The organism is Stenotrophomonas sp. CASM114 (assembly GCF_049384325.1).
In the GTDB taxonomy this organism is placed as follows: domain Bacteria; phylum Pseudomonadota; class Gammaproteobacteria; order Xanthomonadales; family Xanthomonadaceae; genus Stenotrophomonas; species Stenotrophomonas muris.
Genome location: NZ_JBMRGJ010000012.1, coordinates 1 through 56,680 on the forward strand (window position 1 = coordinate 1; position 56,680 = coordinate 56,680).

Annotated in this window: 52 protein-coding genes and 1 rRNA gene (1 of these 53 cut by a window edge); 34 read left to right on the top strand and 19 right to left on the bottom strand. The window is 67.9% G+C overall.

Annotation, left to right across the window (positions count from 1 at the left end; all coding sequences use genetic code 11):
- Positions 1-218 (bottom strand): 16S ribosomal RNA (locus VG566_RS12740); the annotation flags it as partial.
- 520 nt (positions 219-738) lie between these two features.
- Positions 739-1,950, bottom strand: coding sequence for a tyrosine--tRNA ligase (gene tyrS, locus VG566_RS12745; protein WP_241884779.1), 1,212 nt, complete (start codon positions 1,948-1,950; stop codon positions 739-741).
- 167 nt (positions 1,951-2,117) lie between these two features.
- Between tyrS and VG566_RS12750 the strand changes: the two genes are divergently transcribed.
- A complete protein-coding gene (locus tag VG566_RS12750) occupies positions 2,118-3,590 on the top strand; it encodes a M23 family metallopeptidase (protein WP_032961400.1) in 1,473 nt (490 codons plus the stop codon).
- Positions 3,591-3,656: 66 nt separating this feature from the next.
- Positions 3,657-4,784 carry an anhydro-N-acetylmuramic acid kinase gene (locus VG566_RS12755; protein ID WP_241884780.1) on the top strand — a complete coding sequence of 376 codons (1,128 nt, stop codon included), beginning with the start codon at positions 3,657-3,659 and terminating at the stop codon, positions 4,782-4,784.
- Between the two features lie 118 nt (positions 4,785-4,902).
- Here VG566_RS12755 and VG566_RS12760 read toward each other — a convergent pair whose 3' ends face one another.
- The 3 genes from VG566_RS12760 to VG566_RS12770 form a co-directional block, all read right to left on the bottom strand.
- Entirely contained in the window at positions 4,903-5,133 is a 231-nt protein-coding gene (locus VG566_RS12760) for a hypothetical protein (RefSeq protein WP_014645678.1), read from the bottom strand.
- Positions 5,134-5,211: 78 nt separating this feature from the next.
- Positions 5,212-6,516 (bottom strand): AmpG family muropeptide MFS transporter, encoded by a 1,305-nt coding sequence (locus VG566_RS12765; RefSeq protein WP_014645677.1) that lies wholly within the window; start codon positions 6,514-6,516, stop codon positions 5,212-5,214.
- A complete protein-coding gene (locus tag VG566_RS12770) occupies positions 6,513-7,313 on the bottom strand; it encodes an exodeoxyribonuclease III (protein ID WP_241884781.1) in 801 nt (266 codons plus the stop codon). Before VG566_RS12770 ends, VG566_RS12765 begins: the two co-directional genes overlap by 4 nt.
- Before the next feature lie 162 nt (positions 7,314-7,475).
- Between VG566_RS12770 and pyrE the strand changes: the two genes are divergently transcribed.
- From pyrE to VG566_RS12810, 8 genes are all read left to right on the top strand, one after another.
- Positions 7,476-8,135 carry an orotate phosphoribosyltransferase gene (gene pyrE / locus VG566_RS12775; protein ID WP_032961411.1) on the top strand — a complete coding sequence of 220 codons (660 nt, stop codon included), beginning with the start codon at positions 7,476-7,478 and terminating at the stop codon, positions 8,133-8,135.
- 18 nt (positions 8,136-8,153) lie between these two features.
- Positions 8,154-8,816, top strand: coding sequence for a hypothetical protein (locus VG566_RS12780; RefSeq protein ID WP_049405787.1), 663 nt, complete (start codon positions 8,154-8,156; stop codon positions 8,814-8,816).
- 220 nt (positions 8,817-9,036) lie between these two features.
- Entirely contained in the window at positions 9,037-9,129 is a 93-nt protein-coding gene (locus VG566_RS12785) for a potassium-transporting ATPase subunit F (RefSeq protein WP_005407770.1), read from the top strand.
- An 11-nt stretch (positions 9,130-9,140) separates the two neighbouring features.
- On the top strand, positions 9,141-10,850 hold the full coding sequence (gene kdpA, locus VG566_RS12790) for a potassium-transporting ATPase subunit KdpA (protein WP_014645673.1): 1,710 nt from the start codon (positions 9,141-9,143) through the stop codon (positions 10,848-10,850).
- Between the two features lie 10 nt (positions 10,851-10,860).
- Positions 10,861-12,918 (top strand): potassium-transporting ATPase subunit KdpB, encoded by a 2,058-nt coding sequence (kdpB, locus tag VG566_RS12795; protein ID WP_049441858.1) that lies wholly within the window; start codon positions 10,861-10,863, stop codon positions 12,916-12,918.
- The gene (gene kdpC / locus VG566_RS12800) at positions 12,915-13,565 is read left to right on the top strand and encodes a potassium-transporting ATPase subunit KdpC (protein WP_241884782.1); all 651 of its coding nucleotides are present in this window, start codon (positions 12,915-12,917) and stop codon (positions 13,563-13,565) included. Before kdpB ends, kdpC begins: the two co-directional genes overlap by 4 nt.
- A 51-nt stretch (positions 13,566-13,616) precedes the next feature.
- Positions 13,617-16,277 carry a sensor histidine kinase gene (locus VG566_RS12805; RefSeq protein ID WP_014645670.1) on the top strand — a complete coding sequence of 887 codons (2,661 nt, stop codon included), beginning with the start codon at positions 13,617-13,619 and terminating at the stop codon, positions 16,275-16,277.
- Complete coding sequence (locus tag VG566_RS12810; RefSeq protein ID WP_032961423.1) at positions 16,258-16,971, top strand: response regulator transcription factor; 714 nt, start codon at positions 16,258-16,260, stop codon at positions 16,969-16,971. Before VG566_RS12805 ends, VG566_RS12810 begins: the two co-directional genes overlap by 20 nt.
- 395 nt (positions 16,972-17,366) lie before the next feature.
- Here the strand turns inward: VG566_RS12810 and VG566_RS12815 are convergent, their stop codons facing one another.
- From VG566_RS12815 to coaBC, 3 genes are read right to left on the bottom strand one after another with little or no spacing between them, the layout of a single operon-like run.
- Positions 17,367-19,715, bottom strand: coding sequence for a phosphomannomutase/phosphoglucomutase (locus tag VG566_RS12815; protein ID WP_032961426.1), 2,349 nt, complete (start codon positions 19,713-19,715; stop codon positions 17,367-17,369).
- A gap of 12 nt (positions 19,716-19,727) precedes the next feature.
- Positions 19,728-20,201, bottom strand: coding sequence for a dUTP diphosphatase (dut, locus tag VG566_RS12820; protein WP_014035700.1), 474 nt, complete (start codon positions 20,199-20,201; stop codon positions 19,728-19,730).
- On the bottom strand, positions 20,198-21,487 hold the full coding sequence (gene coaBC, locus VG566_RS12825; RefSeq protein WP_014645667.1) for a bifunctional phosphopantothenoylcysteine decarboxylase/phosphopantothenate--cysteine ligase CoaBC: 1,290 nt from the start codon (positions 21,485-21,487) through the stop codon (positions 20,198-20,200). Before coaBC ends, dut begins: the two co-directional genes overlap by 4 nt.
- Before the next feature lie 199 nt (positions 21,488-21,686).
- On the opposite strand from coaBC, the gene VG566_RS12830 reads away from it, so the two are divergent.
- From VG566_RS12830 to VG566_RS12845, 4 genes are all read left to right on the top strand, one after another.
- Positions 21,687-22,313: a response regulator transcription factor gene (locus VG566_RS12830; RefSeq protein ID WP_049408686.1), complete on the top strand. Its 627-nt coding sequence runs from the start codon at positions 21,687-21,689 to the stop codon at positions 22,311-22,313.
- A 70-nt stretch (positions 22,314-22,383) separates the two neighbouring features.
- Entirely contained in the window at positions 22,384-23,088 is a 705-nt protein-coding gene (radC, locus tag VG566_RS12835; protein WP_014035697.1) for a RadC family protein, read from the top strand.
- Between the two features lie 112 nt (positions 23,089-23,200).
- Positions 23,201-24,889, top strand: coding sequence for an arginine--tRNA ligase (gene argS / locus VG566_RS12840; protein ID WP_032961431.1), 1,689 nt, complete (start codon positions 23,201-23,203; stop codon positions 24,887-24,889).
- A 21-nt stretch (positions 24,890-24,910) separates the two neighbouring features.
- Positions 24,911-25,807, top strand: a complete 897-nt coding sequence (locus VG566_RS12845; protein ID WP_049408687.1) for an SPOR domain-containing protein — start codon at positions 24,911-24,913, stop codon at positions 25,805-25,807.
- Positions 25,808-25,897: 90 nt separating this feature from the next.
- Here VG566_RS12845 and VG566_RS12850 read toward each other — a convergent pair whose 3' ends face one another.
- Positions 25,898-26,650 carry an SDR family NAD(P)-dependent oxidoreductase gene (locus VG566_RS12850; RefSeq protein ID WP_014035694.1) on the bottom strand — a complete coding sequence of 251 codons (753 nt, stop codon included), beginning with the start codon at positions 26,648-26,650 and terminating at the stop codon, positions 25,898-25,900.
- Positions 26,651-26,810: 160 nt separating this feature from the next.
- On the opposite strand from VG566_RS12850, the gene VG566_RS12855 reads away from it, so the two are divergent.
- Positions 26,811-27,278, top strand: a complete 468-nt coding sequence (locus VG566_RS12855) for a DUF1456 family protein (protein ID WP_014645662.1) — start codon at positions 26,811-26,813, stop codon at positions 27,276-27,278.
- Here the strand turns inward: VG566_RS12855 and VG566_RS12860 are convergent.
- Positions 27,247-28,134, bottom strand: a complete 888-nt coding sequence (locus VG566_RS12860) for a LysR family transcriptional regulator (RefSeq protein WP_014645661.1) — start codon at positions 28,132-28,134, stop codon at positions 27,247-27,249. The genes VG566_RS12855 and VG566_RS12860 overlap by 32 nt on opposite strands.
- A 143-nt stretch (positions 28,135-28,277) precedes the next feature.
- Between VG566_RS12860 and VG566_RS12865 the strand changes: the two genes are divergently transcribed.
- Entirely contained in the window at positions 28,278-29,426 is a 1,149-nt protein-coding gene (locus tag VG566_RS12865) for an MFS transporter (RefSeq protein ID WP_343238362.1), read from the top strand.
- Here VG566_RS12865 and VG566_RS12870 read toward each other — a convergent pair.
- Positions 29,423-30,121 (bottom strand): TorF family putative porin, encoded by a 699-nt coding sequence (locus VG566_RS12870; RefSeq protein WP_032961475.1) that lies wholly within the window; start codon positions 30,119-30,121, stop codon positions 29,423-29,425. The genes VG566_RS12865 and VG566_RS12870 overlap by 4 nt on opposite strands.
- Before the next feature lie 178 nt (positions 30,122-30,299).
- On the opposite strand from VG566_RS12870, the gene VG566_RS12875 reads away from it, so the two are divergent.
- Positions 30,300-30,689, top strand: a complete 390-nt coding sequence (locus VG566_RS12875) for a DUF6165 family protein (RefSeq protein WP_010486915.1) — start codon at positions 30,300-30,302, stop codon at positions 30,687-30,689.
- A gap of 6 nt (positions 30,690-30,695) precedes the next feature.
- Here the strand turns inward: VG566_RS12875 and VG566_RS12880 are convergent, their stop codons facing one another.
- Positions 30,696-31,379 carry a response regulator transcription factor gene (locus tag VG566_RS12880; protein ID WP_032961444.1) on the bottom strand — a complete coding sequence of 228 codons (684 nt, stop codon included), beginning with the start codon at positions 31,377-31,379 and terminating at the stop codon, positions 30,696-30,698.
- Between the two features lie 198 nt (positions 31,380-31,577).
- Positions 31,578-32,150 carry an Ax21 family protein gene (locus VG566_RS12885; protein ID WP_014645657.1) on the bottom strand — a complete coding sequence of 191 codons (573 nt, stop codon included), beginning with the start codon at positions 32,148-32,150 and terminating at the stop codon, positions 31,578-31,580.
- 210 nt (positions 32,151-32,360) lie between these two features.
- Between VG566_RS12885 and VG566_RS12890 the strand changes: the two genes are divergently transcribed.
- Both VG566_RS12890 and VG566_RS12895 read left to right on the top strand, forming a co-directional pair.
- On the top strand, positions 32,361-34,763 hold the full coding sequence (locus VG566_RS12890) for a prolyl oligopeptidase family serine peptidase (RefSeq protein WP_241884783.1): 2,403 nt from the start codon (positions 32,361-32,363) through the stop codon (positions 34,761-34,763).
- 91 nt (positions 34,764-34,854) lie between these two features.
- On the top strand, positions 34,855-35,214 hold the full coding sequence (locus tag VG566_RS12895; RefSeq protein ID WP_014645655.1) for a DUF1428 domain-containing protein: 360 nt from the start codon (positions 34,855-34,857) through the stop codon (positions 35,212-35,214).
- 15 nt (positions 35,215-35,229) lie between these two features.
- Here VG566_RS12895 and VG566_RS12900 read toward each other — a convergent pair whose 3' ends face one another.
- Both VG566_RS12900 and VG566_RS12905 read right to left on the bottom strand, forming a co-directional pair.
- Complete coding sequence (locus tag VG566_RS12900; RefSeq protein ID WP_014645654.1) at positions 35,230-35,916, bottom strand: hypothetical protein; 687 nt, start codon at positions 35,914-35,916, stop codon at positions 35,230-35,232.
- Between the two features lie 107 nt (positions 35,917-36,023).
- Positions 36,024-36,923: a histone gene (locus tag VG566_RS12905; protein ID WP_241884784.1), complete on the bottom strand. Its 900-nt coding sequence runs from the start codon at positions 36,921-36,923 to the stop codon at positions 36,024-36,026.
- Positions 36,924-37,413: 490 nt separating this feature from the next.
- Here VG566_RS12905 and VG566_RS12910 point away from each other — a divergent pair, with 490 nt between their 5' ends.
- The 10 genes from VG566_RS12910 (at position 37,414) to VG566_RS12955 (ending at position 45,919) form a co-directional block, all read left to right on the top strand.
- Complete coding sequence (locus VG566_RS12910; protein WP_241884785.1) at positions 37,414-38,847, top strand: Do family serine endopeptidase; 1,434 nt, start codon at positions 37,414-37,416, stop codon at positions 38,845-38,847.
- 101 nt (positions 38,848-38,948) lie between these two features.
- On the top strand, positions 38,949-39,314 hold the full coding sequence (locus VG566_RS12915; protein ID WP_004153835.1) for a hypothetical protein: 366 nt from the start codon (positions 38,949-38,951) through the stop codon (positions 39,312-39,314).
- An 8-nt stretch (positions 39,315-39,322) separates the two neighbouring features.
- Entirely contained in the window at positions 39,323-39,793 is a 471-nt protein-coding gene (locus VG566_RS12920; protein ID WP_014645651.1) for a phage holin family protein, read from the top strand.
- Positions 39,790-40,245, top strand: a complete 456-nt coding sequence (locus tag VG566_RS12925) for a hypothetical protein (RefSeq protein ID WP_014645650.1) — start codon at positions 39,790-39,792, stop codon at positions 40,243-40,245. The genes VG566_RS12920 and VG566_RS12925 overlap by 4 nt, the downstream gene beginning before the upstream one ends.
- A 67-nt stretch (positions 40,246-40,312) precedes the next feature.
- Complete coding sequence (locus VG566_RS12930) at positions 40,313-41,422, top strand: AI-2E family transporter (protein ID WP_032961455.1); 1,110 nt, start codon at positions 40,313-40,315, stop codon at positions 41,420-41,422.
- Between the two features lie 91 nt (positions 41,423-41,513).
- Entirely contained in the window at positions 41,514-41,981 is a 468-nt protein-coding gene (locus VG566_RS12935) for a hypothetical protein (RefSeq protein ID WP_049441852.1), read from the top strand.
- 74 nt (positions 41,982-42,055) lie between these two features.
- Positions 42,056-42,775, top strand: coding sequence for an HAD-IA family hydrolase (locus VG566_RS12940; protein WP_241884786.1), 720 nt, complete (start codon positions 42,056-42,058; stop codon positions 42,773-42,775).
- Positions 42,776-42,778: 3 nt separating this feature from the next.
- On the top strand, positions 42,779-44,146 hold the full coding sequence (locus VG566_RS12945; protein WP_032961462.1) for a leucyl aminopeptidase family protein: 1,368 nt from the start codon (positions 42,779-42,781) through the stop codon (positions 44,144-44,146).
- A gap of 136 nt (positions 44,147-44,282) precedes the next feature.
- On the top strand, positions 44,283-45,386 hold the full coding sequence (locus VG566_RS12950; RefSeq protein ID WP_032961465.1) for a catalase family peroxidase: 1,104 nt from the start codon (positions 44,283-44,285) through the stop codon (positions 45,384-45,386).
- Entirely contained in the window at positions 45,383-45,919 is a 537-nt protein-coding gene (locus VG566_RS12955) for a cytochrome b (RefSeq protein ID WP_049441850.1), read from the top strand. The genes VG566_RS12950 and VG566_RS12955 overlap by 4 nt, the downstream gene beginning before the upstream one ends.
- A gap of 546 nt (positions 45,920-46,465) precedes the next feature.
- Here VG566_RS12955 and VG566_RS12960 read toward each other — a convergent pair.
- From VG566_RS12960 to VG566_RS12970, 3 genes are read right to left on the bottom strand one after another with little or no spacing between them, the layout of a single operon-like run.
- The gene (locus tag VG566_RS12960) at positions 46,466-47,068 is read right to left on the bottom strand and encodes a response regulator transcription factor (protein WP_014645643.1); all 603 of its coding nucleotides are present in this window, start codon (positions 47,066-47,068) and stop codon (positions 46,466-46,468) included.
- On the bottom strand, positions 47,065-48,288 hold the full coding sequence (locus VG566_RS12965) for a sensor histidine kinase (RefSeq protein WP_032956229.1): 1,224 nt from the start codon (positions 48,286-48,288) through the stop codon (positions 47,065-47,067). Before VG566_RS12965 ends, VG566_RS12960 begins: the two co-directional genes overlap by 4 nt.
- Positions 48,285-48,413: a hypothetical protein gene (locus tag VG566_RS12970; RefSeq protein ID WP_257473236.1), complete on the bottom strand. Its 129-nt coding sequence runs from the start codon at positions 48,411-48,413 to the stop codon at positions 48,285-48,287. The genes VG566_RS12965 and VG566_RS12970 overlap by 4 nt, the downstream gene beginning before the upstream one ends.
- A 202-nt stretch (positions 48,414-48,615) precedes the next feature.
- Between VG566_RS12970 and VG566_RS12975 the strand changes: the two genes are divergently transcribed.
- From VG566_RS12975 to VG566_RS12990, 4 genes are all read left to right on the top strand, one after another.
- Complete coding sequence (locus VG566_RS12975; protein ID WP_053495704.1) at positions 48,616-49,863, top strand: efflux RND transporter periplasmic adaptor subunit; 1,248 nt, start codon at positions 48,616-48,618, stop codon at positions 49,861-49,863.
- A gap of 102 nt (positions 49,864-49,965) precedes the next feature.
- Positions 49,966-50,655 carry an ABC transporter ATP-binding protein gene (locus VG566_RS12980; protein WP_004137569.1) on the top strand — a complete coding sequence of 230 codons (690 nt, stop codon included), beginning with the start codon at positions 49,966-49,968 and terminating at the stop codon, positions 50,653-50,655.
- A gap of 14 nt (positions 50,656-50,669) precedes the next feature.
- The gene (locus VG566_RS12985) at positions 50,670-51,827 is read left to right on the top strand and encodes an ABC transporter permease (protein WP_014035671.1); all 1,158 of its coding nucleotides are present in this window, start codon (positions 50,670-50,672) and stop codon (positions 51,825-51,827) included.
- A 13-nt stretch (positions 51,828-51,840) separates the two neighbouring features.
- On the top strand, positions 51,841-53,163 hold the full coding sequence (locus VG566_RS12990; RefSeq protein ID WP_032956233.1) for an ABC transporter permease: 1,323 nt from the start codon (positions 51,841-51,843) through the stop codon (positions 53,161-53,163).
- A gap of 96 nt (positions 53,164-53,259) precedes the next feature.
- On the opposite strand, the gene VG566_RS12995 is transcribed toward VG566_RS12990, so the two are convergent.
- Positions 53,260-53,538, bottom strand: coding sequence for a YrhB domain-containing protein (locus VG566_RS12995; protein ID WP_019661820.1), 279 nt, complete (start codon positions 53,536-53,538; stop codon positions 53,260-53,262).
- 359 nt (positions 53,539-53,897) lie between these two features.
- On the opposite strand from VG566_RS12995, the gene VG566_RS13000 reads away from it, so the two are divergent.
- On the top strand, positions 53,898-56,680 hold the 5' portion of the coding sequence (locus VG566_RS13000) for a TonB-dependent receptor (RefSeq protein ID WP_241884787.1). Its footprint extends 43 nt past the window's final position; the window shows 2,783 of its 2,826 coding nt (coding positions 1-2,783); its start codon is at positions 53,898-53,900; its stop codon lies beyond the right edge, outside the window.

The window sequence follows — 56,680 nt, forward strand, 5'->3', positions numbered from 1 at the left end:
CAAGGTCCGAAGATCCCCTGCTTTCACCCGTAGGTCGTATGCGGTATTAGCGTAAGTTTCCCTACGTTATCCCCCACGACAGAGTAGATTCCGATGTATTCCTCACCCGTCCGCCACTCGCCACCCAGAGAGCAAGCTCTCCTGTGCTGCCGTTCGACTTGCATGTGTTAGGCCTACCGCCAGCGTTCACTCTGAGCCAGGATCAAACTCTTCACTTAAAACTACATGATCCGAAGATCAAAATTTAAAGCTGCAGATGATTGATTCTGGCAACGTATCGCTTGCTTTAAAACAATTAATAGTTGCTTGATCAAACGTCTGCAAGATGGACAATCATCCTTCCTGCAGGCGCCTTCACAAGATACCTGCGCATACTTTCAAAGATCCGGGGAAGTGGCCTCAGCGCCGTTCCCGTGTGCTGCGAAGTTTCCTTCGTAGCGAGCCGCCCATTATGCCAGACTTTTTCAGTCCGTCAACACCTTCGTTCGATCATCTCGTCCGGCGGTGGTGGGCACCCTGTTGTCGCTGAAGCCCCTTGGTGGCGACCCCTGCGACGGGGGAGGAGAAGTATGGCCCCATCCACATCGTTTGTGAAGGGGTTGTGGCGATTTTTTTCACCGGATGTTGCATCTGTTCATCCGTCGCGCTGCGGTAGGAACCCGCGAAGCGCAGCCAAGCGTAGGCTTGGCTCTACAAGAGCATAAGGAAGGGCCGGCTGGCGCCGGCCCTTCCCTGCTGTCAGGCAGTGACCAGGCGCACGCGGGCGAAAGTACGCTTGCCGACCTGCAGCAGGCCTTCGAAGCCCGGCTGCAGCACCTGCTGGCCATCTTCGACCACTTCACCGTCGACCTTGACCGCGCGCTCCTTGAGCTTGCGGTTGGCTTCAGAGTTGCTCGGGGTCAGGCCGGCCGCCGTCAGCAGCGCAGCGATACGCAGGCCTTCGGCCGGGATCGCCACCTCCTGCAGCGGCAGCTGGGTGATGTCGCCCTGCCCGGTCACCGCTGCTTCCCAGCCTGCAATGGCCTGCTCGGCCGCGGCGGCGCCGTGGAAACGGGTCGCCAGTTCACGCGCCAGGCGCAGCTTGACCACACGCGGGTTCAAGCCGCCATTGGCCACCTGCTCGCGCAGCTGCACGGCTTCGGCCTGGCTGATGTCGAAGGACAGCAGTTCGATCCAGCGCCACATCAGGGTGTCGTCCACCTTCATGGTCTTGGTGACGATGTCGATGGCCGGCTCGCTGATACCAATGTAGTTGCCCAGCGACTTGGACATCTTGTTGACGCCGTCCAGGCCTTCCAGCAGCGGCATGGTCAGCACCACCTGCGGCTTCTGGCCGTGGTGTTCCTGCAGGCCACGGCCCATCAGCAGGTTGAACTTCTGGTCGGTACCGCCCAGTTCGACGTCGGCCTCCAGGGCCACCGAATCGTAGCCCTGCACCAGCGGGTACAGGAACTCGTGGATGGCGATGGACTGCTGGGCGGCATAGCGCTTGGCGAAGTCGTCGCGCTCGAGCATGCGCGCCACGGTGTGCTGGCCGGCCAGGCGGATCATGTCGGCCGCGCCCATCTTGCCGAACCACTCCGAGTTGAAGCGGACTTCGGTACGGCTGCGGTCGAGCACCTTGAACACCTGTTCCTCGTAGGTACGGGCGTTGGCCAGCACGTCATCGCGGCTGAGCGGCTTGCGGGTCAGGCTCTTGCCGGACGGGTCGCCGATCATGCCGGTGAAGTCGCCGATCAGGAAAATGACCTGGTGGCCGAGGTCCTGGAACTGGCGCATCTTGTTCAGCAGCACCGTATGGCCCAGGTGCAGGTCGGGCGCGGTGGGGTCGAAGCCGGCCTTGATCCGCAGCGGACGGCCTTCCTGCAGGCGCGCACGCAGATCCTCGAGCTTGAGGATCTCGTCGGCACCACGGCCGATCAGGGCAAGGGCTTCTTCAATCGAGGACACGTGACTACTCCCGGCAACGCCGATTCTTGTGTGGGGTGTTAAAGCGAAGTTAACCCGATTGGCTTCACAAAAGCCAATGGGCACAAGGGTTTGACGCGGTTTTCTCAGGTGTCTATGGTAACCGGCGATCAGGCCCGCACTCCCAGGCCGCCAGGAAAAAACCGCCGATGCACAATTCCGAACAAGGGCGCGCACGCAAGCAGCGCTTCCAGGAACGCCTCCACGTCCTGCACGACAACACCCTGCATCGGAAGCTCAGGCAACATCTTCCCGCCGCCTTCAATGAGCGCTGGACCCGCCGCCATTGGATGCACGCCAGCCTGTTTGCGACCATCGGCGCCCTGGTGGCGACGATCGTCCCCGGTTTCTCGCACACCATCGATGCGCCTTACGCCGACAGCCACACCAGCCTGGCGCTGCCGTTGCCGCCGCTGACCATGGCCCGCCAGCAGCAGGTGCCGGGTGACAGCTGGCAGGTGCTGCGCGTGCAGCGTGGCCAGACCCTGAGCGACCTGTTCGACAAGGCTGGCATTCCGGCCACCACCCTGCACCGGGTGCTGGACCACCCCGGCGCGCGTGAGGCGTTGACCAAACTGCGCCCGGGTGCCGAGATCGCCTTCGACATGCCGCTGTCCGGCGACCTGCGCAGCATCCGTTTCGACCGCGATGCCGACAACCGCGTGGAACTGAGCCTGGCCGGCGATGACATCAAGGAGAAAGTGACCAAGCGCGAGTCCTCCACGCGCACCGTGGTCACCAGCGGCGAGATCACCAGTTCGCTGTATGCCGCGGCCCGACGGGCCGGGCTGTCGCCGTCGGCGATCGCGACGATGACCGACGACATCTTCAAGTACGACATCGACTTCTCCAAGGACCTGCAGCCGGGCGACCGCTTCAGCGTGGTGATGGATGAAACCTGGCGCGAAGGCGAGAAGGTGGACACCAGCAAGATCCTGGCGGCGACCTTCACCACCGGTGGCAAGACCTATTCCGGCTTCCGCTTCGACCGCAACGGCAAGTCCGAGTACTACGACATCAACGGCCGTTCGCTGAAGAAGAGCTTCATCCGCATGCCGATCCCGTTCGCGCGGCTGAGTTCGACCTTCGGCGCGCGCAAGCACCCGGTGCTGGGCAAGATGCGCATGCACAAGGGCGTGGACTACGCCGCGCGCACCGGCACTCCCATCATGGCCGCGGGCGATGCCCGCGTGCAGTTCGCCGGCGTGCAGCGCGGCTACGGCAACGTGGTGATCCTCGACCATGGCCGCGGCCACACCACCCTGTACGGCCACATGTCGCGCTTTGCGAACATCAGGACCGGCCAGCGCGTGGCCCAGGGCACGGTGATCGGCTACGTCGGTTCGACCGGCCTGGCGACCGGGCCGCACCTGCACTACGAATTCCGCGTCAACGGCGAGCACCGCAACCCGCTGACCGTGACCATGCCGCCGCCGGAACCGCTGAAGGGCGCCGAGCTGGTCGCCTTCCGCGCGCAGACCGCGCCGGCGATGGCGCGCATCCAGGGCATGGAGAAGCTGATCTACGCCGACGCCAGCCCGGCACCGACCAGCCGCGACGAGGCTGCGCCCGAGGTGGCCAGCGCCAAGGACAAGCAGGCGACCGGCCGCAAGCGCGGCTGAGCGTCTTGCGTTGACGAAGAAGGACGCGGCAGCCCAAGCTTGCCGCGTCCTTTTTTTATGCCTGCCATGAACACGACTGCCGACGCTGACGCCCCCCTGTACCTTGGCCTGATGTCGGGCACCAGCGCCGATGGCATCGATGCCGCGCTGGTGCAGTTCCCCGCCGGCGGTGGCTGCCGCTTCGTGCACGGCCTGACCGCCCGCTGGGAGCCGGTGCTGCGCGCGCGGCTGGTGGCGCTGGGCGAAGGTGGCCCGCTGGAGTCGCTGGAGGAACTGGGCGAACTGGACGCGCGGATCGCGATCAACTTCGCCGGGGCCGCCAATCAACTGCTGGCCGAGGCCGGCGTGGACCGCAGCCAGGTGCGCGCGATCGGCTCGCACGGCCAGACCGTGCGCCACCGCCCGCTGGCCGACCCGGCGTTCACCGTGCAACTGGGCGACGGCAACCGCATTGCCGAACTGACCGGGATCACGACGGTATCCGACTTCCGCCGCCGCGACGTGGCGGCCGGGGGCCACGGTGCGCCGCTGATGCCGGCCTTCCACCTGGGCATGCTGGGCACCGCCGACGAAGACCGCGCGGTGCTCAACCTGGGCGGCATCGCCAACCTGACGCTGATCCCGCGCGAAGGCGCGGTGCGTGGCTTCGATACCGGCCCGGCCAATGCGCTGATGGACGCCTGGTGCCAGCGCCATACCGGCCGCACCTTCGATGCCGATGGTGATTACGCTGCCAGTGGCACGTTGGACGAGGGCCTGCTGGCCGGCTGGCGCTCGGACCCGTGGTTCGCGCTGCCGCCGCCGAAGAGCACCGGGCGCGAACAGTTTCACCTGTCCTGGGCCGAAGCCCACATGGGGGAAGGCGAGTACGCCGCTGCCGATGTGCAGGCCACCCTGCTGGAGCTGACCGTGGCGACCGTGGCCGATGCGTTGCTGGCGCAGCAGCCGCAGACCCGGCGCCTGCTGGTCTGTGGCGGCGGTGTGCGCAACCGGCAGCTGATGAAGCGGCTGGCGGCGCGGCTGCCGGAGGTGCAGGTTGAGTCCAGCGCGGTGCATGGGCTGGACCCGGAGTACGTGGAGGCGATGGGTTTCGCCTGGCTGGCGCAGCGGACGATGGACGGGCTGGCGGGCAACCTGCCGAGCGTGACCGGGGCGACGGGCCCGCGGATCCTGGGGGCGATCCACCTGGCGTGAGGTGGGCCGTCCGCGCAGGTGAGGCGCCGTTGTAGAGCCGAGCCCTGCTCGGCTTCGCGCGGGCCAGGCCAGGAGCTGCCGGGCGTGGGCTCGGCGCTACAGCATGGCGGCGCGGCCGCTAATCGAAGCCCTGCCCTGCCGGCAGGGCCTGCAGGGCGGCAATCGCGGCGGAGAGGGCGTCCACTTCGGGATCGCCGAAGCCGGAGCGGACCTCCAGTTCACTGCTGAACAGCCCCTGCTCCAGCAAGGCGGCGCAGGTCTGTTCGTGGGTCCAGCCGCGGGCGACCGCGACCCGTCGGATGCGTTCCAGCAGCAGCGGGTCCAGGTCCCGCAGCACAACGTCGGCCATGCTCACTTCCCCGTTCGCAAGGCACCGCCCCCTCGGCGCGTCGGGGGCGATGATCCCGCAGTCCGGGCGGGCAGGCAATCAGGCGACCGGCGGCGGCCCGCGATCGGCGATCCGCGGCCACAGCCACGCCAGCAGCAGCAGGGTCGGCACCACGGTGATCGAGCTGAGGATGAAGAACGTGCTGTAGGACGTGGCTTCGACGATGTAGCCGGAGACGCCACCGACGAACTTGCCCGGCAGGTTGGCCAGCGAGACCAGCAATGCGTACTGGGTGGCGGTGAAGTTGCGGTCGGTCAGCGACGACATGAAGGCCACCAGCACGGTGCCGGCAAAGCCCTGGAACAGGTTGTCGGCACTGAGCGCGGCGTAGAACGCCCACAGCTTGCCCGGATTGTGCGCCATCAGCAGGAAGGCCAGGTTGGACAGCGCCACGCCCAGCGCGGCCACCAGCAGCATGCGGCGGAAGCCGAACGCAGCCACCGCGATGCCGCCAAGGAACGCGCCGCCGATGCCCATCCACACACCGAACAGCTTGGAGACGGTGGCGATGTCGGCCTTGTCGAACCCCGAGTCGAGATAGAACGGCCCGGCCATCACTCCGATCACCTGGTCGGGGAACTTGAACAGGCCGACGAAGGCCAGCAGCACCAGCGCCAGTGCCACGCCATTGCGGCTGAAGAAGCTGGAGATGGGCTGGACGAACGCTTCGGCAATATCGATGCGGCGCTGCACGGCGGTGGCCGGGCGCTGCGGTTCGGCGCACAGCAGGGTGGTGACGATCGGCAGCAGCATCAGCGCGGCCATCGCCAGGTAGGCGACGATCCAGCCTTCGAACTGGGCCAGGTACAGCGCGCCGGCACCGGCCAGGATCAGGCCGATCCGGTAGCCCAGGGTATAGGTGGCGGCCAGCGCCGCCTGGGCGGTCTGCGGCGCGATCTCGATGCGGTAGGCATCGACGGCCGAATCCTGGGTGGCGCCGGCGAACGACGCCACCAGCACCCACATCACCAACGGCCACACGCCCTGTTCGGGCCGCACGAAGGCCAGCGCGACCAGCCCGACCAGCACCAGCACCTGCGACACCAGCAGCCAGGAGCGGCGGCGGCCGAGCCGCCCCAGCAGCGGGAAGGCGTAGCGGTCCAGCAGCGGTGCCCACAGGAACTTGAGCAGGTAGAAGAAGCTGGCCAGGCTGATCAGGCCGATGCTGCCCAGGTCCAGGCCGACGTCGCGCAGGCGCGTGGACAGGGTCTGCGAGGCGATCAGCAGGAACGGCAGGCCACTGCCGAAGCCGAGCATGGCCATGGTCAGCGCCGACGGGGTACCGAAGGCGCGCTTGATGCCGGCCCAGCCCTTGTAGCTGACCGGCGTGGCGGCCTCGGTCACAGGTCGTAGTCCACGATGAACGGGGCGTGGTCGGAGAAGCGCTCGTCGCGGTAGATCGAACAGCTGCGCAGTCGGTCACGCAGGCCCGGGGTGATGAACTGGTAGTCGATGCGCCAACCGACATTGTTGGCACGGGCCGCGCCACGGTTGCTCCACCAGGTGTAGTCCTCGCCGGTGGGGTTGAGCAGGCGGTAGGCATCGGCCCACCCACGGCCGGCGGCGACATCGGTGGCCTGGCCGTGGTCGGCGCACAGCGCGTTGAGCCAGTCGCGCTCCTCCGGCAGGCAGCCGGAGTTCTTCTGGTTGGACTTCCAGTTCTTGATGTCCAGCGCCGAACGCACGATGTTCCAGTCACCGCACAGCACGTAGTCGCGGCCGCTGCGCGCCCACGCTTCGAGGATCGGCCGCAGCCATTCCATCACTTCGAACTTGAAGCCCTGGCGCAGGTCGCCCGAGCTGCCCGATGGGATATAGAAGGAAACCACGCTGAGATTGCCGTAGCGCGCCTCGATGTAGCGGCCTTCGTCGTCGAACGGCGCCCAGCCCAGCGAGGTGATGACCTGGTCCGGTTCGCGCTTGCTGTAGATCGCCACGCCGCTGTAGCCCTTCTTGGTGATGGCATCGTGATAGAAGCAGTGGTGGCCGTCCGGACGGAACATCGGGTCGGTCAGCTGGTCTTCCTGGGCCTTGGTTTCCTGGATGCACAGGACGTCGGCGTCCTGGGCACGGAACCAGTCGAGGAAGCCCTTGGTCGCGGCGGAACGGATGCCATTGGCGTTGAAACTGATGATGCGCATGCGGGGGACCTGCGGCGGGAAACCGGGCAAGCATACCGGTTGCCCGCAGGGCTGCGCAGTCCGCCAGGCCGGGCCTGGACGGCTTTCACATGGCGCTGGACGAGCGCGAAACGCCCAGCTGGATTAGGATTTGTGCTCCAAATGAAGATGAATCGAGTTTTGATGAGCGACCACCGCCACCGTTTCCTGCAGCTGGCCCTGACTGCCGACGCCCTGCGCTTCGGCCAGTTCACCCTCAAGTCCGGCCGGCTGAGCCCCTATTTCTTCAACGCCGGTCGTTTCGACTCCGGTTCGCTGCTGTCGCAGCTCGGCGCCTGCTACGCCGATGCCATCGATGCCACCGGGATCAAGTACGACGTGGTGTTCGGCCCGGCCTACAAGGGCATTCCGCTGGCCACCGCAATGGCCTGCGAGCTGGCCCAGCGTGGCCGCGACCTGCCGCTGTCGTTCAACCGCAAGGAAGCCAAGGACCATGGTGAAGGCGGCCAGCTGATCGGCGCCGACCTGAATGGCAAGCGCGTGCTGATCGTCGATGACGTGATCACCGCCGGTACCGCGATCCGCGAAGCGCTGGGCATCATCCGCGCTGCCGGCGGCACCCCGGCCGGCATCGTGGTGGCACTGGACCGCCAGGAGATCGCCTCGGAAGCCGACCGTCGCTCGGCGGCACAGTCGGTGGCCGAAGAAGCCGGCATTCCGGTGATCGCCGTGGCATCGCTGGCCGATCTGCTTGATTTCGCCTCCGGCAACCCGGAACTTGTCGGTTACCGGCAGCCGCTGGAAGCCTACCGGGCCCAGTACGGCGTCCGTTCGATCCGCTGACCGACCAGGGGAAAGGTCATGTCCCGAGTTCCTGCTGTTCTCTTTGCCGGCCTGCTGCTGGCCGTGCCGTTCACCGTGCCGGCGCAGTCGCGCGACGGCGGCAAGGTGGAAAAGAAGCTGTACTGCTGGAACGAGGGCAAGGAGCGGATCTGCAGTGATTCGCTGCCGGCCGATGCGGTAAATCACGCCCGCGAGGAGTTCAACGCGAAGAGCGGCCTGCGCAATGCGCAGGTCCAGCGCGCGTTGACCGACGAGGAGCGCGCCGCAGCCAGCACCGTGGCACAGCAGCAGCAGCTGGACCTGATGGCCGAGCAGACCCGCCAGCGCACCGAGCAGGCGATGCTGTCCACCTATGGCAGCGAGGACGACCTGCGCCGGGTGTTCGCCGAACGCCAGGAAGTGCTGGACAACAACCTGAAGACCGCCGAGTACAACGTCACCAGCCTGCGCGAATCGCTGGTGGCGCTGCTGGCGGCCGCCGGTGACCGCGAACTGGCCGGTGGCAAGGTGGCCGACAAGCAGGCCGAGGCGATCCGTCAGCGGCACGTGCAACTGCAGTCGCAGCAACGCCTGCAGGCCGGATTCCTGCAGCAGCAGCAGGCGCTGAAGGCCGAGATCGACAGCACGCTGCAGCGCTATCGCGAGCTGAAGGGCGTGGCGCAGGCGAGCCAGGCGCCGTGATTCGCCTGTAGCGTCGGGCCACGCTCGACTCCGCGTGACCTTGGGAAAGGACAGCCAAGCATGGGCTCGGCTCTACAGCAGGCGGCGCCTGGTTACGGGTTGGCCCACGGAATTTATGCACTCTTTACGCGTCGGCCCGGTCCGGCGCGTAGTGCGTTTATGGGCGGCAGGACGACGATGACGGCCTGAGGTGGAGGGGTTCCACCAGGTCGCTATTGAAATGTCCCCCTGGCTGTCTTTGTTGTGTGGCGTGCTGGTGCTGGTCGCCGCCGCCTATCTTCTCTATGTCGTGCTGCGGCCCGAATCGTTCTAACGGAGCCGGCCATGACTGAGATGCTTGTCATTCTTGCCGCCAGCCTGCTGCTGGCGTGGCCGCTGGGCCTGTACCTGGCCCGCGTGATGCGCGGCACGCCGATGAAGGTCGACGTGCTGTTCAACTGGATCGAAAAGCCGTTGTACAAGGTGTTCGGCGTCGATCCCTCGCGCGCGATGTCCTGGCGCGGCTACGTGCTGGCCTTCGTGCTGAGCAACGTGGTGGTCGCTGTGTTGACCCAGGCGGTGTTCATGACCCAGGCCTGGTTGCCACTGAACCCGGACCAGATCCCGAACATGCGCTGGGACACCGCGCTGCACACGATGATCTCGTTCCTGACCAACACCAACCAGCAGCACTATTCGGGCCAGGCGCAGCTGTCCTACCTCTCGCAGATGACCGGCATCACCGGCCTGCAGGTGGTGACGCCGATGATGGGCCTGGCGCTGGCGGTGGCGACGCTGCGCGCGTTGTTCTCGCGTGCGCCGCAGGCTGCGGCGGCCACCGGTGCCGGCGATGACCGCCAGGTGGCGGTAGGCAACTACTACGTGGACGTGGTGCGCCTGTGCGTGCGTTTCCTGTTGCCGCTGTGCCTGGTGTGGACCCTGCTGCTGACCAGCCAGGGTGTGCCGTCGACGATGGCCGGTGGCCCGCAGGCCACGCCGATCGATGCCAGCGCCGGCATGACCGGACAGAAGCTGCCGCTGGGCCCGGTGGCGGCGATGGTCGCGGCCAAGCAGCTTGGCGCCAACGGTGGCGGCTGGTACGGCCCGAACAGCAGCTTCCCGCTGGAGAACCCGACCCCGCTGTCGAACGCGCTGGAAATCGTCGGCATCCTGCTGGTGCCGATGGCGGTGATCTTCATGATCGGCGCGTTCACCGGCCGGCGTCGCTTCGGCGCCCTGGTGTTCAGCTGCATGCTGGGCATGTCGCTGCTTTCCACCGGCGCGATGATGTGGAGCGAAGGGCATAGCGCCAGCGCCGCCACCCCGCTGCTGATGGAAGGCAAGGAGGTGCGCTTCGGCGCCGACGGCACGGCGCTGTGGGCGGCGGTGACTACCCAGGTCTCCAATGGCTCGGTGAACGGCATGCACGATTCGCTGGCGCCGCTGAGCGGTGGCATCGCGATGGTCAACATGCTGGTCAGCGCGATCTGGGGCGGCATCGGCTGTGGCCTGCAGCAGTTCATCGTCTATCTGCTGCTGGGTGTGTTCCTGGCCGGGTTGATGACCGGGCGCACGCCGGAACTGTTCGGCCGCAAGCTGGAGACGCCCCAGGTGCGCCTGCTGGCCCTGCTGGTGCTGCTGCAGCCGATCACCCTGCTGGTGTTCACTGCGATCACCCTGGCCGTGCCCGGCCTGGCCGGCACCTCCAACCCCGGCTTCCATGGCATCAGCCAGGTGTTCTACGAGTATGTCTCGGCCTACGCCAACAACGGTTCGGGCTTCGAAGGACTGGGTGACGCCACGCTGTGGTGGAACCTGAGCTGCTCGCTGGTACTGCTGCTGGGCCGCTTCCCGCTGCTGATCATTCCGCTGGTGGTGGCCGCACAGCTGGCCGCCAAGCGCCAGGCGCCGGAGTCTGCCGGCAGCCTGCAGATCGAAACCCCGACCTTCGCCCTGACCCTGGTCTCGGTGATCGTCATCCTGACCGTGCTGCAGTTCATGCCGGCGCTGGTACTCGGCCCGATCGCCGATCACCTGAGCCTGGGACTGCGCTGAGGACACCCTGATGAGTACCCAAGCAAGTTCAACCCGTAGTACCCATGCACCGCGCCCTGCCCTGCTTGATGGCGCCGGCCTGCGCCGTGCGCTGGTCGAAGCGGTGCGCAAGCTGGCGCCGATGCATCTGGTGCGCAGCCCGGTGATGGCGGTGGTGATGGCCGGCACGATCGTCGCCGCGATCGTCACCCTGACCGGCAATGCACCGCTGGGCTTCGGCCTGGCAGTGACCGCCATCCTGCTGGTGACCGTGCTGTTCGGCAATTTCGCCGAGGCAGTGGCCGAAGCGCGTGGCCGTGGCCAGGCCGCCTCGCTGCGCCGTGCCCGCCAGGACCTGGTGGCGCGCCGGCTGGCGGCGCCGCAGCCGGGCGCAGCCGAAGCCCAGGTGCCTGCCGCCGAGCTGCGCCCGGGCGACCATGTGATCGTCAGTGCCGGTGAGCTGGTGCCGGCCGATGGCGAGATCGTGCAGGGCCTGGCCACCATCAACGAAGCGGCAGTGACCGGCGAATCGGCACCGGTGCTGCGCGAGGCCGGTACCGACCGTTCCGGTGTGATCGGTGGCACCAAGGTGCTGTCCGACCAGATCATCGTGCGGGTGACCGCCGAGCCGGGCCACAGCTTCCTGGACCGCATGATCGCGCTGGTGGAAGGTGCCAATCGCCAGAAGACCCCCAACGAGATCGCGCTGACCCTGCTGCTGGCGGCGATGACGCTGACCTTCCTGGTGGTGGTGGCCACGTTGCCGGCGATCGGCGCGGCCGTGGGCGTGCAGGTCGATCCACTGCTGCTGATCGCACTGCTGGTGTGCCTGATCCCGACCACCATCGGCGGCCTGCTGCCGGCCATCGGCATCGCCGGCATGAACCGTGCGCTGGCTGCCAACGTGCTGGCCAAGTCGGGCAAGGCGGTGGAAGTGGCCGGCGACGTCGACGTGCTGCTGCTGGACAAGACCGGCACCATCACCTACGGCGACCGCCAGGCCAGCCACTTCCATCCGCTGGCCGGCATCGACGCCAGCCAGCTGCGCGAGGCCGCACTGCTGTCCTCGCTGGCCGACCCGACCCCGGAAGGCAAGTCGATCGTGCGCCTGGCGCGCGAACAGGGCTGCGCCACCGCCGAGCCGGACCGTGCCGACTACCTGGCGTTCAGTGCCCAGACCCGGATGTCCGGCGTCGATCTGGAACACGGGCGGCAGATCCGCAAGGGCGCTGCCGATGCGATCCGCGCCCACGTGCAGGCGCTGGGCGGCAACGTGCCGGCTGAACTGGCCGGCCGCGTCGAACAGGTCGCGCGCAATGGCGCCACCCCGCTGGTGGTGGCCGAGGGCCGCCACGTGCTGGGCGTGATCGAGCTGTCGGACGTGGTCAAGCACGGCATGCGCGAGAAGTTCGCACAGCTGCGGGCGATGGGCATCCGCACGGTGATGATCACCGGCGACAACCCGCTGACCGCTGCCGCCATCGCCGCCGAAGCCGGTGTCGATGACTACATCGCCGAGGCGCGTCCGGAAGACAAGCTGGCACGCATCCGCCAGGAACAGGCCGGTGGCCGCCTGGTGGCGATGGTGGGCGATGGCACCAACGATGCTCCCGCGCTGGCCCAGGCCGACATCGGCCTGGCGATGAACTCCGGCACGCAGGCGGCGAAGGAGGCCGGCAACATGGTCGACCTCGATTCAGACCCGGCCAAGCTGCTGGCAGTCGTGGAAGTGGGCAAGCAGCAGCTGATCACCCGCGGTGCGCTGACCACCTTCTCGCTGGCCAACGACGTGTCCAAGTACTTCGCGATCCTGCCGGCGCTGTTTGCCGCTGCGGTTCCGGCCATGGCCGCACTGAACGTGATGCAGCTGTCGAGCCCACGCAACGCGGTGCTGGCGGCGCTGATCTTCAACGCGCTGGTGATTCCCGCGCTGATCCCGCTCGCCCTGCGTGGCGTGCGCTTCCGCCCGGCCACGGCCACCGCGCTGCTGCGCCGGAACATGCTGGTGTACGGCCTCGGCGGCGTGCTGTTGCCGTTCGCGGCGATCAAGCTGATCGACCTCTTCCTTGTCCTGGTATTCGGCGCATGAACCGTTCTGCTTCCACCTCCACCACCCTGCCCCACGAACCGAAGGCCGAAGCCCGCGTGGCCAGCCTGCAGGACGGCGCCGGCTGGCGCCCGGCGATCGGCCTGGGCCTGGCCACCCTGCTGCTGGCCGGCGCGGTCTACGCCGGCATCGCCACCGGTTTCGCCGGCCTGGCCTACCCCACCCAGGCCGAGGGCAGCCTGCTGCGCGACGGCAACGGCCAGGTGCGCGGCTCGGCCTGGCTGTCGCAGCCGTTCACCGGCGATGGCTACTTCCAGGCACGGCCGTCGGCGGCCAACTACGACCCGATGGCCGCGGCCGGTTCCAACCTGGCGCGCAGCAACCCGGCGCTGGCCGAGCGTGTTGCCGCCAGCACGGCTGCGGTGGCCGCGCGCGAAGGTGTCGCCCCGGCGCAGGTGCCGGCCGACCTGGTCACCCAGTCCGGCGGCGGGCTGGATCCGCAGCTGTCGCCGGCGGCGGCGCAGCTGCAGGTGGCACGCGTGGCACGTGCCCGCGGCCTGCCGGTCGAGCGCGTGCAGGCCTTGGTGCAGGCACATACTGAAGGGCGCCAGTGGGGCGTGTTCGGCCAGCCGCGGGTGAACGTGGTGACGCTGAACTTCGCGCTGGACCATGCGGCCAAGGCGCCGTGATGCCGGCCTGCATCGGCTGCGCGCACAATGGCGGCCATGACAGCGGCCCCCATGACTGATGCGCGTACCCGCCAGGCCGATGCCCTGGTGGAAGGCCTGCAACGCGAAGCCGGTGGCAAGCTGACCGTGTTCCTCGGCGCTGCGCCGGGTGTGGGCAAGACCTACACCATGCTGACCCGTGCCCAGGAGCAGCTGCGCCGCGGCGTGGACCTGGTGGTCGGGCTGGTGGAAACCCATGGCCGCGCCGAAACCCAGGCCCTGCTGGAAGGTCTGCCGCAGCTGCCGTTGAAGGACGTGGCCTATCACGGCCACGCCCTGCAGGAGATGGACCTGGATGCCGTGCTGGCACGGCATCCAGCGCTGGTGCTGGTGGACGAACTGGCCCATCGCAATGCGCCCGGCAGCCGCCATGAGCGGCGCTGGCAGGATGTGATGGAGCTGCTCGACGCCGGCATCGACGTCTGGACCACGGTCAACATCCAGCATCTGGAAAGCCTCAACGACGTGGTGATGCGCATCACCGGCGTGCGGGTCAGCGAGACCGTGCCCGATGGCGTGCTCGATCGCCTGCACGACATCGTGCTGGTCGATCTGCCGCCACGCGAACTGATCGCGCGCCTGCAGCAGGGCAAGGTCTATGTGCCCGAACAGGCCGCGCAGGCGCTGCAGGCGTTCTTCTCGCCGGCCAACCTGACCGCCCTGCGTGAGCTGGCGATGCAGGAAGCCGCCGATCGCGTCGACAGCAGCCTGCGTGAAACCCGCGCCGCACGGGGCGAAGGCAACCTGCCGCTGCGGCGCGGCGTGCTGGTGGCCATCGATGGCGGCGGCCAGAGCGAGTACCTGGTACGGGTGGCGCGCCGCATCGCCGAGCGCCGCGACGCACCGTGGACGGTGGTGACCGTGCAGGGCCGGCGCCAGGACGAGGCCACGCGGCGCGAGATCGATGCGGCCTTCGCCCTGGCACGTCGCCTGGGAGGCGACGCCGAACTGCTGCATGGATCGAGCATCGCCGATGCCCTGCTGGACCATGCAGCGCACAACGGTGTATCGACCCTGGTGCTGGGGCGGACCCGTGAGCGCCCGCTGGCGCGGATGTTCAACCGAACCCTGACCCAGCAGCTGATCCAGCGCGGGGCGCACTACGAGATCACCATCATCAGCACGCCGCAGGCCCGGGCGCGCTCGCGCCGCGAAGGTCTGCTGCCACCGATGCGCGGCATCAGCTACGAGCCGGTACAGGCACTGATCGCCACCGCGCTGGCCTGTGCGGTGGCTTGGCTGGCCGAACGCTGGGTCGGCATGGCCGACCTGTCGATGGTGTTCATCGTGGCAGTGGTGCTGGTGGCGGCGCGCACGCGTGCCAGCGTGGCGGTGATGGCGGCGATCCTGTGCTTCCTGGCCTACAACTTCCTGTTCATCGCGCCCCGCTTCACCTTCGCCATCGGTGCGCGCCAGGGCGTGATCACCGTGTTCCTGTTCCTGGCCGCCGCCTTGGTGGCCGGACGGCTGGCCTCGCGCCTGCGCATGCAGGTCATTGCGCTGCGTGCGGCCAATCGCCATGCACGTGCACGCCAGCAGCTGGGCCGTCAGCTGGCCAGCGCCGCTGGCAACGGCGAGGTGGCACAGGCAGGTCGGCATGCCTTGGAGCAGGCGATGGATGTGCCGGCGTGGCTGCGGATCGGCGCGGACACTGCCGCCGGTGGCCGCAGCCAACCCGGCGATACCGACCTGGCTGCCGCCGACTGGGCGCTGCGCCACGGCCAGCCCAGCGGCCGCTTCACCGACACCCTGGCCGGTGCGCAGTGGTGGTTCCTGCCATTGCTGGATGGCGAAGATCGCGCGATCGGCGTGGCCGGCCTGTACCTGCCCGGCGCACAGGCACGCCTGCTGCCCGAACAGCGGCAGCTTGCCGAAGCGATGGTCGATGACATCGCACAGGCCGCACTGCGTACCCGGCTGGTGGCCGAACTGGAACAGGCGCATGTCAGCAACGAGACCGAGCGGTTGCGCTCGGCCCTGCTCTCTTCGGTGTCGCACGACCTGCGCTCTCCACTGGCGGCGATGATCGGTTCGGCCGACAGCCTGGCCAGTTACGGCGCGGCGATGGACACGGCTGATCGCCGTGCCCTGCTGGACACCATCCTGGTCGAAGGCGAGCGGCTGGACCGCTACATCCAGAACCTGCTGGACATGACCCGCCTGGGCCACGAAGGACTGAAGATCAACCGTGACTGGATCGGCGTGGACGAACTGATCGGCTCGGCCGCACGGCGCCTGCAGCGCTACCAGCCCAAGGTGCGGCTGGAGCTGGACATTCCGTCCACGCTGGCGCCGATCTGGGTACACCCGGCGCTGGTCGAACAGGCCGTGTTCAACGTGATGGAGAACGCGGCCAAGTTCTCGCCGCCCGACGCCGCCGTGCAGGTGCAGGCGCGCGAACTGGACGGCCAGCTGCGCATCGACGTGATCGATGCCGGCCCCGGCATTCCCGACGACGAGCGCGCGCGCATCTTCGACATGTTCTACAGCGTCGAGCGCGGCGACCGCGGCCGCCACGGCACCGGCCTGGGCCTGACCATCTGCCAGGGCATGATCGGCGCACATGGCGGCAGCGTGCAGGCGCTGCCCGGACGCGACGGTCGCGGTACCCTGATCCGCATCACCCTGCCCCTGCTCAAGCCAGCCTCCCACGATGAGCCCGACCCCGATTGATGCCAGCGTGCCGGCCGCGCGCGTGCTGGTGATCGATGATGAAACCCAGATCCGCCGGTTCCTGGACATCAGCCTGCGCGCGCAGGGCTACCAGGTGCGACAGGCCGCCACCGGCCAGGAAGGCCTGCAGCTGGCCGCCAGCGAGGACATGGACCTGGTGATCCTGGATATCGGCCTGCCGGACATGGAAGGCCACGAGGTACTTGAACAGCTGCGGCAGTGGAGCCAGGTGCCGGTGATCATGCTGACCGTGCGCGCCGGCGAAGCCGAGAAGGTGCGCGCACTGGATACCGGCGCCAACGACTACGTGACCAAGCCGTTCGGCACGCAGGAACTGATGGCGCGGGTGCGGGCGCTGCTGCGCACGCGCAGCGTACCCAGTGATGGCACGCCGCCGGTGTTCGACGACGGCCACCTGCGCGTGGACCTGGTGCGCCGCGAAGTCGCCCTGCAGGGTGAACCGGTGGCGTTGACCCGCAAGGAATACGCGTTGCTGTCGCTGCTGCTGCGCAATGCCGGGCGGGTAGTGACACAGCCGCAGATCCTGCAGGAGATCTGGGGGCCGACCCACCAGCACGATACCCATTACCTGCGCATCCTGGTCGGCAAGCTGCGGCACAAGCTGGGCGATTCGGCGCTGGATTCACGCTACCTGTTCACCGAACCGGGCGTGGGCTTGCGATTCAAGGGGTGAGGGTGTGCCGACCAACGGTCGGCACCCACCAAAGCAAATTCGGAAGAGCATCCACGCATGGCGTGGATCTCTGCTGTGTCGACCAAGGTCGACACCTACCAAGAGCAGTTCATGCGGTTCGGACAGATCGCGGAAATCTGTCGAAGGCGGGGTGGGTCCGGTTGCGGGGGCGTGAGCCGCATGGATGCGGCGACCGAGCTTACATGGGTGAGGGCGCTTTGCTTGCGAAGCACTGCTTCGCAAGCGCCCGAACGCCCAGCCGCCAGCGGCTGGGCCGGGCCCCGGAGGGGGACTTGCAGCGTCCCCCGTAACCGGCCCCACCCCGCATCCTACGGATAGCCGGCCTTTGACGTTGACGTTGATTCGGCGGGTGCCGGGCGCCGCCCGGCCCCACCTCAGAACCCCAGCGGGGTGTCGCCCAGCACCGGCTGCAGCTGGCTGCGGAACAAGGCCTTGATGCGCTCCAGTGCGGCTTCGTCGTTGCCTTCGAAGCGCAGCACCAGCACCGGCGTGGTGTTGGAGGCGCGCACCAGGCCCCAGCCATCGGCGAAGTCCACGCGCAGGCCATCGATGGTCGACAGGCGGCCCCCCACATACGGGTTGTCCGGCGACTGCGCCGCCGCCACCAGCATCGCCACCAGCGCATGCGGCGTCCCGTCGGCCACCGCTACCTTCAGCTCCGGCGTGGCGACCATCTCCGGCAGTTCGCCCAGTACTTCGTCCGGGGTTTCCTCGCGCTGGGCCAGGATCTCCAGCAGGCGCGCAGCGGCGTACAGGCCGTCGTCGAAACCGAACCAGCGTTCCTTGAAGAAGAAGTGGCCGCTCATCTCACCAGCCAGCTCGGCATCGGTCTCGCGCATCTTCGCCTTCATCAGCGAATGCCCGGTCTTCCACATCAGCGGGCTGCCACCGTTGCGCAGCACATGGTCGGACAGCTTGCCGGTGCACTTGACGTCGTAGATCACCATCGCGCCCGGATTGCGCATCAGCACGTCGGCAGCGAACAGCATCAGCAGGCGGTCGGCATAGATGATCCTGCCTTCGCCGGTGACCACGCCCAACCGGTCGCCATCGCCATCGAAGGCTACGCCGAGGTCGGCGCCGAAGCGCTTGACCGTCTGCACCAGGTCTTCCAGGTTGGCCGGCTCGCTCGGGTCGGGATGATGGTTGGGGAAGGTGCCATCGACATCGCAGTACAGCGGAATGACGTCGGCGCCGATTGCTTCCAGCAGCTGCGGGGCCAGTGCGCCGGCCACGCCATTGCCGGCATCGGCCACGACCTTCAGCGGACGGTCCAGCTGCACGTCATCGGCGATGCGCTGGATGTAGTCGGCACTGACATCGCGCTGCTGGTAGTCACCCGGCTCGGCGGACTGCACCAGGCGGCCCTCGACGATGCGCTGGTAGAGGTCGGTGATCGCATCGCCGGACAGCGTCTCGCCGCCGATCACCACCTTGAAGCCGTTGTACTCGGGCGGGTTGTGGCTGCCGGTGACCGCCACGCAGGTGCCGGTACGCAGATGGAAGGCGGCGTAGTACACGAGCGGGGTCGGCGCCAGGCCGATGTCGATCACCGCGCAGCCGGCACGGCGCAGGCCCTCGGCCAGCCCGGCCGTCAGCTCGGGTCCGGACAGGCGGCCATCGCGCCCGATCACCACCTCGCGCAGGCCCTGCTCCAGTGCCACGGTGCCGATGGCCTGGCCGATCAGCGCCGCGGTCTTCGGTGTCAGTTCGCTGCCCACCATGCCGCGGATGTCATAAGCGCGGAAGATGCCGGCGGCCAGCTCTTCGGCAGGCACCGGCGGTGGCGGCGGTGGCGTGGCATCGCCACTGCCGGTCACGGCGGCCACCGGTGGCGGCGCCTGCTGCAGGCTCTCGCTCAGGGTCGGGCCATGGTCGGCCTCGGACGCGGCGGCGCGGCGCGGCAACGGCAGCGACTTCGGCAGCCGGTCGCGCCCCACCACCAGCAACACGGCAATGAACGCCAGCAGCAACGCCACAATGGCGCTGGCCAGCGCGCCCAGGCCGAGCGGACCGGCCTCGACATTCGGCACCGACGCGACCAGCCGCAACGGCGTGCCTGCAACCGGGCGCGCCAGCGCTTCCGCGCTTTCGGCCAGGCTCGGGTCGCCCTGGGTGACCAGATCGAATGCTCCCTGGCGCAGGCCGAGGAAGCCGGCGGACGGCGCGCTGACCTGGTCGAGCGGCGACGTCAGCCGCAGCAGCGGTTGGCGGACATAGATGACGGCCGGCCCCAGGCTGCCCAGCTGCACCGGCGCGGCCAGGCCCAGGCGGTTGCCGCCGCCGTCGCGGACCACGCGCAGGCTTGGCCTGGCCTCGGCCAGCGCCGCTTCCAGCAGCGCCAGGCGGGAATACCCGAAGGTGGCCGGATCGGCATAGGCGTTGGCCAGATCGGCCGCCAGCACCTCGACCTGCTCGACCCCGGTCCAGCTCTCGCGAACGGCCAGCGCCGCCGCAGCGGCGTCGCCGGCCTGCAGCGCCTGCTGCACGCGATCGTTCTTCAACTGCTGCTGCAGCTGCTGCAACTGGCCCGCAGCAGCCTGCTGCAGGCCCTGCACGGCCTGATCACGCGCCTCTTCCAGCGCCTGCCCGTTGGCCTCCTGCCGCCATTGCTGCACCGCGCTCCATCCGAACCAGCCGGCCAACAGGATCAACAGCACCCCCAGTAGAGGTGCACTGCGACCCAACGACCGTCCCCGCTGTCCTTCCCCGATGCCGCTCATCGATGTCCCCTGTCAACGCACCCCGGTATGGCCGAATCCACCCGCGCCCCGCACGCTGTCGGTGAAAGTATCCACTACCTGCAGGCTGACGCGGGCGATGGGAACCACCACCAGCTGCGCGATGCGATCGCCCGGCTCGATGGTGAAGGCCTCGCGGCCACGGTTCCAGACGCTGATCAGCAGCGGCCCCTGGTAGTCGGCATCGATCAGGCCGGTACCGTTGCCCAGCACGATGCCATGCCGATGGCCCAGCCCGGAACGCGGCAGGATCACCGCGCACAGGTTCGGGTCGGCAATATGGATGGCCAGGCCGCTGGGCACCAGCGCGGTGTCGCCCGGCTGCAGGGTCAGCGCGGTATCCAGCGCCGCGCGCAGGTCCATGCCGGCACTGGCCTCGGTGGCATAGGCCGGCAGCGGCCAGCTGTCGCCGAAGCGCGGATCGAGCAGCTTGACCTGCAGCGGGTGGGAAGTGGATGCCTGGGTCATGCCTGGAGTCTCCGCGCGATCAGCGCCAGCAGTTGTTCGGCCAGCTCGCGCTTGGAAGTGGCCGGGAATACCTGTTCGCCGTCCTGCCAGAAGGCCGTGGCGGCATTGTTGTCGCTCTCGAAACCGCCGCCACTGATGCCGACCTGGTTGGCGATCACCAGGTCCAGGCGCTTGTCGACCAGTTTGCCGCGCGCGTATTTCTCCACGTCGTGGGTCTCGGCGGCGAAGCCGACCACCAGCTTCAGCGACTGCGTCTGTGCAGCGACTTCGGCGAGGATGTCCGGCGTACGCACCAGTTCGATCACCAGCGACTGGCTGTCGGCGGTCTTCTTCAGCTTCTGCGCGGCGACCTGGCGCGGCGTGTAGTCGGACACCGCGGCGGCACCGATATAGATGTCGGCGGGCAGCGACTTCAGTACGGCATCGCGCATCTGCGCGGCCGAGCGCACGTCGATACGCTGCACGCCCGGCGGCGTCGGCAGCTGTACCGGACCGCTGACCAGCACCACCTGCGCGCCCAGCGCGGCAGCAGCGGCGGCCAGGGCAAAGCCCATCTTGCCGCTGCTGCGGTTGCCGACGTAACGCACCGGATCGATGTCTTCGTAGGTCGGGCCGGCACTGATCAGCAGGCGCAGCCCCTGCAGGGCACGGGTTTCCGGCGCGGCAACCGTCGCAGCGGCGCCGCCATTGGCGGCCAGCGCGGCCACGATGTCGCCGGGTTCGGCCAGCCGGCCGGGACCGGATTCACCTTCGGCCAGCGGGCCATCGACCGGGCCGATCACCTGCGCACCACGCTGGCGCAGCAGGGCGATGTTGGCCTGGGTGGCCGGATGCAGCCACATGCGATGGTTCATCGCCGGGCAGATCGTCAGCGGTGCGGTGCTGGCCAGGCACAGGGTGCTGACCAGGTCATCGGCATGGCCCTGGGCCAGCCGGGCCAGCAGATCGGCGGTTCCCGGCGCGACCACGATGCGGTCCGCCCAGCGGGCCAGCTCGATGTGGCCCATGGCCTGTTCGGCGGCGCTGTCCCACAGCGTGGTGCGGGTCGGCTGCCCGGACAGGGCCTGGAAACTGAGGGGGGTGACGAACTGCTGGGCGCCGGCGGTCATCGCCACCTGCACCTGGGCGCCCGCATCACGCAGGCGTCGCACCAGTTCCAGGGCCTTGTAGGCCGCGATCCCGCCTCCGACGCACAACAGCAGTTTCTGGCCTTCCAGCGCGCGGCCGGGCGCGGGGGAAGCGTTGGGGGAGTCAGCCACCTGGAATTCCTGTGCAAACGAGGGCATTAGCTTACCCGATGGTCGGTAATGTCCCGGTGCACAGCGCACATAGCGGGCAGCTATCAGCAGATGGGACTTGCACCACAGCGCTTCCGGGGTTCAAGACACTGCGATTCGGAACTTTCCTATACCTGTAGGCCGGCCACGTTTGCAGAATCGTCAGTGGCCGCCGCAGGTGTGCCGCTTCGCTTTTCGAGGATTCCGCGTGCACCCGCGCATCATCATCGCCGACGACCATCCCGTCGTCCTGCACGGCATCCGCATCGTGCTGCAGACCCACCTGATGGAGGTCGTCGGCAGCGCGCGTGACGGCGCCGAGCTGCTGCAGCTGGTCGAGCACCACGGCTGCGACGCGGTGCTGACCGACCTCTCCATGCCGGGCACCGGCCCGGATGGCCCGGAACTGATCGCTGAACTGCGCGCACGCCACCCGCACATGCCCGTGGTGGTGCTTACCGGCGCCCGCCACCCCGGCCTGCTCGATGGCCTGCTGCGTGAGGGTGTCAGCGGCCTGGTCGACAAGTGCGCCGATTTCGGCGAGTTGCCGCAGGCCCTGAACGCGGCCATGGCAGGGCAGGTGTTCGTCTCGCAGCAGCTGCGCCACCACCTGCAGGCGCGCGACCTGATGTTCGCGCGCGAACCGGCGGCGCTGTCCGCCCGCGAACAGGAAGTGCTGGACCTGTTGGCCGCCGGGCTGAAAGTGAACGCCATCGCCGTCCACTGCGGCCGCAGCCCCAAGACGATCAGCCGGCAGAAGGCCGAGGCCAAGCGCAAGCTGGGGCTGCAGAACAACCAGGAGCTGTTCGCCTACCTGCAGTCGCGACGCGACTGAGGCAACGGCCGACCCGGGCATGCGTCCTGCCCTGATGGGCCGCATCGCCCCCACTGGCGATGATGCAGGCATGCCCATCCACGACTGGCCCGAACAGGAACGTCCCCGCGAGAAGCTGATCGCACGCGGCCCCGCCACGCTGTCCGACGCAGAACTGCTGGCACTGTTCCTCGGCTCCGGCTTCGGTGGACGCGATGCGGTGCAGACCGCGCGCGACCTGCTGCAGGCGCACGGTCCCCTGCGTGTGCTGCTGGACCGCCCGGCCCGCGAGCTGGCCCGGTTGCCGGGGCTGGGCCCTGCTCGAAGCTGTGCACTGGCCGCCGGGCTGGAACTGGCCCACCGCTATCTGGCGGCCGAACTTCAGCAGGGCGAGGCCGTCGGCAACAACCCGGCTGCGGTCGGCCGCTATCTGCAGCACCGCCTGCGCGGCCAGGCCCGCGAGATCTTCATGGCGCTGTTCCTGGACAACCGCCACCGCCTGATCGCCTGCGAAGAACTGTTCCAGGGCACCATCAATGCCGCCCCGGTCTATCCCCGCGAGGTGGTGCGGCGAGCCCTGCTGCACAATGCGGCAGCGGTGATCCTCAGCCACAATCACCCTTCCGGCGACCCCGAGCCCTCCGGCGCCGACACCCGCATCACCGATGAACTGCAGCAGGCGCTGGCACTGGTGGACGTGCGCCTGCTCGACCACTTCGTCGTCGGCGAGGGCCGCCCCGTTTCATTTGCTGAACGGGGCCTGCTGTCCCCGCCCCAGCCGCGCCTGTTCGGCTGAACGGCCCTGGTCAGGGCCGGGCGGGCGCCCCGCAGGCATGTCCTGGTCAGCGTGGGCGCGGGCATCTGCGCTAAAATGGGCGATTCCGCCGCTCATTCTCACAGCAGGCCTCGTGAAAAATCTCCTCCGCGCCCTGATCAGCCAAGGCATCGAAGCCTTGCGCGCCAATGGCACCCTGCCCGCCGACTCCCTGCCGCCGGACTTCGTGGTCGAGCGCCCGAAGACCCGTGACCACGGCGACTTCGCCACCAACGCCGCGATGCTGCTGGCCAAGGCCGCGCGCAGCAATCCGCGCGCACTGGCACAGGCGCTGGTCGAGGCGCTGCCGCGCAGCGAGGACGTCAGCAAGGTCGAGATCGCCGGCCCCGGCTTCATCAACTTCCATCTGGCCCCGGCCGCGTACCAGCGCGAAACCGCCTCGGTCATCAAGGAAGCCCACGACTACGGCCGCAACCTGTCCGGCAATGGCCGCACGGTGGGCGTGGAGTATGTGTCGGCCAACCCGACCGGCCCGCTGCATGTCGGCCATGGCCGCGCAGCGGCGATCGGCGACTGCGTGGCCCGCGTGCTCGATGCCAACGGCTGGAACGCCAAGCGCGAGTTCTACTACAACGACGCTGGCGTGCAGATCGAGAACCTGGCGCTGTCCACCCAGGCGCGGATCAAGGGCATCGCACCCGATCAGGACGGCTGGCCGGAAGGCGGCTACCGCGGTGAGTACATCGCCGATGTCGCCCGCGCCTACATGGCCGGTGCCAGCGTCGACCTGGAAGGCAGCACCGTGGTCGGCGCCAAGGATCCGGACGACATGCAGGCAATCCGCCGCTTCGCCGTGGCCTACCTGCGCAACGAGCAGAACCTGGACCTGGCCGCGTTCGGTGTCGACTTCGACATCTACTTCCTGGAAAGCTCGCTGTACGCCGACGGCAAGGTTGCCGAAGCGGTGGCCAAGCTGCAGGCGTCCGGCCACACCTATGAGGAAGGCGGCGCGCTGTGGCTGCGCAGCACCGACTTCGGTGACGACAAGGACCGCGTGATGCGCAAGTCCGACGGCACCTTCACCTACTTCGTGCCGGACGTGGCCTACCACCTGTCCAAGTGGCAGCGCGGCTACGAGCGCGCGATCACCGAACTGGGCGCCGACCATCACGGCTCGCTGGCGCGCGTGCGCGCCGGCCTGCAGGCGATGGAAGTGGGCATCCCGCAGGGCTGGCCGGAATACGTGCTGCACCAGATGGTCACGGTCATGCGCGGCGGCGAGGAAGTGAAGCTGTCCAAGCGTGCCGGCAGCTACTTCACCCTGCGCGACCTGATCGAAGAAGCCGGCCGCGATGCCACCCGTTGGTTCCTGATCGCGCGCAAGCCCGATTCGCAGCTGACCTTCGACATCGACCTGGCGCGCCAGCAGAGCAACGACAATCCGGTGTTCTACGTGCAGTACGCGCACGCCCGTGTCTGCAGCCTGCTGCGCCAGGCGCAGGAAAAGGGCCTGGTGTACGAGCAGGGCAATGGCCTGGCCAACCTTGGCCACCTGGCCGACGATGCCTCGCTGCTGTTGATGAACGAGATCTCGCGCTATCCGGAAGTGGTGGAAGCGGCCGGCGTGGCGCTGGAGCCGCACCTGGTGGCGCAGTACCTGCGTGAATTGGCGCATGCCTTCCACACGTGGTATCACGGGACGCCGGTGCTGGTGGAAGACGCCGCCGATCGCAACGCCAAGCTGACCCTGGCCTGCGCGGCGCGCCAGGTGCTGGCCAACGGCCTTGAACTCCTGGGCGTGAGCGCCCCGGAAAAAATGTAAGCATCAGGAGACGCAGTACACATGGCAGCACGACGCGGCAAAACCCAGGCACGACGCAACAGCAGCAGCCAGGGCACACCCGGATGGGTGTGGCTGGTGGCCGGTGTGGCGATCGCCGCCGTGGTGTTCCTGGCGGCGCCGAACCTGTTCAAGGGCGAAGGCGACGGCTTCCTGCGCGCCGGTCCGCAGCCGAACCCGAACGCGCAGCCGGCCCCGGTTGCTGATGCAGACAGCGATGTCGGCAGCCAGCCAGCCGCGCAGCCGGCCACGCCGAAGCCGGCCGAACCGGAGAAGCCCGCGGCGACGCAGTACGACTTCTACACCCTGCTGCCGGGCAAGGAAGTGGAAATGTCCGACGCCGAACTGGCCGCCAGCGCGCGTGCCGAGGACCAGCGCCGGGCCAAGGCCGAAGCGTCGCGCGCGCAGGCCGCGCTGGAGGGCAAGCCGGTGCCGCCGGCGAGCACGGCCACGCCGGCACCGACCGCAACGGCCAGCGTCGTCAGCACCGCACCGGTGACCGCGAGCAACCGTCCGCTGCCGGCACCGCTGAGCGAGCGCCCGGCCGCGGCAACGCCGCCGGCCAGCACCGCACCGGCGTCGACCAGCACGGCCGCCGCCCCCGCGCCGCGCGCGGAAGCCGCGCCCACCGCGCCGGCGACCACTGCCGCACCGGCGCCCGCCGACAACGCGCGCTACATCCTGCAGGCAGGTGCCTTCGGTGCGTCCGGCGACGCCGAAGCCACCAAGGCCAAGCTGGCCATGATGGGCCTGGCGGCACGCGTGGAGTCGGCGCAGATCAACGGCAAGACCGTGTATCGCGTGCGCATGGGGCCGTACGGCAGCGCCGGCGAACTGTCTGAAGCGAAGCAGAAGCTGGATGGCACCGGCCTGCAGGCGATGGCCATCAAGGCGCAGTGACGTTCTGCGGGACTGCATGAAGAAAGCCGGGCATTGCCCGGCTTTTTTTGTTTCTGCCGAGTCGAGCATGGCTCGACTCCACACACGGCGTCAGCCCTCGCGGGCGACCTGGAACCCGGCGAAGGACTGGCTGACCGGCATCAGCTCCAGGCGATTGATGTTCAGGTGCGGTGGCAGCGTGGCCACCCAGAAGATCTGTTCGGCGATGTCTTCGGCGGTCATCGGATTGGCACCGCTGTACAGCTTGTCCGATGCATTCTGGTCGCCATGGGTGCGGACCACGGTGAACTCGGTCTCGGCCATGCCCGGCTCGATCGTGGTCACGCGCACGCCGGTGCCGTGCAGGTCCGAACGCAGGCCCAGCGAGAACTGGCTGACGAAGGCCTTGGTGCCACCGTAGGCGTTGCCACCCGGGTACGGGTAGACGCCGGCCACCGACGAGATGTTGATGATCGCGCCCTTGCGCTCCACCAGCTGCGGCAGCAGGCGGTGGGTCAGGGTCACCAGCGCGGTGATGTTGGTGTCGATCATCGTGGTCCAGTCCGACAGCCTGGCGCTCTGTGCCGGTGCGGTGCCCTGCGCCAGACCGGCGTTGTTGACCAGCAGGTCGATCTCGCCGAAGGCCGGCGGCAGCGCCAGCAGGGCCGCCTCCATCGCCACCGGATCGCGGATGTCGAAGGCGGCGGCGTGCACCACGTCCTTGCCATAGCGCTCGACCAGCGGTTGCAGGCGTTCGCCGCGGCGGCCGGTGGCGATCACTTTCCAGCCGGCCTGGGCGAAGCGGTGGACGGCGGCGGCGCCGAAGCCGGATGTGGCGCCGGTAATCAGGACAGTGCGGGTCATCAGGCAACTCCAGGGGGAAAACCAGATCCCCATTCTGGCACCGTCCGGCAGCAGCCGTGTTGCCGGATCGGCCGGATCCGGGGTCAGATCCCTTTGCGGAGCAAAGGGGTCTGACCCCGGCGGCGACCCCACTTGTCGGGGTGACCGGTACAATTGCGCCATGATCAACAATGATGTCCTGCGCAGCGTGCGCTACTCCCTGGACCTGGGTGACCAGCACGTGGTCACCCTGTGCCAGATGGCCGACCCGGCCTTCGCCGTGGATACCGAGCAGGTGAAGGCTTGGCTGCGCCGCGAGGACGAAGCCGGTTTCGAGGCGATGAACGACAGCGCACTGGCGCACTTCCTCGATGGCCTGATCGTGCACCTGCGCGGTCGCGACGAGAGCCAGCCGCAGCGTGCGGTGGAAACCCGCATCGACAACAACCTGGTGCTGAAGAAGCTGCGCGTGGCCTTCCAGCTGCGCGACGTGGACCTGATGGAGATCTTCGCCAGCGCCGGCTTCAACGTGTCCAAGTCGGAAGTCGGTGCGTTGTTCCGCCAGCCCGGGCACACCAACTACCGGCGCTGCCTGGACCAGATGCTGCGCAACTTCCTCAAGGGCCTGAGCCTGCGCCTGCGCGGCTGAGCACGGCCTCGACGAAGGCGCGCGCGGCTGGCGTCGGCAGCCGCTGCCAGACCAGGTGTACGCGCCGGGTCGGGGTCGGCTGCAGTGGAATCTGAACCACGCCCTGGAAACCTTCGGCGATCAACGCCGGCACGATGCCGACCGCCAATCCGTGGCGGACGAAGCGCTCGACCAGTTCCATCAGGTTGACCTCGAAACGCACCGTGTGCGGCAGGCCAGCGGCGGCGAAGGCATCGTCGGTCTGCCGGCGCGCACCGGTACCGCGCGGGAAGTCGACCAGCGCTTCATCCTGCAGTGCGGTCAATGGCAACCGCGTGCGCCCGGCGAGCCGGTGCGACGGCGCCAGTACCGCTACCAGATCCTCCTCCTGCAGCACCTGGTGGCAGACGCCGTCCAGCGCTGCCGACGGCGCCAGGCCGACCAGTGCCACATCCAGCGCGCGCGACTGCACCTGTGCGATCAGGTCTTCGCTCTTGTCCACGCGCAGCTGGAACTCCACCTGTGGGTGCACCCGCTGGAAGGCCGCCAGCATCGCCACGACGTCGATGTCGGTCAGCGAAGAAATCTGCCCGATGGCCAGCAGGCCACGCACTTCGCCACTGACGGCAGCCACGTCGGCGCGCAGGTGGCGCAGGCTGGCCAGCACCTGGCGTGCGTGCACCAGCAACGCCTCGCCGGCGGCGGTAGCCCGCACCTGGCGTGGCAGGCGCTCGAACAGCGTGGCACCCAGTTCCTGTTCCAGGTGGGCGATCTGGTGGCTGAGCGCGGACTGCACCACGTGGCAGCGCTCGGCGGCACGGGTGAAATTGCCCTCCTCGGCCAGGGCGACGGCAAACTCGAGCTGCTTGAGGTTCATCCAGCTATCTTGTTTTCAGATGACAAGGATGATGATGATTCATTTCCATCATGACCGCAGCAGGCGGACACTGTGCACCCCGCTTCCTGGAACACCGCGTGAGCCCGTCCCTTCCCCCTCTGCACCGCTGGCAGGTGCTGCTGATGTCGGTCGCCACCGGCGTGGCCGTGGCCAGCAACTACTATGCGCAACCGCTGCTGCACACCATCGCAGATGCCTTCGGCGTGCCGTTCGGCCAGGTCGGCATGGTGGTTACCGCAGCACAGCTGAGCTATGCCGCCGGACTGATCCTGCTGGTGCCACTGGGTGACCTGTTCGAGCGCCGCCGCTTGATCGTGGTGATGAGCCTGCTGTCGGCCGGTGGCCTGGTGATCAGTGCCTGCGCGCCGTCGCTGGCCTGGCTGCTGGTCGGGACCGCGATCACCGGACTGTTTTCGGTGGTGGCACAGGTGCTGGTGCCGTTCGCGGCCACGCTGGCCGCGCCGGAACATCGTGGCCGCGTGGTCGGCACGCTGATGAGTGGCCTGCTGCTGGGCATCCTGCTGGCGCGTACCGTGGCCGGCCTGCTTTCCAGCCTGGGTGACTGGCGCCTGGTGTATGCCATCGCTGCCGGCACCCTGGTGCTGACCGCACTGGCATTGCAGCGCGGCCTGCCGCGATTCCACCACAGCGCCGGCCTGGGCTATTTCGCCTTGCTGCGCTCGATCGGCGTGCTGTTCGTGCAGGAGCCGGTGCTGCGCCAGCGCACCCTGCTGGGTGCCTGCAGCTTTGCCATGTTCGCGATTTTCTGGACCCCGCTCGCGTTCCTGCTGGCACGGCCACCTTACGCCTACAGCGATGCCACCATCGGCCTGTTCGGGCTGGTCGGTGCAGCCGGCACGCTGGCGGCCGGCCTGGCCGGGCGCATGTCCGACCGCGGCCAGACCGGACGCGCCACTGCCATCGCGCTGGTGCTGTTGCTGCTGTCGTGGCTGCCACTGGGGCTGTCGGCCCACTCGCTGCTGGCGCTGCTGATCGGCGTGGTGGTGCTGGACCTGGCCGCACAGCTGCTGCACGTCAGCAACCAGAACCTGATCTATGCGCTGCAGCCCGCGGCGCGCAACCGCCTCAATGCCGGCTACATGACCGGCTACTTCATCGGCGGCTCGCTGGGTTCGCTGCTGTCGGCGCAGGTCTACCAGCGCTACGGTTGGACCGGCGTCTGCGTGGCCGGTGCCGCCGTGGCCGTGCTGGCCCTGCTGCTGTGGCTGCCCGGCGCGCTGCGCGCGCGCCAGGCGGCATCGTCGAACTAGAAGCTGCCCTGCAGCGCCAGCTCCCAGCGTCCACCGGCATTGCCCGGGAACAGTCGCTTGGCCGCGCTGTCGGTGTCATGCACGGTGGCGCGCAGCTCCCATGCCGGAGTCAGCGTGGCAATGGCACTGAGCTGGCCATGCAGGTAATCCGGGCCCTGCGCGGTGGCCAGCCAGTACTGGCCCACCGCTGCTTCCAGGCGGACGCGTTCGTGCAGCGGCACACGCACGCCCAGCTGGGCATAGGTTCCGCGATGGCCACCGGCCAACGCATCGTTGGAATGCGCGACCTGCAGCCAGGCGCGCTGCTTCCAGGTCACGGTCGTGTTGAGTTCGGTCCAGTCCAGCGCACGAGCGGTACCCGGATACACATAGCGGGTCAGGTTCGCATCCAGCGTCCAGCCCGGTGCCAGCGCGCCGGACCAGCCCGCCACCAGGTCGAACTCGCTGCGCGCGCCATTGTCCGGCTTGAACGAGACGTTGGACCCCCACACGCTGGCGTACCAGCCCGATGGGATCGAGATCTTCGCGCCGGCCTGCACCGCCGGGTCACCATCGCTCTGCGAGCTGCCGCGCCACACGTAGTCACTGGTCAAGGCCGCACTGCCACTGACCTGCACCTGTGCCTGCGCGCTGCCCATGCCAAGCAGCCCTGCCAGGGCGGCCACCACCGCCGCCATCATCCCCTTGCTGTTCACTGCACTGTGTTCCTCGTCGAAGGCGGTCACGCCGCCGGGACGGCAGTGTCCAGCGCGTGGCCGTAACGGATCGAGGGTGCGGCCCGGCCCGCGGCGCAAATTCGGCGTAAATCCCGTGGATCGGGGCCATGCGCCAGCGGCGCGGTATCATGGCGCCCTGTTTCCAGGAACCAACCGCGTGGACGCCATCCTGACCCCGGTATCGATCGGCGAGCTGATCGACAAGATCACCATTCTCCAGATCAAGGCCGAGCGCATCGACGATGCCGCCAAGCTGGCCAACGTGCGCACCGAGCTGGACGGCCTGCTGCCCCTGTTGCAGCAGCAGCTGCAGGCACAGCCGGCCCTGGCCGCGCTGCAGCAGCAGTTGAAGGCGATCAACGAGCGTATGTGGGACATCCAGGACCAGCTGCGCGACAAGGAAGCGGCCCAGGTGTTCGATGATGCATTCATCCAGCTGGCACGCGGCGTCTATGGCACCAATGGCGAGCGCGTGCAGGTGAAGAACGAGATCAACCGCGTGGCCGGTTCGGCACTGGTGGAAGAGAAGCAGTACCAGGGCGAGTAACGCCGCTCATCCGCATTCCAGCAGGTGGCGGAAGCGGAACAGGTCACCGTCCCCGCGGATGCCGAGCTTGCGGTAGGCCGAGGTTTTCTGCGAGCTGATCGTGCTGGCTGAACGCCCCGATCGCAGGGCCATTTCGCTGGTGCTGACCCCTTTCAGCACCAGCCCGAGCACTTCCCGTTCGCGCTGGCTCAACGGCACCAGTGCCGGGGCCGGCATTCTGCGTGCACGCGTGCCCGGCAGGTTCAGTTCCGCGCGCAGCTCCGGTGGCACGAAGCGCCCTCCCCGGGCGACCACATCAATGGCACGCAGCAGCACGTCCGGTGGCGTCGACTTGGACAGGAAGCCGCGCGCACCGGCACGCATCGCGGTGGCCACCGTGCTGGCATTGCAGTGTGCCGAGAGCACCAGCACCGGCAGTGCCGGCCAGCGCTGCGACAGCACGTGCAACAGGGCCAACCCATCGCCCAGGTCGCCCATGGGCAACGCATCGATCAGCAGCAGGTCGACACACGTCGGGCTGCGCTCCAGCAGGTGCAGCAGGTGCGCCTCGCTGGACAGGCTCACCCGTACCTGCACACCCGCGTGCTGGCGCAGCAGCACTTCCACGCCCAACCGCAGTACCGGGTGCGGGTCCAGCAGCGCCAGGCGTCGTGGCCGATCAGGCAGCAGAGGCGGAAGGGTCAGCGGCATTGCGGCATGTCCAGACAACATGGGACATCCAACGTAGGTCGGTGCCCGCAGCGGCGGAATCCAATTCCTTGCAATGGCTGGCCCGCGCATTCCGCCAGTCAGACAGCATTCCGGTTTGCCACGGCGCAAATGCAACAGGCCCGGCAAATGCCGGGCCTGTTGGGGCGTCTCCAGCGCACAATCGCGCCGAGGCAGCAATTACCAGCTGAAGCGCGGGCCGACGGTGTATTCCTTGTCGCCGTGGCGGTTCATCTTCAGTTCGCCGTTCAGGCCCCAGTTCTGGTTCAGCTTGACCTGACCACCCAGGCGGCCGTACCACTGGCCATCCGGATTGACGCCGTGCTTCTTGGCGTAGTCTTCGTAACCGACCATGCCGTAGACCTCGGCGTGGGCGCCGAAGGCAGTGCGGATACCGGCTTCAGCGCTGTAGCCGTTGAAGTCCAGACCGTGCTTGCGGTCGAACTTCTGGTAGGCAACGCGGGCAACGAAGTCGGTGCTCGGAGCGATTTCAACGTTGTAGCCGGCACCGACCTTCCACTGGTCAACCTTCAGGTTGGTGTGGTCGATTTCCTGGCGGCTGTATTCGCCGAAGGCGTGGAAGTTCGGCAGGAAGCCGTAGGAACCCTTCACGCCCCAGCCGTCGGCCTTGATGCCTTCAACGTCGGTCTTGGCGTAGTCGGCTTCGGCGTAGTTGTAGGACAGGTTCTCAGCAGCCGAAGCGGTGAACGGCAGGGCAGCGGCCAGGGCCAGAGCAATCAGCGAATTCTTCATGGGGGTACACCTTTACTTTCTTATGGTGTGCAGCAGCGCCAGGGCGCCATCGCATCGGGAATGTAAATTCTCCGTTATTCGCCACAACGCTCCCTGAAAACAGCGGTCTTCGCATTGCTGAATTTTTTGGCTTGATTCAGGCTGCGTCTGGCATACGCGCGCGGCGCGCGTGCATTCGAATTCCGCTGACCCTTGCAACAGGAGGTTGCCTTGCACGTACCTGCCCCGCTGCGGTTCCGGTTCTGCGCCGCCGTCCTCGCCTTCATCGGCGTGCTTTCCACAGCATCGGCTCGGCCGTTGCAGCCCTCCGATTACCAGCGCGCCGAGCGCGTGCACGACAGCCACCTGCGCGGTGCGCTGCGCAATGCCTCGCTCCTGCCGAACTGGCTGGCCGATGGCCGCTTCTGGTACGAACGCGAAGACGGCCAGGGCCGGCGCGAGGGCGTGCTGGTCGATCCGGCGCAGGCCTCCCGGCAGATCCTGTTCGATCGCGCTGCGCTGGACAGCGCTGCGGGGGCCCTGGGGGTGAACGGGCAACGGTTGCGGTTGGTCAATGTGCAGGTGCTGGCCGATGGCCTGCGCCTGCGCTTCAGCGGTGAAGCCGGCATCGACTGCCAGTGGCCACGTTGGCAGTGCCTGCGGACGCAGGGCGGCATGCCTGCTGCCGATGCACTGCCCGCACCCGACGGCGAGGCCTGGCTGCAGGTGCGCGACCACAATCTATGGCTGCAGCAACGCCGACAGGCACCGCGGGCGCTGACCACCGGCGGTGTCGCCGGCCATGGCTATGGTGTATTGCCCGATTTCACCCTGCGCGGTATTCCACGCAGCCAGGGCCGGATGCCGGCGCGGCCGTTCGCCGTCGGCTGGTCGCCCGATGGACGCTATGTTGCCGGCGTCCGCTACGACGAACGTGCGCTGCGGGACTACCCCTATCTGGAAAGCACCCCGGCCGGCGGCGCGCGGCCCCGCGTGCACACGGTGAAACTGGGATTGCTGGGCGATGCACAGCAGGTGCGTGACAGCCTGTACATCGTCGATGTGCGCAGCGGCCGGCAGCAGGACATCACCCTGCCCGAGGGCTGGAACACCCTCAGCGAGGCCGGCGTGCTGGGCTGGGACGGCCACCGGCTGTATGCCGCGATCGCGCACTTCGGCGCGCCGCGACGGCTGCGCCTGGTGGAGATCGATGCCGGCAGCGGTGCGCTGCGCACCGTGCTGGAAGAAGCCGGCGACGCGCGCCTGCAGCTCAGCCTGTATTCCTACAACCGTGCCTCGGTTGCGATCCTGCCCGGCCAGGACACCGCTGTGTGGTTCTCGCAGCGTGATGGCTGGGGCCATCTGTACCGGGTGCGCCTGTCCGACGGCAAGGTGATGCGCCAGCTCACCCGCGGCCGGTGGGCGGTGCGTGACCTGCTCGGGGTGGACAGCGCAGGCGCTTGGGCATACTTCAGTGCTGGCGGTGTCGAGGGCGGCGATCCCTACGTACGTGGCCTGTACCGGGTAGCACTGCACGGTGGGCCGGTGCAGCGCCTGGCCGCCGAGGGCAGCGACCACCTGGCCGATGCGGGCACCGGCATGCTGTTCGGCGGACGCGCGCCGCAGGCGCTGTCGCCCGGCGGCAGCTATCTGGTGGATACCGTGTCCAGCCTCGCGCAGCCGCCGCGCACGGTGCTGCGCGCCAGCGACGATGGCAGCGAAGTGATGGTGCTGGAGGCTGCGGATGCGCAGGCGATCATCGCTGCTGGCTGGCGGCCGCCGCGGCGCGAACGGCTGCTGGCCGCCGACGGGCGCACGCCGATCTTCGCCACCGTCTACCTGCCCCGCGACTATCGCGATGACGGCAGCTTCCCGGTGATCGACGCGATGTACGGCGGTGCCTTCATCAGCAATGCGCCGGTGACCTATGCCGAAGCGGTTTCGGCGCAGAACCCGGTATCGCGCGCCAGCCTGGCCGAGCTCGGCTTCGTGGTGGTCAGCATCGATGCCCGCGGCACCGGCGGCCGCGACAAGGCATTCCATGACAGCAGCTTCCTGCACGGCGCCGATGTGCAGCTCGATGACCATGTGGCCGCGCTGCGCCAGCTGGGCGAACGCTACCGGGGCATCGACCTGCAGCGGGTCGGCATCTACGGGCATTCGTTCGGTGGTTACAGCGCGGCGCGTGCACTGCTGCGCCACCCGGCGTTCTACAAGGTGGCTGTGGCCTCGGCCGGCAGCCACAATTTCCAGGGCATGTACGGCGGCGCCCTGCACGGCATGGACCGGCTGTTCGGTGGCGTGGTGCCAGCTACAGCCATGGCCGATGGCGTGCCGGCCCCCTTTGCCGGGCTCGACAATGCGGCACTGGCCGGCAACCTGCGCGGGCATCTGCTGCTGGTCTATGGCGAACTGGACGAGAACGCGCCACCGGCGCTGACCCTGCAGCTGGCCGCGGCCCTGAACAAGGCCCAGCGTAGTTACGACCTGCTGTACCTGGCCCGGCAGGACCACGAACTGTTCCGCAACGACGCCACCTACACGCACCGCATGTGGGACTACTTCGTGCGCCACCTGGCCGGCCAGCAGCCACCGGATACGGTGCTGGCCCCGCTCCCGGGTGCCCCGGGCTGAACAGGCGCACGCGGGATGTCGATTCCCTACGCGCTGGTTCGTCGTGTACCTGAAGGCCGTGCATGTGGCACGGTCCATCCGGAGGCAGGCAATGAGCTACATCGACGGTTTCGTCCTGGCGGTGCCCACCGCCAACAAGGAGAAGTTCCTCGCCCATGCACGCACAGGGGATCCCGTTTTCATCGAGTACGGCGCGCTGCGCGTGGTCGAGTGCTGGGGCGATGACGTGCCGCACGGCAAGACCACCGACTTCTTCGGCGCGGTGAAAGCCACGCCGGATGAGACGGTGGTGTTTTCCTGGATCGAATGGCCGGACAAGCCGACCCGCGACGCCGGCATGAAGAAGATGATGGAGGACCCGCGGTTTGATCCAACGAAGAATCCGATGCCGTTCGACGGCGCGCGGATGATCTACGGCGGCTTCGTGCCGCTCTACGAGCTGACGCGCTGAACCCGGCGGACGTGCTCAGCGCGCGTCCGTTTCATCGCTGGCAGCAGCATGGCCGGCGCCCAGTGCGGCGCCGGCACCGAGGCCCATGCCGCCCATGCCGGCGCCCATTCCACCACCACCGCCACCGCCTGCACGGCCGCCCTTGGCATCGCCGTCGTTACGGCCCTTGCCGCCACCACTGGCAACGGGCCGGGTCGGCCCCTGCGGTGGAATCTGCAGATCGGCCGGAATCGGGGCCAGATCCAGCGCTTCGCGCACGAAGTCGCGCAGCGAGACCACCAGTTCGTGGGTATGCACCGGCCGCCCCTGTGCCAGTTCGTTGGCGGCACGCGTGGCCAGCCGCACCTGTTCGTCGGTGCCCAGCAGCAGGATGTCCGACAGCGCGGCCTCGACCGCATCGCGGATGCGCCGCGCACGGTCCGAGCGCGGCTCGGCGATGCCGTCGGCATCTTCGCGCTGGCGCAGGTCGCGACGATGGCTGGGATCCACGCCCAGCTCGCCGGTGAACGAACCGCCCAGGGTCTTGTAGGCGGCCATCAGCGTGCGCAGCCGTTCGTTGATCTGCCGGTTCTCGCGCTCGCGGCGCTGCTGCAGGGTCTGCATCACCAGCAGGCGGATGCCGACGCCGAGCAGGGTGATCAGGACCAGGCCGGCCAACGTGGACAGCACGCCCTGCCAGGAACTGAAGTCGATACCGCGCATGGTCGGGGCTCCGGCGGGAAGAACCTGCATCTTGCCCCAGGTAGCGCCCCAGAAACGCGAAAGGCCCTACCACCCGGTGGGTGGCAGGGCCTTAGGTCACGGCGCGATTACTTGCGCTTGGCGACCTTGCGCACGGCCTTCTTGGCCGGAGCCTTCTTGGCGGCGACCTTCTTCAGCGGCGCAGCCTTCCTGGCGACCGTCTTGCGGGTGGCGGCAACCTTCTTGCCCACCGCCTTCTTGGCGACGGCGGTCTTCTTGCCGACAGCCTTCTTGGCGACGGCGGCCTTCTTGCCAACAGCCTTCTTGGCGACGGCAGCCTTCTTGCCGACAACCTTCTTGGCGACGGCAGCCTTCTTGCCGACAACCTTCTTGGCGGCCGCGGTCTTCTTGGTGGCGACCTTCTTGGTGGCGGCAACCTTCTTGCCGACAACCTTCTTCGCAGCCACGGCCTTCTTGGCGGCGACGGTCTTCTTGGCCACAGCCTTCTTGGCGGTGGCGACCTTCTTGCCGACCACCTTCTTGGCGGCCGCGGTCTTCTTGGCAACGGTCTTCTTCGCGACGGCGGCCTTCTTGGTGGCGGCCTTCTTCACGGTGGCGACCTTCTTGCCGGCAGCCTTGGTGGCCTTCTTGGCGGCAGCGGCCTTCTTGGTCACAGCCTTGCCTGCAGCGGCCTTCTTCTTGGCCACTTCCTTCTTCAGGGCAGCGGCTTCGGCCTTGGCGTTCTTCTTGGCCGCTTCCAGCTTCTTCTTGGCATTGGCAACGGTCTTGCCGACCGACTTGGCGGCCTTGTCGGCCTTCTTGGCAACGGTCTTCTCGACCTTGGCCACGGCCTTCTTGGCCTTGGCAACGCGGGTACCGGCCGCCTTGGTGGCGCGCTTGACGGTCTTCTTGACCGACTTCACGGCGTCTTCGGCGGCGTGGGCGATGGTCTCGCCAACGTTGGTGGCGGCTTCTTTGACGTTCTCGACGGCGTCGGTCACGACCGACACACCATTACCGTTGCTCATGTTGCCCTCCTGGGGGCCTTAAGTATCAAAACGGGGCGATGCTATACCGACATTGACGATCGTGGAACGGGGCACGCGCCCGCAATCGCATCTGATGCGACGGCCATGGTGTAGCCCACCACTGCCGCAGAAGCGGCGGGTTGACAGGAAACCCCTTTTTTTAAGGACTACGCCACAGCAAGCGCGTGGTCGAAGATGGCCGTTGCGTGCCGTTGCACGGACGCGGCATCCGATGCGTGCTGTGGCGCATTGCGGCACCCGGTTGCGCGGAACTGCGCAGGTATCGGTCTGTGTCGGCGCCCCCGGCGATCGTCTTCGGTGGTGCAGGCGTCGCCTGTGCGGTGTCGCCACAGCCATGCTGTCAGCCTCCTCACTCGCCTTTCGCGGCCTGCGGTTTTCATGGCGCATTTATCCAGATCGCGACACACTCATTCAGCTTGTTTTACCGTAGGGCCGAACCGCCCCCACCCACGCCAGCGAACCGACAACCATGCGACCGCTTCCCACCCTGCTTACGCTCGCAATCGCCGCCGCCTTCGGTGGCTTCGTTGCCACCGGCATCAATGCCCACCTGGACAACCGTGCCGATGCAGCACCGCTGCCAGCGGTGCTGCCGACCACCGCCGCGTTGCCGGCCGCGGTGGCCGGACAGGCGGTGCCTTCGCTGGCGCCGATGCTGGAAAAGGCGATGCCGGCCGTGGTCAGCGTCAACACCAAGCAGGTGGTGCGCGTGCGCAACCCGTTCTTCAACGACCCGTTCTTCCGCCGCCTGTTCCCGGATATCCCGCAGGAGCGCATCAACGAATCGCTGGGCTCGGGCGTGATCATCGACGCCAAGGAAGGCCTGGTGCTGACCAACCACCATGTCATCGACAACGCCGATGACGTGCAGGTGACACTGGCCGACGGGCGCACGGTGAAGGCCGAGTTCCTCGGTTCGGACCGCGATACCGACATCGCGCTGATCCGCATCCCGGCGCAGAACCTGACCGACATCAAGCTCGGCAACAGCGACCAGCTGCGGGTCGGTGACTTCGTGGTGGCCATCGGCAACCCGTTCGGCTTCAGCCAGACGGTCACCTCCGGCATCGTCTCGGCGGTGGGCCGCAACGGCATCCGTGGCCTGGGCTACCAGAACTTCATCCAGACCGATGCGTCGATCAACCCGGGCAATTCCGGTGGCGCCCTGGTCGACCTGCAGGGCCAGCTGGTCGGCATCAATACCGCCAGCTTCAACCCGCAGGGCAGCATGGCCGGCAACATCGGCCTGGGCCTGGCGATTCCGTCCAACCTGGCGCGCAGCGTGGTCGACCAGCTGGTCAAGCACGGCGTGGTGGTACGCGGCACGCTGGGCGTGGAGAGCCAGAACCTGACCGCGCAGATCGCGCAGGGGCTGGGCCTGGGCGAAACGCGCGGTGCGCTGATCACCCGCGTGCTGGCCGGTTCGGCGGCCGCCGCGGCCGGGTTGAAGCCGGGCGACGTGGTGGTCTCGGCCAACGGCCAACGCGTGGACAGCGCCGAAGCCCTGCACAACGTGGAAGGCCTGGCTGCGGTCGGCAGCCCGATGACGCTGGATGTACGCCGCGAAGGCAAGCCCGTGCAGATCAAGGCCACGCTGAAGGAACAGGCGCGTGCGGTCACCGGCGAGAGCCTGGACCCGCGGTTGACCGGTGCCACCTTCGTCGACCTGCCCGAGTCGCTGCGACAGTCGGGTGTCGGCGGCGTGCTGGTCAGCGAGGTCAAGCGTGGCAGCCGCGCGGCCAGCAACGGCCTGCAGCAGGGCGACATCATCACCGACGCCACCGTGGGTGAATTCGCCGACCTGGCCAGCTGGCGCGCCAACTTCCAGCAGCGCCCGCCGACCCTGGTGGTGCGCGTGCTGCGCAACAATGGCCAGCAGCAGGGCCAGCTCGTGATGCGCTGATCGCCCCGCCGTAACACCCCCTATACCCCGGCAATGCTATTGCTGTCAGTCCAGGTCGGCACCGCCGACACCCGTTCCCCCATCGCAACAGGAGTGATTCGATGAGCCCCACCAATACCGAGAACCTGAAGGAACACCTGGGTGAAGCCGGTTCCCACCTGAAGCAGGCCGCCACGGCCGCCGGCGGTGCGATCAAGGGCGCAACCGGTGCCGCGACCGACGAGCTGCGCATCGGCAAGGCCAACGTCAAGGCCGAACTGTCCGACAGCGCACTGTCTGGCCTGGCCGCCGCCGAATTCGGTGGTGCCGCTGCCAAGGAACAGGTTGACGCGTTGATGGACAAGGGCAAGGACCTGATCGACAGCGCCGCCGAGTTGATCCGTGAGCGTCCGCTGGCTTCGTTCGGCGTCGCCTTCGCTGCCGGCTGGATCATCGCCAAGCTGGCCCGCGGCAGCAGCGACAAGTAAGCCGCGGCGTGAGCGAAGACAACGCGCAAGCCCCTGATCCGGCGGCCACCCCGCCGCTGGATGAGAGCATCCGCCAGGTCGGCGCGGCCGGTCGTGCCGCCGCCGATTCGGCCAAGCACACCGTGCGCTCGCTGCGCCGGCTGGCCTCGGCCGACTTCGCCCTGGCCCGCAGCGCCTTCGGCCGTGCGCTGGCCTGGGCCGGCGTGGCGATCGTATTTGGTGCCTCGGCCTGGCTGCTGATGGCGGCCACCCTCATCGCCCTGCTGCAGAGCTGGGGCCTTAGCTGGCTGCAGGCGCTGCTGATCACCTCGCTGCTGAGCCTGGCCGTCACCGGCTACGCGATCTGGCGGGTGTCCTACTTCTTCCACCACACCGGCATGCATGCCACCCGGCGCCAGCTGTCACGCCTGGGCCTGTTCGACGAGCCCAGCGAAGACGACCCCGATGCCGGCGTGCAGCTGCCCGAGGGCAAGCCATGAAGTTCGGCGCGCTGCAGCGGCGGGTGAAACGCTGCGAACAGGTGGTGACCGTGCGCCTGGGCGAGACCCAGGACCACTGGTCCACGCTCAGCGACGTCTGGCGAAAGGGCTGGTCGCCGTTGCGCATCGTGGTGGTCGGCCTGGCCGGTGGCTTCATCGCCGGCAAGCTGGAAGTGCCCGGCAAGGTCAACGGTGCGCGCTGGCTGCAGATGGTCGGTTCGGTCTCGAACCTGTTCGCCAGTGCCCAGGCGGCGTTTGCCACGGCGATGGCGGCACAGGCTGCAGCGACCGCCGACGACGCGGCCGAAGAAGCCGACGATGCCAGCGAACAGGCACAGGCGGCGGCCTCCGCCGCCAACGCACGGCCGGCACCTGCCCCCCGCCCGGAACCCGAACCGGAACCGCGCGAACCGCGCCCGGCCGAAGCCGCCACCGAGCTGTCCGAACGTTGATCCATGCACTCCGCCGCGCCGATCGCGGCCGGCGGATAATGCGCTCCCCTTCCCGGTTGGTGCGTCGATGAGCGAGTCCCTCCTGTCCCCGTCACCAGCCGATCCGCAGGGTGCGGAGGCGCCGCTGCCGCCCCCGTCGCGTCCACGCGGGCCGATGTCGCTGGTGGTCCTGGCCACCCTGGCGGTGGGCTACACGCTGTGGGCCGCGCAGGACATCATCCTGCCGGTGCTGCTGGCGATGTTCTTCGCACTGGTCGGCAACCCGATCCTGCGCCTGCTGCAGAAGCTGTGGATTCCGCGCGCGCTGGGCGCCCTGCTGATCCTCGGCGCCGGGCTGGGCGTGACCGGTTCGCTGGCGGTGCAGTTGATCGGTCCGGCGATGGAATGGGCGCAGGAAGCACCGCAGCAGCTGCGCAAGGTGGCCCGGCAGGTGCAGGACCTGACCAAGCCGGTGCAGCAGGCCAACCAGGCGGCGGAAAACTTCGCCCGCGTGGCCGGCGGTGACAGCAACCACAAGGTGCAGGTGATCCGCACCCAGCTGGACGATCCATACCGCATGCTGACCCGTGCACCGCGCCTGGCCGCGTCGGTGCTGGCGGTGGTGCTGCTGACCCTGTTCTTCATGATCTACGGGCAGAGCCTGCAGCGCGCAGCGATCGCCCTGTTCCCGAACCGCCAGCAGCAGCGGTTCACCACCGACATCCTGCGTTCGATCGAACGGGAGGTCTCGCGTTACGTGCTGACCATCAGCGTCATCAACACCCTGGTCGGGCTGGTGTTCGCCGGCGTGCTGATGCTGCTCGGCATCGGCCTGCAGGAAGCACTGCTGTGGGGCACGGTGGCTGCACTACTGAACTTCGCCCCGTATGTGGGTCCGCTGATCGGCGTGGCGCTGATGCTGTTGATGGGCTTCGTCGAGTTCCGCGACCCGCTGCAGGCCCTGCTGCCGGCCGCCGCCTACCTGGGCCTGCACACCCTGGAAGGGCAGATGGTGACCCCGATCGTGCTGGGCCGTCGGATGAAGCTGTCGCCGCTGGTGCTGATCCTGGCGCTGATGGTGTTCGGCTGGGCCTGGGGCATGATCGGGCTGCTGCTGGCAGTGCCGCTGCTGGTGTGCATCAAGCTGGTGCTGGCACGCCTGGATGGCATGCAGGGCTGGGCACGCCTGCTGGAGTGACGGCATCAACAACGGATGGACGCAGGTGGCGGAACCAGAAACAGGGACGAAGTGGCAGACTATGGCGCCCTACCCGGATGGATCCGCTCGTATGAACTCTCTCGCCACGCGTTGCCTTGCCTTGGCCTGCATTGCCGCTCCCGCGTTCGCCGCGACACCGCCGACTGCCGATCAGGCGCGCACCCAGCTTGCTGAGGCGGTTACCTGCAAGCGGCACCTCACGCCCATGCAGTTCGACGCCATGGGCCGGATGCTGGCACCGGCCCCGGCAAGGGCGCAGGACGGCGAATCCAGCGGCGAGTTCCGGCTGACCACGCCCTTGATGGTGCTGGGCCAGCCCGTGAACCGGCTGCAGTCCTATGACGGCGACAGCGGCGAGGATGGCATCGACAGTTTCACCGCGTACTTCAGTTCGGCCAGTGTGGAACAGGTCGCGGCACTGGCGAAGATGTCCGACCCGGTGGCAGGCACCTACACGAAGGAAGTTGGGCGGCACAACCTGGACGTGCAGCAGTTCGACGGCCAGACCACCATCGCCTGCTCGTACAACCTGCGCTGACCCGGCCCAGCCACAGTGCCCACCCGCCCGCCGCGCCGCATGAAAGCCCGCGCGGGCAGGGGTAGAATGGCGAGGTGAATTTCCCCGTCCAAGCCATCACCCTCGACCTTGACGACACGCTGTGGCCGTTCGCTCCGATCGGCGCCCGCATCGAACAGGCCCTGCACGCCTGGATGTGCGAACACAGCCCCGCTACCGCCGCGATGTATCCGGTGGAGGCGATGCGCGAACTGCGCGAGCGGCTGTACCACGCCCATCCGCACCTCCACCACGACCTGAGTGCGCTGCGCCGGCTGACCCTGCACGAAGCACTGCACACCAGCGGTGCCAGCCTCGATCTGCTGGAGCCTGCGTATGAAGTGTTCTACGCCGCGCGCAACCAGGTGGAGTGCTATCCCGATGCGATCGACGCGCTGGCGCGCATTGCCGCACGGGTACCGGTGGCGGCGCTGAGCAACGGCAACGCCGACCTGGAGCGGATCGGCCTGGCCCATCATTTCGCCTTCCAGCTGGGTTCGCGCGAACACGGCGCGGCCAAGCCCGAAGCCAGCATCTTCCATGCCGCGTGCACCCGCCTGGGTGTGGCACCGGCACAGGTGCTGCACGTCGGCGACCATGCCGACATGGACGTGGCCGGGGCGATTGCCGCCGGCCTGCGCGGCTGCTGGATCAACCGCGACGCAGCCACCTGGACCCATCCGCAGCTGCAGCCGGACCTGCAGTTCGGCACCCTTACCGGCCTGGCCGACTGGTTGGATGCCAACCTCGACGCCGCCGCACCCCGGAGTACCTGACGCATGAGCGAGATCACTGGTTTCACCGCCGACACCGCTGCGGCGCTGCCGTTGTACGTGCTGGACCGCGAGCAGTTCGCCGCCTGGAAGGACAGCCAGCCGGCTGCCACGCAGGCGTGGCTGGCATCGCAGGGCTTCAACGCCGGCGCCCACAGCGTGGCACTGCTGCCGGGCGCCGATGGCCTGGCCGGTGCCGTGATGGGCGTGGGTGATCGTGCCGATGCCTACAGCTATGCGCATGCGCCGCACGCGCTGCCGGAAGGCAGCGTCTGGCAGCTGGCCAATGAACTGCCGGCCGCCGAACTGGCGCTGCTGCAGCTGGGCTGGGGCCTGGGCAGCTACCGCTTTGACCGCTATCGCAAGCGCAATCGCGCACCGGCGCAGCTGGTGGCCTCGCCGACCGGCGAAGTGGCCGACCTGATCGCCGCCAGCCTGCGCGTGCGCGACTGGGTCAACACCCCGACCGAAGACATGGGCCCGCAGCAGCTGGAAGACGCCGCGCGCGCGCTGGCCGATGCACATGGTGCGCAGGTCGAGGCGATTACCGGCGACGAACTGCTGAAGCAGAATTTCCCGGCCATCCACGCCGTGGGCCGCGCTTCGCATCGTGCGCCGCGCCTGGTCGTGCTGCGCTGGGGCAAGGACACCGATCCGGCATTGGTGCTGGTGGGCAAGGGCGTGTGCTTCGATACCGGCGGGCTGGACATCAAGCCAGCCGACGGCATGCGCAACATGAAGAAGGACATGGGCGGCGCCGCGCACGCACTGGCCCTGGCCGGCTTGGTGATGGCGCGCGGGCTGCCGGTGCGGCTGACCCTGCTGGTGCCGGCGGTGGAAAACGCGATCGGTCCGGATGCCTTCCGCCCGGGCGAAGTGATCGCCACCCGCAAGGGCCTGAGCGTGGAGATCGACAACACCGATGCCGAAGGCCGCGTGATCCTGTGCGATGCGCTGACCTTCGCCGGTGAGCAGAAGCCGGACCTGGTGCTGGACTTCGCCACCCTTACCGGTGCCGCACGTATCGCACTGGGCCCGGATCTACCGGCGCTCTTTAGCAACGACGACAGCGTGGCCCAGCAGTGGCTGCAGGCCGGCGACGCGACCCGCGACCCGGTCTGGCGCATGCCGCTGTGGCGCCCCTACCTGCGCTACCTGAGCAGCGGCATCGCCGACCTGGCCAACGCCGGTTCGCGCATGGCCGGCTCGGTGACCGCCGCGCTGTACCTGGAACGCTTCCTGGAAGACGGCCAGCGCTGGGCGCACCTGGATGTGTATGCCTGGAACGACGGCGAGCGCCCGGGCCGTCCGGCCGGTGGCGAAGCGCTGGCGCTGCGCTCGGCGTGGGCGATGCTGAAGCAGCGCTACAGCTGATCGGGTGGGTGCCGACCGTTGGTCGGCACCCCGTCCCCGGAAAATCTGACGAAAAATTGAATTTCGGCCCCGGCCGGGTTCTGCGAGGATGTGTGGGTCGACCACCCACACGCTCCGTGAAGGCAGGACTCCGACCATGTCGCTCTTCCGCTACACCCGCGCTGGCCAGACGCCGGGCGCGCCACGCAAGCATTCACCCCTGCTCTGGATCGCACTGATCGCACTCATTCTGGGTGCGGTCGCGCTGGCCTTCGCCTGGTTGGCCGGCTGGATTGGAAACCGCCTGACCGCGCAGCGCTTCACCGACACCATCGAGGCCACCGGCCCGGCCCACCCGGGCTTCCGCCGCGCGCACAGCAAGGGCATCTGCGTGAGCGGCTGGTTCGAACCAAGCGCGCAGGCCCCCACCCTGTCCAGCGCACGGGTGTTCTCGCAGCGCCGCGTGCCGGTGATGGGCCGGTTGTCGATCGGCGGCGGCGACCCCTACGGTGCCGACAACACTGCACGCGTGCGCAGCCTCGCGGTGCAGATGGTCAGCGATGATGGCCAGGAATGGCGCATGGCGATGAACAGCTTCCCGTTCTTCGCCGTGCCCAGCGCCGAGGCGTTCTACGAGCAGACCCGCGCCTCCATTCCCGACCCGGCCACCGGCAAGCCCGATCCGCAGAAGATGGCCGCGGTGCTGGCCAAATACCCCAGTGCGCAGGCTTTCCAGCAGTGGGCCAAGACCGCGCCGTGGACCAGCAGCTGGGCCGACACCACCTTCAACAGCGTCAACAGCTTCTGGTTCACCAATGCGCAGGGCCAGAAGCGCGCGGTGCGCTGGCGCTGGCAGCCGCAGGCGCCGGTGGTGGAGATGGATGCGGAAACCCGCAAGCAGGCCAGCGTCGATTTCCTCAGCCAGGAACTGCAGCAGCGCCTGGCCAGCGGCCCGGTGCGCTGGAACCTGGTCGTGACCACCGCCGAGCCGGGCGATGCCATCGATGATCCGTCGGTGCCGTGGCCCGAATCGCGTGACCAGGTAGTGGCCGGCGTACTCAGCCTGGACCGCATGCAGTCGCAGGAACAGGGCGCCTGCGGGCAGATCAATTTCGATCCGCTGATCCTGCCCAGCGGCGTGCGTGGCAGTGACGATCCGATCCTGGCGGCCCGCTCGGCCGTGTATTCGCAGTCCTTCAACCGCCGCGAACGCGAGCGCGCCACCGGCAACGTCGAGCAACGGAAGGAGGCCGCACGATGAGCACCGGCAACGGCCACTTCAACCTGCTGGCGCGGGTGCTGCACTGGTCCATGGCGCTGATGATCGTCGCCATGCTGTTCATTGGCGTGACCATGGTCGCCTCGCTGCACCTGCGGCCGATGCTGATCGACCTGCACCGCCCATTGGGCATCACTATCGGCGTACTGGTGTTGCTGCGCCTGTACAACCGGCTGCGTCATCGCCCACCGCCGCTGCCGGCGGATCTTCCTGTGTGGCAGGTGATGGCGGCCAAGGCCTCGCACTGGATGCTGTACGCACTGATGCTGGCGATGCCGCTGATCGGCTGGGCGATGCTGTCGGCCGGCGGTTACCCGATCGTGCTGTGGGGCGGCCTGCACCTGCCGCCGATCGTGCCACACACACCGGCGCTGTACGCCGCGTTGCGTAATGCGCACAGTCTGCTGGCCTACGTGCTGTTCGCAACGGTGCTGATGCACGTGGGTGCGGCGCTGTTCCACCTGTGGGTGCGGCGTGACGGGGTGTTCCAGGCGATGGCGCGCGGGAAGAATTGAAAGGATTCGCCGGGCGTTCCCGGCGGATTGTTTCCGCGACCGCGGGGGGTGTCACTTTCTTTGCGCGCAAAGAAAGTAACCAAAGAAACGCTCCGCCGGCCGCGAGCCGGCGTGCTTCGCACGCCGGTGCCCTGCGCTCCTCGGTCCGTCGAGGGACGGCGCGGGAACTCGCTGCGCTCAGACACCCGCACCTCTTCGCCCTCGCCGGACCTCCGGTGCTCGGCTCGCTTGAAGGCGGACTCAAGATCAAAGGCGAAAGCGGCCGCTTCACTCGTCGGACACGGCCCGGCGCTACCAAATATCGTCGTGCAGCTGTGGTTCTTGACCTTGGGTCCGCCTTGAGCGAGCCGAGCATCGCAGGGGAATCAGGGGCGCAGAGGCGCCGGTGTCTGAGCGCAGCGAGTTCGGCGCCGTCCCCTGATTCGCCGAGAAGCGCAGGGAACCGTCGCGTAGCGACGGCTCGCGCTCTGGCGGCGTGTTTCTTTGGTTAATTTCTTTGCACGAGCAAAGAAAGTGACACGTCTCCGCAGGCGCGGAAATGATCCGCTACAACCACCCTTTCTGCCGCGCCAGCCGGTACGCCTCGATCCGGTTGGCCACGCCCAGCTTGCCGATGCACTCGGACAGGTAATTGCGCACCGTACCGTGCGACAACCCCAGCTGCTCGGCGATCTCGCTTGCGGTGCGGCCCTCGCCCGCCAGCCGCAGTACGCGGCGCTCGCGGTCGGTCAGCGGATCGGCCTGCGACCACGCATCCAGTGCCAGCTGCGGGTCGATCGCGCGGATGCCCTGTTTCACCTTGCGCAGGGCATCGGCCAGGTTCTCGGCCGGTGCATCCTTCAGCAGGTAGCCCAGCACGCCGGCTTCCAGCGCGCGGCGCAGGAAACCGGCGCGGGCGAAGGTGGTCACGATCACCACCTTGATCGGCAGCTCGTGGCGCGCGATGCGCTGGGCAAGCTCGAGCCCGGACAGGCCGGGCATCTCGATGTCGGTGACCAGGATGTCCGGTTGCAGCTGCTGCAGCATCCGCCACGCGGTTTCGCCATCGGCGGCGCTGCCCAGCACCTCGATATCCGGCTCCAGGCCCAGCAACGCCGACAGTGCACCGCGCACCATCGCCTGATCCTCGGCCAGCAGGATGCGGATCATGCGGCACCGTCCTGTGCCAGCGACGGCGGCGCTCCCGGCGGCAACGGTGTGGTCGCGGCAGCCAGTGGCACGCGCACGGTCAGTCGCGTGCCCTCGCCCTTTGCGGACTGTACCTGCAGGCTGCCCCCCAGGGCGGCCACGCGTTCGCGCATGCCGCTCAGCCCGTTGCCCTCGGCCTGCACGCCGCCACGGCCATCGTCGCGGATCTGCATCGCCAGCATGCGTCCCTCCAGCATGAACTCCACCCGTGCCTGTGTCGCCTGTGCATGGCGCACGATATTGGTTGCGGCCTCGCGCAGCACCAGCGCCAGCCCGCGTTCGACATCCACCGGCATCGCCGGTGGTGGTGCGTATTGAAGGTGGACCTGCTGGCATTCCAGCAGCAGCCGCGCCGATGCCAGCTCACCGGCCAGGTCGCTGGCGCGGATGCCGGTAACCGCGCTGCGCACCTGTGCCAGCGCTTCGCGGGCGATGGCCTCGGCCTCGCCGATCTCCAGCCGCGCGCGCGCGTCGCCGCGGTCGTGCAGCTTGCGCGCCAGCTCCAGCTTCAATGTGATCAGCGACAGGGTGTGGCCGAGCAGATCATGCAGGTCGCGGCCGATGCGTTCGCGCTCGGCAGTGGCCGCCAGCCGCCGCACCTCGTCCTGCGACAGCTGCAGTGCCGCATCCTTCTGCTGGTTGAGCGCTTCCACGTTCACGACCAGCCCCACGATGTAGGACACGGCCGGGATCCAGACCAGGCTCTGCCACGGGTACTGGAACAGCAGCGCGAGGCTGCAGAACAGAAGGTTCAGGCCAGTGAGCTGCAGCAGATACTGCCACCAGCCACCGCGTCCGCTCACCCGCAGCAGCACGCAGCCGAACACGAAGTAGGTCAGCCCGGACGGATACCAGGGCAGCAGCACCAGCGACATCGCGATCAGGCCCAGCGCATAGCGCGGAGCGTGATGGCGCGGCGCCACCATCACCTTGGCGTACAGCAGCAGGAACACCGGATAGCTGGCCAGCGTCAGCAGCAGCCAGCGCAGGGTGAAGCCGTGGCCAAGCAAGGGCGTCAGGAAGATCCACACCGACCACAGCAGGTGGACTGCCTCGCTCCAGGGCGATTTTCCCCGGCGCAGCGTATCGGCCACCGCCGAGTCCGGCGCGGGGCGCAGCAGCGAGGCAAGCCATGTCGACGGCACGGGCGGTTCCAGGCGGGGACGATCGCCGCCGATCATGCCAGTTCAGCCGCCTGCGCGCAGGCGCCACCACCGGCCGGGCGGCACCGGCGCAACCGAGCGCGGATCACGGTACGCTTGGCGGCGCGGCTGTGGCGGGCCAGCGACGGGGTGATCGGATCCATGGGCGGTACCGGTAGCGGGGACGTTGCCATCCTGTGCCGCCGTGGTCACGTTTCGCAGTTGCCGCCGTCAGTGTCATCGGGTGACAGCTGTCACTGCCGTCATCGCTGTGCCTGCCTGCATGCTGTGCCGCACGCTCCACCGCCGGAACCGCCGCCGTCCGCCCTTCCGGCCACACCCGCCCAAACGCCTGTGATGGAACGAATGAACGCTTCTGCCGAGCTGTTGAAGGAACTCCGTATCGACCGCAAATCGCCGCCGCCCGCCTCCGGCGGCAGTGGCGGTGGCCGCCGCTGGCTGTGGATCGCGATCATCGTGGTCGTGTTGTTGCTGGCCGCTGTCGGCTTCGCCCTGTTCGGGCGTACGCCGGCAGTGGACGTGGAAACCGCCCCCGCCGTGGCCATCCAGCAGGGCAGCGCCAGCAGTTCGGTGCTCGATGCCAGTGGCTACGTGGTCGCCCGGCGCATGGCCACGGTATCGGCCAAGATCACCGGCAAGGTGCGCGAGGTGATGATCGAGGAAGGCATGCGCGTGGAACAGGGCCAGATCATGGCCACGCTGGACCCGATCGATGCCGACGCGCAGCGCAGCCTGTATGCCTCGCAGCTGCAGGCCGCACGCAGCCAGGTGGCCGGGCTGGAAGCGCAGCAGAGGCAGGCGGCCGCTGAAGCCAGCCGCCTGCAGGCACTGGTCGGCCAGCAGCTGGTGTCGCGCTCGCAGTACGACCAGGCGGTGGCCCAGCGTGACAGCCTGCGTGCACAGCTGGACACCGCACAGCGCAACGTCAAGGTGGCCAACGACCAGCTGGCCATCGCCGATCTGGGCGTGGACAACAACATCGTGCGCGCGCCGTTCTCCGGCGTGGTCACTGCCAAGGCCGCGCAGCCCGGCGAAATCGTCTCGCCGCTGTCGGCGGGCGGTGGGTTCACCCGTACCGGCATCGGCACCATCGTCGACATGGACTCGCTGGAGATCGAAGTCGAGGTCGGCGAGGCCTTCATCGGCCGCGTGCAGCCGAAGATGCCGGTCGAAGCCACGCTCAACGCCTATCCGGAGTGGAAGATTCCGGGCGAGGTGATCGCCATCATCCCCACCGCCGACCGCGGCAAGGCCACGGTGAAGGTGCGCGTGGCGCTGAAGGTGAAGGACCCGCGCATCGTGCCGGAGATGGGCGTGCGCGTCAGCTTCCTGGAGCAGGCGCAGCCGCAGGCGGCCGCCAAACCGCAGGGCGTGCGCGTGCCGGCGGGCGCCGTGGTCCAGCGCGAGGGCGCCTCGGTTGCCTTCGTGCTGGGTGACGAAAGCCGCGTGCAGCAGCGCACGGTCGAGGCCGGCCAGGCGATGGGCAAGGACCGCCAGATCCTCAAGGGCGTGAGCGCAGGTGAATCGGTGGTGCTGAACCCGCCGGACAGCCTGCGCGATGGCGCCAAGGTGCAACAGAAACAAGCGCAGTAGCGGCCTGGCGCCCACGGGCGCCGCCGGCAGCACCGCTCGACGCACGCCTGCGGCCCCTGCCGTGGCGCTTCCCCGTTTCCCGCCTTCCGTGGAGAACCACCCATGTCGACCCTGGTTTCACTGCGCAACATCACCAAGACCTACCAGCGTGGCCCCGAGAAAGTGCAGGTGCTGCACGGCATCGACCTGGACATCGCCAGCGGCGACTTCGTCGCGCTGATGGGCCCGTCCGGCTCGGGCAAGACCACCCTGCTCAACCTGATCGGCGGCCTGGACAACCCCAGCGGCGGCGAGATCAGCATCGAGGGCGAGCGCATCGACCAGATGAGCGGCGGCCAGCTGTCGACCTGGCGCAGCCACCACGTCGGCTTCGTGTTCCAGTTCTACAACCTGATGCCGATGCTGACCGCGCAGAAGAACGTGGAACTGCCGCTGCTGCTGACCCACCTCAATGCGGCGCAGCGCCGCCGCAACGCCGAGATCGCGCTGACCCTGGTCGGCCTGGCCGACCGCCGCAGCCACCGCCCGAATGAACTGTCCGGCGGCCAGCAGCAGCGCGTGGCAATCGCCCGGGCGATCGTCTCCGACCCGACCTTCCTGATCTGCGACGAACCGACCGGCGACCTCGACCGCCAGTCCGCCGAGGAGATCCTCGGCCTGCTGCAGCAGCTCAACCGGGAGCATGGCAAGACCATCATCATGGTCACCCATGACCCGAAGGCCGCCGAGTACGCCACGCACACGGTGCACCTGGACAAGGGCGAGCTGGCCGACGCGCCGCTGGCCCACTGACGGAGGCCACGGCGATGAAATACTTCTCGTTGGTGTGGGCGCAGCTGTTCCGCAGCCGTACCCGCACGTTGCTGACCCTGCTCTCCGTGGTGGCCGCGTTCCTGCTGTTCGGCATGCTCGATTCGGTGCGCGTGGCATTCACCTCCGGCGGCAGCGTGGAAGGCGCCAACCGCCTGGTGGTCGCATCGCGGCTGTCGATCACCCAGTCGCTGCCGATCCGCCTGGAAGCCCAGGTGCGGCAGGTGGCCGGCGTGCGCGACGTGGCCTATGGCATGTGGTTCGGCGGCATCTACCAGGACCCGAAGAACTTCTTCCCGAACTTCTCGGTGTCCCCCAACTACTTCGATGTCTACCGCGAGCTGCAGATCGACCCGGCACAGCTGGAAGACTGGAAGCAGACCCGTACCGGCGCCATCGTCGGCGAAACCCTGGCCAAGCAGTTCGGCTGGAAGATCGGCGACACCATCCCGCTGCAGGCCACGATCTTCCCGCGTGGCGGCAGCAACGACTGGCCGCTGGTGCTCAAGGGCATCTACCGTTCCAAGGACCGTGCGCTGGCCGCCAACGAAGAACGCCAGTTGATGATGAACTGGAAGTACTTCGATGAATCCAACGACTACATCAAGAACCAGGTGAGCTGGTACACGGTAACGCTGGACAACCCGGACCACTCTTCGCGGGTGGCGCAGGCGATCGACGCGATCTCGGCCAACTCCGACCACGAGACCAAGACCCAGACCGAATCGGCGTTCCAGCAGGCCTTCGTCAAGCAGTTCGCGGATATCGGCATGATCGTCACCTCGATCATGGGCGCGGTGTTCTTCACCCTGCTGCTGTTGACCGGCAACACCATGGCGCAGGCCGTGCGCGAGCGCGTGCCGGAGCTGGCCACGCTGAAGACGCTGGGCTTCAAGGACAGCACCGTGCTGACCCTGGTGATGGTGGAATCGGTGCTGCTGATCGGCCTGGGCGGCCTGATCGGCATGGGCCTGGCCGCCCTGATCCTGCCGGCCATCGGCCCGAAGAGCATGGGCATGCTGCCGCCGCACGTGCCGACGCCAACCTGGCTGATGGGGCTGGGCCTGATCGTGGTGATCGGCATCATCGTCGGCCTGTTGCCGGCGCTGCGTGCCAAGCGCCTGAAGATCGTCGACGCACTGGCCGGTCGCTGAGGAGAACACAGACATGTTCAAGAGCAAACTCAAGAAGTGGCTGGGCAACGGCGTGACGGTGCTGCTGCTGGCGGTCGGCCTGGTGCTGTGGATCAGCCTGCCGTGGACCGGCGTGCTGGCCGTGACCGTGCTGGTGGCCCTGTGGCTTCTGCTGACCCGCGGGGGGCGACTGGCGCTGGCCGCCACCCGTATCGGCGTGGCCAGCCTGCCGCAGCGCTGGGGCGCGTCCTCGGTGATCGTGGTCGGCATCGCCGGCGTGGTCGGCGTGCTGGTGGCAATGCTGGCGATGGGCGAAGGCTTCCAGGCCACGCTCAACAACACCGGCGATGACACCACTGCCATCGTGCTGCGCGGTGGCTCGCAGGCCGAGACCAACTCGGTGATCACCCGCGAGCAGGTACCGATGCTGTCCACCCTGCCCGGCATCAGCCGCGATGCGCAGGGCCGGCCGCTGCTGTCGCCGGAGCTGTCGCAGGTGGTCAACCTGGTGTCGAAGTCCGATGGCACCGACGTCAACGCGCAGTTCCGCGGCGTGGGCCCGCAGGCATGGGCGGTGCATGACAAGGTCAGGATCGTCGAGGGGCGCAAGTTCGCCACTGGCCTGCGCGAGATCGTGGTCGGCCAGGGCGCCAAGGGCCAGTTCCGCGACATGGAGGTGGGCAGGACACTGACCCTGGGCAACCAGACCTGGACCGTGGTGGGTGTGTTCGCCACCGGCGATGCGCATGATTCGGAACTGTGGACCGACGCCGATACGCTGGCCACCACCTACCAGCGCAGCGCCTGGCAGTCGATCAGCGTGCGCACCGAGGGCAAGGCAGGCTTCGATCAGTTCAAGGCCGCCGTCGCCGCCGACCCGCGCCTGAAACTGGACGTGGAAACCACCCGCGTGTACTACAGCAAGCAGGGCGGCGGGCTGACCAAGTTGATCGACATCCTTGGCAAGGTGATCGGCACGATCATGGCGGTCGGTGCGGTGTTTGGCGCGCTCAACACCATGTATGCGGCCGTCGCCACGCGCGCCCGCGAAATCGCCACCATGCGTGCGATCGGCTTCCGCGGCCTGCCGGTGGTGACGGCAGTGATGCTGGAGACGATGCTGCTGGCGCTGCTCGGTGGCCTGCTCGGCTGTGCGGTGGCGTGGCTGCTGTTCAATGGCTACAGCGTGTCCACCATCGGCAGCAACTTCAGCGCAGTGGTGTTCAAGTTCCATGTGTCGCCGGAACTGCTGTGGACCGGCCTGAAATGGGCACTGGGCATCGGCCTGGTCGGCGGCCTGTTCCCGGCCCTGCGCGCGGCACGTTTGCCGATCACCACGGCGCTGCGCGAAACCTGAGCATCGCGCAGCGGTGGACTGCGCATCACGCAAGGGGACGGAGCGAAGGCTCCGTCCCTTTCACGTTGCCGAACTCAGAAATCCGCCGCCGCAGCATCAGACGGCGGGGCCGCGCGCGGCCAGATGCTGGCGAAGGACCTCCTCGGGCGGATACGCCGTGCCCAGCGCGTGCTGCTCGCCTGTGTGCCGGTCGACGAAGATCGGCCCATTGCCGGCCAATGCATCCGAGATTTCGCCGGATTGCAGGTAGCGCAGCGACTGGAAGCAGAACAGCCAGCCTTCGACCACTTCGTGCTCATGCGTGATGGCAACCGGCTCATCGTCGCTGGCAAGTGCAGCCTCCACGCGACGGCGTGCTTCTTCAAGCTGGATCATTCCTTCCTCTCCTGCCTTCGATGACAAGGCGAAGAGCATTTCATGCGGGCAGGTGCATCACAACGGCTGCGCGCCTGCATACAAGCGCGTACTGCGACGCGTTGTCGCAACCACTCAAGCGTGCCAGCTTCGTGCCGCTATCGATGCCTCTGCCCATCGCAAACGCAGCGCGCGTGACGCTGCGCACAGCGCATCTGTGGATTGTTGGTTGCGATTCATTTTCGCGCACGTCCAGCGGCGCCGAGACAAACAGTTACGAATGGAAACATTCTAGAATCGCGCCCCCCCACGTTGGTTTGCAGCACCCCACGCGCCCATAGAACGGGCGCTTGTTTTTACTGAAACACGAGATTTCACGGATGTCCCTGAAAACCAATCCGCTGCGCAACGCGATCGTCATCGCGCTGGCCGCCAGCTGCACCACCCCCGCCTTCGCACAGAGCGCCGGCGATACCCCGACCAACCTCGACCGCATCGAAATCACCGGCTCGCGCATCCGCCAGGCCAGTGTCGAAACCGCACAGCCGGTGGTCGCGCTCAACCGCGCCGAGATCGAGAAGAAGGGCTACGTCAACGTCGCTGACATCCTGCAGGACATTCCTGCCGCCGGTGCGCCGAGCATGAGCCGCGCCTCGTCGCTGACCTCCTCGCGCGACTTCGGCGGCATGTACGTCAGCCTGCGCAACCTGGGCCCGGAACGCAGCCTGGTGCTGATCGACGGCCGCCGCATGGGCGTCAGCGCCGGCGGTTACTCCGACCTGGCCTCGATCCCGTCGTCCATCGTCGAGCGCGTGGAAGTGCTGACCGACGGCGCCTCCGCGCTGTACGGCTCCGATGCCATCGCCGGCGTGGTCAACATCATCACCCGCAAGAATTTCGATGGTGGCGAAGCCAGCGTCTATGTCGGCCAGTACGGCCAGGGTGACGGCCAGAAGCGCGCCTACAGCGCGACCTTCGGCAAGACCTTCGAGCGCGGCTGGTTCAGCGTGGGTGCCGAGCGCACCAAGGAAGATGAGGTGCTGGGCAAGGACCGCGCGTTCAGCCGTTACACCAACGGCCCGCGCCACCCCAACGATGGCCTCAATGGCAACACCCCGTGGGGCTACGTCACCGTCGGTGGCAAGAACCTGACGGTGGGCCCGGGCGGCGACCCGGGCAAGGCCGGCAATTTCCATGCGCCGGACCCGGCTGATGGTGCAAACACCAGGTCGAACATGAGCCTGCTGACAGGCCTGGAACGCACCTCGGTGTTCGCCAACGGTGGCTTCTCGATCACCGACAACCTGCGCATCGTCGCCGACGCGTTGTACAGCAAGCGCGAGTCGACCAAGCACCTGGCCGGTTACCCGTACTCGGTCAGCGCCGCACAGGCCCGCAATGGCAGCCGTGCCGCCCTGTCCAAGGACAGCGCGTTCAACCTGTGGGGCCAGGATGCGCTGTTCGCGCACCGTACCGAGGAACTGCCGCGCGGCACCGAGAACAACCTGGAAACCAAGCGCGCCAGCATTGGTCTGGAAGGCAGCTTCGAAACCGGTTCGCGGTACTGGGACTGGAACGTCAACTACATGTACAACCGCAACGAAGGCGAGCGCATCGGTACCGGCAGCATGTACCAGCCGCACGTCAACCTGGCCGTCGGCCCGTCCTTCATGGACGGCAACGTGGCCCGCTGCGGTGCGCCGGGCGCGGTGATCGCCGGCTGCGTGCCGTGGAACCCGGCCGCCCCGATGGGTTACACCGGCCCCGGCTCGCTGAGCAACCAGGACGTGCAGGACTACCTGTTCACCCGCTTCGTCGACAAGATGCAGAGCACCACCAAGGTCGCCAGCGGCAACATCTCCGGCTCGCTGCTCACCCTGCCGGCCGGCGACATCCTGGCCGCGATGGGCTTCGAGCACCGCAGCGAAGAAGCCAGCTACACTCCGGACACGATGGTGCAGAAGGGCGAGATCGCCGGCACCAGCGGCCAGCCGACCCGCGGCAACTACTCGCTCAACGAGGTCTACCTGGAGCTGCAGGTGCCGCTGCTGGCCGACCTGCCGTTCGCCCGCGAACTGTCGCTGGACATGGCCGGCCGCTACTCGGACTACAACAACTTCGGTTCGACCACCAACAGCAAGTTCGGCCTGAAGTGGAAGCCGATCGACAGCCTGCTGGTGCGCGCCACCTACGGCACCGGCTTCCGTGCGCCGACCGTGGATGACCTGTACGGCGGCACCGTCAGCAGCCGCGACTCGTTCACCGATCCGTGCGATACCTCCTTCGGTACCGCCGCCACCAGCCCGACCGTCGCTGCCCGCTGCCAGGCGCTGAAGGTGCCGGCCAACTTCCGCCAGCTCAACAGCGATGGCAGCGTGGCCACCAAGCCCGGCCAGCAGGCCACCACCGATTTCAGCTCGGGTTCCAACCCGGGCCTGAAGCCGGAAACCGCCAAGACCTGGACCGTCGGCCTGGTCTACAGCCCGGACTTCGTGCAGGGCCTGGACGTCAGCCTGGACTGGTGGAAGATCCGCATCGACAACGCCATCGTCGGTGAGTCGGCCACCAACATCCTGGAACAGTGCTACGTGCAGGGTTCGGATGCCGCCTGCGGCCGCTTCACCCGTGGCAGCAACGGCCAGGTCAACTCGCTGGACCGCTCGCTGGTCAACGCGGGCTACCGCGAAACCGCCGGCTATGACATCAACGTGCGCTACCGCCTGCCGGAAACCGCGTTCGGCAAGTTCGCCGTCAACTGGAACACCACCTACACCGACTACCTGGAGCAGCGCAACGACAGCGCCGCCACCACCCCGGTGGAACAGCGTACCGGTTGGGCCGGCGACTTCCGCGTGCGCTCCACCTTCAACCTGGATTGGCAGTACGGCGACCTCGGCATCGGCTGGACCGCGCGCTACTACTCCAGCATGAAGGAGAAGTGCTCGTACATGGATGAGTGCAACCTGCCGGGCTTCAACTCGTCGTACACCAGCGCGTCGCCGACCAACAAGGTGGGCTCCAACACCTTCCACGACCTGCAGGTGCGTTACAGCCTGCCGTGGGATGGCACCGTGTCGCTGGGCGTGAACAACGTGTTCAACCACCAGGGTCCGATCATGTACAGCCAGCCGAACAGCAGCTTCACCTACTACGGTGGCTTCGA

Excerpts from the sequence above, each read along its gene's own strand:
- VG566_RS12750 (WP_032961400.1), top strand. The coding sequence starts at position 2,118 with ATGCACAATTCCGAACAAGGGCGCGCACGCAAGCAGCGCTTCCAGGAA.
- VG566_RS12755 (WP_241884780.1), top strand. The coding sequence starts at position 3,657 with ATGAACACGACTGCCGACGCTGACGCCCCCCTGTACCTTGGCCTGATG.
- VG566_RS12760 (WP_014645678.1), bottom strand. The coding sequence starts at position 5,133 with ATGGCCGACGTTGTGCTGCGGGACCTGGACCCGCTGCTGCTGGAACGC.
- VG566_RS12770 (WP_241884781.1), bottom strand. The coding sequence starts at position 7,313 with ATGCGCATCATCAGTTTCAACGCCAATGGCATCCGTTCCGCCGCGACC.
- pyrE (WP_032961411.1), top strand. The coding sequence starts at position 7,476 with ATGAGCGACCACCGCCACCGTTTCCTGCAGCTGGCCCTGACTGCCGAC.
- VG566_RS12780 (WP_049405787.1), top strand. The coding sequence starts at position 8,154 with ATGTCCCGAGTTCCTGCTGTTCTCTTTGCCGGCCTGCTGCTGGCCGTG.
- VG566_RS12785 (WP_005407770.1), top strand. The coding sequence starts at position 9,037 with ATGTCCCCCTGGCTGTCTTTGTTGTGTGGCGTGCTGGTGCTGGTCGCC.
- kdpA (WP_014645673.1), top strand. The coding sequence starts at position 9,141 with ATGACTGAGATGCTTGTCATTCTTGCCGCCAGCCTGCTGCTGGCGTGG.
- kdpB (WP_049441858.1), top strand. The coding sequence starts at position 10,861 with ATGAGTACCCAAGCAAGTTCAACCCGTAGTACCCATGCACCGCGCCCT.
- kdpC (WP_241884782.1), top strand. The coding sequence starts at position 12,915 with ATGAACCGTTCTGCTTCCACCTCCACCACCCTGCCCCACGAACCGAAG.
- VG566_RS12805 (WP_014645670.1), top strand. The coding sequence starts at position 13,617 with ATGACTGATGCGCGTACCCGCCAGGCCGATGCCCTGGTGGAAGGCCTG.
- VG566_RS12810 (WP_032961423.1), top strand. The coding sequence starts at position 16,258 with ATGAGCCCGACCCCGATTGATGCCAGCGTGCCGGCCGCGCGCGTGCTG.
- VG566_RS12815 (WP_032961426.1), bottom strand. The coding sequence starts at position 19,715 with ATGAGCGGCATCGGGGAAGGACAGCGGGGACGGTCGTTGGGTCGCAGT.
- dut (WP_014035700.1), bottom strand. The coding sequence starts at position 20,201 with ATGACCCAGGCATCCACTTCCCACCCGCTGCAGGTCAAGCTGCTCGAT.
- coaBC (WP_014645667.1), bottom strand. The coding sequence starts at position 21,487 with ATGCCCTCGTTTGCACAGGAATTCCAGGTGGCTGACTCCCCCAACGCT.
- radC (WP_014035697.1), top strand. The coding sequence starts at position 22,384 with ATGCCCATCCACGACTGGCCCGAACAGGAACGTCCCCGCGAGAAGCTG.
- VG566_RS12845 (WP_049408687.1), top strand. The coding sequence starts at position 24,911 with ATGGCAGCACGACGCGGCAAAACCCAGGCACGACGCAACAGCAGCAGC.
- VG566_RS12850 (WP_014035694.1), bottom strand. The coding sequence starts at position 26,650 with ATGACCCGCACTGTCCTGATTACCGGCGCCACATCCGGCTTCGGCGCC.
- VG566_RS12855 (WP_014645662.1), top strand. The coding sequence starts at position 26,811 with ATGATCAACAATGATGTCCTGCGCAGCGTGCGCTACTCCCTGGACCTG.
- VG566_RS12860 (WP_014645661.1), bottom strand. The coding sequence starts at position 28,134 with ATGAACCTCAAGCAGCTCGAGTTTGCCGTCGCCCTGGCCGAGGAGGGC.
- VG566_RS12865 (WP_343238362.1), top strand. The coding sequence starts at position 28,278 with ATGTCGGTCGCCACCGGCGTGGCCGTGGCCAGCAACTACTATGCGCAA.
- VG566_RS12880 (WP_032961444.1), bottom strand. The coding sequence starts at position 31,379 with ATGCCGCTGACCCTTCCGCCTCTGCTGCCTGATCGGCCACGACGCCTG.
- VG566_RS12885 (WP_014645657.1), bottom strand. The coding sequence starts at position 32,150 with ATGAAGAATTCGCTGATTGCTCTGGCCCTGGCCGCTGCCCTGCCGTTC.
- VG566_RS12895 (WP_014645655.1), top strand. The coding sequence starts at position 34,855 with ATGAGCTACATCGACGGTTTCGTCCTGGCGGTGCCCACCGCCAACAAG.
- VG566_RS12900 (WP_014645654.1), bottom strand. The coding sequence starts at position 35,916 with ATGCGCGGTATCGACTTCAGTTCCTGGCAGGGCGTGCTGTCCACGTTG.
- VG566_RS12905 (WP_241884784.1), bottom strand. The coding sequence starts at position 36,923 with ATGAGCAACGGTAATGGTGTGTCGGTCGTGACCGACGCCGTCGAGAAC.
- VG566_RS12910 (WP_241884785.1), top strand. The coding sequence starts at position 37,414 with ATGCGACCGCTTCCCACCCTGCTTACGCTCGCAATCGCCGCCGCCTTC.
- VG566_RS12915 (WP_004153835.1), top strand. The coding sequence starts at position 38,949 with ATGAGCCCCACCAATACCGAGAACCTGAAGGAACACCTGGGTGAAGCC.
- VG566_RS12925 (WP_014645650.1), top strand. The coding sequence starts at position 39,790 with ATGAAGTTCGGCGCGCTGCAGCGGCGGGTGAAACGCTGCGAACAGGTG.
- VG566_RS12930 (WP_032961455.1), top strand. The coding sequence starts at position 40,313 with ATGAGCGAGTCCCTCCTGTCCCCGTCACCAGCCGATCCGCAGGGTGCG.
- VG566_RS12935 (WP_049441852.1), top strand. The coding sequence starts at position 41,514 with ATGAACTCTCTCGCCACGCGTTGCCTTGCCTTGGCCTGCATTGCCGCT.
- VG566_RS12945 (WP_032961462.1), top strand. The coding sequence starts at position 42,779 with ATGAGCGAGATCACTGGTTTCACCGCCGACACCGCTGCGGCGCTGCCG.
- VG566_RS12950 (WP_032961465.1), top strand. The coding sequence starts at position 44,283 with ATGTCGCTCTTCCGCTACACCCGCGCTGGCCAGACGCCGGGCGCGCCA.
- VG566_RS12955 (WP_049441850.1), top strand. The coding sequence starts at position 45,383 with ATGAGCACCGGCAACGGCCACTTCAACCTGCTGGCGCGGGTGCTGCAC.
- VG566_RS12960 (WP_014645643.1), bottom strand. The coding sequence starts at position 47,068 with ATGATCCGCATCCTGCTGGCCGAGGATCAGGCGATGGTGCGCGGTGCA.
- VG566_RS12965 (WP_032956229.1), bottom strand. The coding sequence starts at position 48,288 with ATGATCGGCGGCGATCGTCCCCGCCTGGAACCGCCCGTGCCGTCGACA.
- VG566_RS12970 (WP_257473236.1), bottom strand. The coding sequence starts at position 48,413 with ATGGATCCGATCACCCCGTCGCTGGCCCGCCACAGCCGCGCCGCCAAG.
- VG566_RS12975 (WP_053495704.1), top strand. The coding sequence starts at position 48,616 with ATGAACGCTTCTGCCGAGCTGTTGAAGGAACTCCGTATCGACCGCAAA.
- VG566_RS12980 (WP_004137569.1), top strand. The coding sequence starts at position 49,966 with ATGTCGACCCTGGTTTCACTGCGCAACATCACCAAGACCTACCAGCGT.
- VG566_RS12985 (WP_014035671.1), top strand. The coding sequence starts at position 50,670 with ATGAAATACTTCTCGTTGGTGTGGGCGCAGCTGTTCCGCAGCCGTACC.
- VG566_RS12990 (WP_032956233.1), top strand. The coding sequence starts at position 51,841 with ATGTTCAAGAGCAAACTCAAGAAGTGGCTGGGCAACGGCGTGACGGTG.
- VG566_RS12995 (WP_019661820.1), bottom strand. The coding sequence starts at position 53,538 with ATGATCCAGCTTGAAGAAGCACGCCGTCGCGTGGAGGCTGCACTTGCC.